The 57388-nt window shown below is 59.2% G+C and carries 56 protein-coding genes (2 of these 56 only partly in view); 8 read left to right on the forward strand and 48 right to left on the reverse strand.

Annotated elements, in window-relative coordinates:
• The 3 genes from DXD94_RS01335 to DXD94_RS01345 form a co-directional block, all read left to right on the forward strand.
• Positions 1 to 333, forward strand: partial view of an adenine phosphoribosyltransferase gene (locus DXD94_RS01335; protein ID WP_117735205.1) — the 3' portion only. Its footprint begins 198 nt before the window's first position; only the last 333 of its 531 coding nucleotides appear in the window; its start codon lies beyond the left edge, outside the window; it ends in the stop codon at positions 331 to 333.
• 32 nt (positions 334 to 365) lie between these two features.
• Entirely contained in the window at positions 366 to 1493 is a 1128-nt protein-coding gene (locus DXD94_RS09930; protein ID WP_199412303.1) for an NlpC/P60 family protein, read from the forward strand.
• 164 nt (positions 1494 to 1657) lie between these two features.
• Positions 1658 to 2524 (forward strand): DegV family protein, encoded by an 867-nt coding sequence (locus DXD94_RS01345; protein WP_117762982.1) that lies wholly within the window; start codon positions 1658 to 1660, stop codon positions 2522 to 2524.
• A 73-nt stretch (positions 2525 to 2597) separates the two neighbouring features.
• Here DXD94_RS01345 and DXD94_RS01350 read toward each other — a convergent pair whose 3' ends face one another.
• The gene (locus DXD94_RS01350; RefSeq protein ID WP_199568328.1) at positions 2598 to 3209 is read right to left on the reverse strand and encodes a DUF1836 domain-containing protein; all 612 of its coding nucleotides are present in this window, start codon (positions 3207 to 3209) and stop codon (positions 2598 to 2600) included.
• A 154-nt stretch (positions 3210 to 3363) separates the two neighbouring features.
• Positions 3364 to 4302 (reverse strand): NAD(P)/FAD-dependent oxidoreductase, encoded by a 939-nt coding sequence (locus DXD94_RS01355; RefSeq protein WP_117762983.1) that lies wholly within the window; start codon positions 4300 to 4302, stop codon positions 3364 to 3366.
• A 118-nt stretch (positions 4303 to 4420) separates the two neighbouring features.
• Here DXD94_RS01355 and DXD94_RS01360 point away from each other — a divergent pair, with 118 nt between their 5' ends.
• Positions 4421 to 5722, forward strand: a complete 1302-nt coding sequence (locus DXD94_RS01360; protein ID WP_117742762.1) for a glycosyltransferase — start codon at positions 4421 to 4423, stop codon at positions 5720 to 5722.
• Between the two features lie 449 nt (positions 5723 to 6171).
• On the opposite strand, the gene dut is transcribed toward DXD94_RS01360, so the two are convergent.
• The 3 genes from dut to DXD94_RS01375 are packed head-to-tail and all read right to left on the reverse strand — an operon-like array spanning position 6172 to position 7564.
• Positions 6172 to 6615 (reverse strand): dUTP diphosphatase, encoded by a 444-nt coding sequence (gene dut, locus DXD94_RS01365; RefSeq protein WP_117742761.1) that lies wholly within the window; start codon positions 6613 to 6615, stop codon positions 6172 to 6174.
• Positions 6616 to 6619: 4 nt separating this feature from the next.
• The gene (nrdR, locus tag DXD94_RS01370; protein ID WP_117742760.1) at positions 6620 to 7063 is read right to left on the reverse strand and encodes a transcriptional regulator NrdR; all 444 of its coding nucleotides are present in this window, start codon (positions 7061 to 7063) and stop codon (positions 6620 to 6622) included.
• Between the two features lie 51 nt (positions 7064 to 7114).
• The gene (locus DXD94_RS01375; RefSeq protein ID WP_158564770.1) at positions 7115 to 7564 is read right to left on the reverse strand and encodes a LysM peptidoglycan-binding domain-containing protein; all 450 of its coding nucleotides are present in this window, start codon (positions 7562 to 7564) and stop codon (positions 7115 to 7117) included.
• A gap of 163 nt (positions 7565 to 7727) precedes the next feature.
• Here DXD94_RS01375 and lexA point away from each other — a divergent pair, with 163 nt between their 5' ends.
• On the forward strand, positions 7728 to 8372 hold the full coding sequence (gene lexA / locus DXD94_RS01380; RefSeq protein ID WP_117762985.1) for a transcriptional repressor LexA: 645 nt from the start codon (positions 7728 to 7730) through the stop codon (positions 8370 to 8372).
• Positions 8372 to 9076: a heparan-alpha-glucosaminide N-acetyltransferase gene (locus DXD94_RS01385; protein WP_117762986.1), complete on the forward strand. Its 705-nt coding sequence runs from the start codon at positions 8372 to 8374 to the stop codon at positions 9074 to 9076. The genes lexA and DXD94_RS01385 overlap by 1 nt, the downstream gene beginning before the upstream one ends.
• Here the strand turns inward: DXD94_RS01385 and hflX are convergent.
• The 42 genes from hflX to pyrR all read right to left on the reverse strand — a co-directional run bounded on the left by hflX (position 9061) and on the right by pyrR (position 54821).
• Positions 9061 to 10350: a GTPase HflX gene (gene hflX, locus DXD94_RS01390; protein WP_117762987.1), complete on the reverse strand. Its 1290-nt coding sequence runs from the start codon at positions 10348 to 10350 to the stop codon at positions 9061 to 9063. The two genes, DXD94_RS01385 and hflX, sit on opposite strands and share 16 nt — an antisense overlap.
• The gene (gene miaA, locus DXD94_RS01395; RefSeq protein ID WP_117762988.1) at positions 10350 to 11288 is read right to left on the reverse strand and encodes a tRNA (adenosine(37)-N6)-dimethylallyltransferase MiaA; all 939 of its coding nucleotides are present in this window, start codon (positions 11286 to 11288) and stop codon (positions 10350 to 10352) included. The genes hflX and miaA overlap by 1 nt, the downstream gene beginning before the upstream one ends.
• A complete protein-coding gene (miaB, locus tag DXD94_RS01400; RefSeq protein ID WP_117762989.1) occupies positions 11288 to 12658 on the reverse strand; it encodes a tRNA (N6-isopentenyl adenosine(37)-C2)-methylthiotransferase MiaB in 1371 nt (456 codons plus the stop codon). Before miaB ends, miaA begins: the two co-directional genes overlap by 1 nt.
• 45 nt (positions 12659 to 12703) lie before the next feature.
• A complete protein-coding gene (locus DXD94_RS01405) occupies positions 12704 to 13021 on the reverse strand; it encodes a stage V sporulation protein S (protein WP_006235982.1) in 318 nt (105 codons plus the stop codon).
• A 74-nt stretch (positions 13022 to 13095) separates the two neighbouring features.
• Positions 13096 to 14181, reverse strand: a complete 1086-nt coding sequence (locus tag DXD94_RS01410) for an ATP-binding protein (RefSeq protein WP_117762990.1) — start codon at positions 14179 to 14181, stop codon at positions 13096 to 13098.
• A 1-nt stretch (position 14182) separates the two neighbouring features.
• Complete coding sequence (gene rny, locus DXD94_RS01415) at positions 14183 to 15733, reverse strand: ribonuclease Y (protein ID WP_117735194.1); 1551 nt, start codon at positions 15731 to 15733, stop codon at positions 14183 to 14185.
• A 272-nt stretch (positions 15734 to 16005) separates the two neighbouring features.
• Positions 16006 to 16683, reverse strand: coding sequence for a regulatory protein RecX (locus DXD94_RS01420; protein WP_117762991.1), 678 nt, complete (start codon positions 16681 to 16683; stop codon positions 16006 to 16008).
• A gap of 11 nt (positions 16684 to 16694) precedes the next feature.
• Positions 16695 to 17858, reverse strand: coding sequence for a recombinase RecA (gene recA / locus DXD94_RS01425; RefSeq protein ID WP_304485477.1), 1164 nt, complete (start codon positions 17856 to 17858; stop codon positions 16695 to 16697).
• A gap of 257 nt (positions 17859 to 18115) precedes the next feature.
• Positions 18116 to 18646, reverse strand: coding sequence for a CinA family protein (locus DXD94_RS01430; RefSeq protein WP_117762992.1), 531 nt, complete (start codon positions 18644 to 18646; stop codon positions 18116 to 18118).
• Positions 18647 to 18658: 12 nt separating this feature from the next.
• Positions 18659 to 19207, reverse strand: coding sequence for a CDP-diacylglycerol--glycerol-3-phosphate 3-phosphatidyltransferase (gene pgsA / locus DXD94_RS01435; RefSeq protein ID WP_233505241.1), 549 nt, complete (start codon positions 19205 to 19207; stop codon positions 18659 to 18661).
• A gap of 99 nt (positions 19208 to 19306) precedes the next feature.
• A complete protein-coding gene (rimO, locus tag DXD94_RS01440) occupies positions 19307 to 20656 on the reverse strand; it encodes a 30S ribosomal protein S12 methylthiotransferase RimO (protein ID WP_117762994.1) in 1350 nt (449 codons plus the stop codon).
• 27 nt (positions 20657 to 20683) lie between these two features.
• Complete coding sequence (locus DXD94_RS01445) at positions 20684 to 21181, reverse strand: YajQ family cyclic di-GMP-binding protein (protein ID WP_117735189.1); 498 nt, start codon at positions 21179 to 21181, stop codon at positions 20684 to 20686.
• A gap of 26 nt (positions 21182 to 21207) precedes the next feature.
• Complete coding sequence (locus DXD94_RS01450) at positions 21208 to 22719, reverse strand: RodZ family helix-turn-helix domain-containing protein (protein ID WP_117762995.1); 1512 nt, start codon at positions 22717 to 22719, stop codon at positions 21208 to 21210.
• On the reverse strand, positions 22719 to 25499 hold the full coding sequence (locus DXD94_RS01455; RefSeq protein ID WP_233505240.1) for a DNA translocase FtsK: 2781 nt from the start codon (positions 25497 to 25499) through the stop codon (positions 22719 to 22721). The genes DXD94_RS01450 and DXD94_RS01455 overlap by 1 nt, the downstream gene beginning before the upstream one ends.
• A 1-nt stretch (position 25500) precedes the next feature.
• Positions 25501 to 27171 carry a ribonuclease J gene (locus DXD94_RS01460; protein WP_117735187.1) on the reverse strand — a complete coding sequence of 557 codons (1671 nt, stop codon included), beginning with the start codon at positions 27169 to 27171 and terminating at the stop codon, positions 25501 to 25503.
• A 644-nt stretch (positions 27172 to 27815) separates the two neighbouring features.
• The gene (locus DXD94_RS01465) at positions 27816 to 30062 is read right to left on the reverse strand and encodes a polyribonucleotide nucleotidyltransferase (protein ID WP_117762996.1); all 2247 of its coding nucleotides are present in this window, start codon (positions 30060 to 30062) and stop codon (positions 27816 to 27818) included.
• Between the two features lie 149 nt (positions 30063 to 30211).
• Positions 30212 to 30490: a 30S ribosomal protein S15 gene (gene rpsO, locus DXD94_RS01470; protein ID WP_117762997.1), complete on the reverse strand. Its 279-nt coding sequence runs from the start codon at positions 30488 to 30490 to the stop codon at positions 30212 to 30214.
• 138 nt (positions 30491 to 30628) lie between these two features.
• The gene (gene recO, locus DXD94_RS01475) at positions 30629 to 31378 is read right to left on the reverse strand and encodes a DNA repair protein RecO (protein ID WP_117762998.1); all 750 of its coding nucleotides are present in this window, start codon (positions 31376 to 31378) and stop codon (positions 30629 to 30631) included.
• A 14-nt stretch (positions 31379 to 31392) separates the two neighbouring features.
• Entirely contained in the window at positions 31393 to 32421 is a 1029-nt protein-coding gene (gene era, locus DXD94_RS01480) for a GTPase Era (protein WP_117762999.1), read from the reverse strand.
• A gap of 12 nt (positions 32422 to 32433) precedes the next feature.
• A complete protein-coding gene (locus DXD94_RS01485) occupies positions 32434 to 32811 on the reverse strand; it encodes a diacylglycerol kinase family protein (RefSeq protein ID WP_117763000.1) in 378 nt (125 codons plus the stop codon).
• 9 nt (positions 32812 to 32820) lie between these two features.
• Complete coding sequence (ybeY, locus tag DXD94_RS01490; protein WP_117763001.1) at positions 32821 to 33330, reverse strand: rRNA maturation RNase YbeY; 510 nt, start codon at positions 33328 to 33330, stop codon at positions 32821 to 32823.
• A complete protein-coding gene (locus DXD94_RS01495; protein WP_117763002.1) occupies positions 33327 to 34313 on the reverse strand; it encodes a PhoH family protein in 987 nt (328 codons plus the stop codon). Before DXD94_RS01495 ends, ybeY begins: the two co-directional genes overlap by 4 nt.
• Positions 34294 to 35586: a MiaB/RimO family radical SAM methylthiotransferase gene (locus DXD94_RS01500; RefSeq protein ID WP_117763003.1), complete on the reverse strand. Its 1293-nt coding sequence runs from the start codon at positions 35584 to 35586 to the stop codon at positions 34294 to 34296. Before DXD94_RS01500 ends, DXD94_RS01495 begins: the two co-directional genes overlap by 20 nt.
• Before the next feature lie 9 nt (positions 35587 to 35595).
• Positions 35596 to 36744 (reverse strand): molecular chaperone DnaJ, encoded by a 1149-nt coding sequence (gene dnaJ, locus DXD94_RS01505; RefSeq protein WP_117763004.1) that lies wholly within the window; start codon positions 36742 to 36744, stop codon positions 35596 to 35598.
• Positions 36745 to 36825: 81 nt separating this feature from the next.
• Complete coding sequence (locus DXD94_RS01510) at positions 36826 to 37929, reverse strand: DnaJ domain-containing protein (protein ID WP_199568330.1); 1104 nt, start codon at positions 37927 to 37929, stop codon at positions 36826 to 36828.
• A 58-nt stretch (positions 37930 to 37987) separates the two neighbouring features.
• Positions 37988 to 39220: a radical SAM family heme chaperone HemW gene (gene hemW / locus DXD94_RS01515; RefSeq protein ID WP_117763005.1), complete on the reverse strand. Its 1233-nt coding sequence runs from the start codon at positions 39218 to 39220 to the stop codon at positions 37988 to 37990.
• 2 nt (positions 39221 to 39222) lie between these two features.
• Positions 39223 to 40266: a tRNA dihydrouridine synthase DusB gene (gene dusB, locus DXD94_RS01520; protein WP_117735178.1), complete on the reverse strand. Its 1044-nt coding sequence runs from the start codon at positions 40264 to 40266 to the stop codon at positions 39223 to 39225.
• A 4-nt stretch (positions 40267 to 40270) separates the two neighbouring features.
• A complete protein-coding gene (gene lepA, locus DXD94_RS01525; protein ID WP_117735177.1) occupies positions 40271 to 42082 on the reverse strand; it encodes a translation elongation factor 4 in 1812 nt (603 codons plus the stop codon).
• Positions 42083 to 42178: 96 nt separating this feature from the next.
• Positions 42179 to 42445, reverse strand: coding sequence for a 30S ribosomal protein S20 (gene rpsT / locus DXD94_RS01530; RefSeq protein WP_022094714.1), 267 nt, complete (start codon positions 42443 to 42445; stop codon positions 42179 to 42181).
• A gap of 133 nt (positions 42446 to 42578) precedes the next feature.
• Complete coding sequence (holA, locus tag DXD94_RS01535) at positions 42579 to 43541, reverse strand: DNA polymerase III subunit delta (protein WP_117735176.1); 963 nt, start codon at positions 43539 to 43541, stop codon at positions 42579 to 42581.
• A gap of 78 nt (positions 43542 to 43619) precedes the next feature.
• Complete coding sequence (locus tag DXD94_RS01540; RefSeq protein ID WP_117763006.1) at positions 43620 to 45923, reverse strand: DNA internalization-related competence protein ComEC/Rec2; 2304 nt, start codon at positions 45921 to 45923, stop codon at positions 43620 to 43622.
• Positions 45920 to 46633, reverse strand: coding sequence for a ComEA family DNA-binding protein (locus tag DXD94_RS01545; protein WP_117763007.1), 714 nt, complete (start codon positions 46631 to 46633; stop codon positions 45920 to 45922). The genes DXD94_RS01540 and DXD94_RS01545 overlap by 4 nt, the downstream gene beginning before the upstream one ends.
• A 213-nt stretch (positions 46634 to 46846) precedes the next feature.
• On the reverse strand, positions 46847 to 48091 hold the full coding sequence (gene thiI, locus DXD94_RS01550) for a tRNA uracil 4-sulfurtransferase ThiI (RefSeq protein ID WP_117763008.1): 1245 nt from the start codon (positions 48089 to 48091) through the stop codon (positions 46847 to 46849).
• Complete coding sequence (locus DXD94_RS01555; protein ID WP_035138532.1) at positions 48092 to 48373, reverse strand: DNA-directed RNA polymerase subunit omega; 282 nt, start codon at positions 48371 to 48373, stop codon at positions 48092 to 48094.
• A gap of 5 nt (positions 48374 to 48378) precedes the next feature.
• On the reverse strand, positions 48379 to 48948 hold the full coding sequence (gene gmk / locus DXD94_RS01560; RefSeq protein WP_117763009.1) for a guanylate kinase: 570 nt from the start codon (positions 48946 to 48948) through the stop codon (positions 48379 to 48381).
• Positions 48949 to 49257, reverse strand: a complete 309-nt coding sequence (gene mihF / locus DXD94_RS01565; protein ID WP_006236130.1) for an integration host factor, actinobacterial type — start codon at positions 49255 to 49257, stop codon at positions 48949 to 48951.
• A gap of 240 nt (positions 49258 to 49497) precedes the next feature.
• Entirely contained in the window at positions 49498 to 50214 is a 717-nt protein-coding gene (gene pyrF, locus DXD94_RS01570; RefSeq protein ID WP_117763010.1) for an orotidine-5'-phosphate decarboxylase, read from the reverse strand.
• Positions 50208 to 51116 (reverse strand): dihydroorotate dehydrogenase, encoded by a 909-nt coding sequence (locus DXD94_RS01575; protein WP_006236128.1) that lies wholly within the window; start codon positions 51114 to 51116, stop codon positions 50208 to 50210. The genes pyrF and DXD94_RS01575 overlap by 7 nt, the downstream gene beginning before the upstream one ends.
• A gap of 14 nt (positions 51117 to 51130) precedes the next feature.
• Complete coding sequence (locus tag DXD94_RS01580; protein ID WP_117735232.1) at positions 51131 to 51898, reverse strand: dihydroorotate dehydrogenase electron transfer subunit; 768 nt, start codon at positions 51896 to 51898, stop codon at positions 51131 to 51133.
• 116 nt (positions 51899 to 52014) lie between these two features.
• Positions 52015 to 53304, reverse strand: a complete 1290-nt coding sequence (locus DXD94_RS01585; RefSeq protein ID WP_117742737.1) for a dihydroorotase — start codon at positions 53302 to 53304, stop codon at positions 52015 to 52017.
• Entirely contained in the window at positions 53288 to 54232 is a 945-nt protein-coding gene (locus DXD94_RS01590) for an aspartate carbamoyltransferase catalytic subunit (protein WP_035138537.1), read from the reverse strand. The genes DXD94_RS01585 and DXD94_RS01590 overlap by 17 nt, the downstream gene beginning before the upstream one ends.
• Positions 54233 to 54236: 4 nt before the next feature.
• Positions 54237 to 54821, reverse strand: a complete 585-nt coding sequence (gene pyrR, locus DXD94_RS01595) for a bifunctional pyr operon transcriptional regulator/uracil phosphoribosyltransferase PyrR (protein ID WP_117742736.1) — start codon at positions 54819 to 54821, stop codon at positions 54237 to 54239.
• Between the two features lie 452 nt (positions 54822 to 55273).
• On the opposite strand from pyrR, the gene rpmB reads away from it, so the two are divergent.
• Positions 55274 to 55462 (forward strand): 50S ribosomal protein L28, encoded by a 189-nt coding sequence (gene rpmB, locus DXD94_RS01600; protein WP_022094725.1) that lies wholly within the window; start codon positions 55274 to 55276, stop codon positions 55460 to 55462.
• A 226-nt stretch (positions 55463 to 55688) separates the two neighbouring features.
• Here rpmB and DXD94_RS01605 read toward each other — a convergent pair whose 3' ends face one another.
• The gene (locus DXD94_RS01605) at positions 55689 to 56465 is read right to left on the reverse strand and encodes a transposase (protein WP_117742735.1); all 777 of its coding nucleotides are present in this window, start codon (positions 56463 to 56465) and stop codon (positions 55689 to 55691) included.
• A 332-nt stretch (positions 56466 to 56797) separates the two neighbouring features.
• Here DXD94_RS01605 and adhE point away from each other — a divergent pair, with 332 nt between their 5' ends.
• A protein-coding gene (gene adhE, locus DXD94_RS01610; protein WP_117742734.1) for a bifunctional acetaldehyde-CoA/alcohol dehydrogenase crosses the window boundary here: on the forward strand, positions 56798 to 57388 show its start. 2058 nt of this gene lie beyond the right edge of the window; 591 of the gene's 2649 nt are visible here — the first part of the coding sequence; the start codon lies at positions 56798 to 56800; its stop codon lies off the right edge, out of view.

Raw genomic sequence — 57388 nt, forward strand, 5'->3', positions numbered from 1 at the left:
GTGGCTGTAGCCCTTGGCGCCGGCTTTGTTCCCGCACGTAAACCGGGCAAGCTACCGCGCGAGACCGTGAGCCAGAGCTATGAGCTCGAATACGGAACGGATTCCATTGAGATCCATGCCGACGCTATCAGCTCTAAAGATACCGTGTTGATTCTGGACGACTTGGTCGCGACGGGCGGAACCGTCGAGGCAACAGGTAAACTGGTGCGAGATATGGGCGCAAAGCTTGTCGGTTACGGTTGTATCCTTGAGCTTGCGTTTCTCAACCCGCGCGAGAAGCTCACGCCGTCTGATGACGATGTGGAGCTCTTTAGCCTGGTGACGGTGAACTAGCCGTTACCCTTAGTTACTGGAAAGGAAGCTACATGCGCACAGCAAACACGCACAAAAACATGGCACGCTGCGCTGCTACGGCAACCCTCGCTTGTGTTTTGGGCTTGGGCCTCGCGGCTCCTGCCTACGCCGATACCGCATCCGACCTTGCCGCTGCTCGTACGAAGCTCGAGCAGATCGGTACCCAAACCCAGCAGATTTACGATGAGCTCGCCACGCAGACGCAGGCGCTCGACCAGACTGCTGGCGAGATCACGCAAAAGCAGCAGGAGATCGCCGATGGTCAGGCCAAGCTCTCGACCTATGTCGCCGGCGAGTACAAAACCGGCGGTCTGAGCCTGCTTCAGGTTCTGACCGGCGTCGATGACCTGAGCGATATGCTCAACCGTCTGTTCTACTACGGCAAAGTTTCCGATAAGCAGGCTCAGACCATTCAAGAGGTTAAGGAGCTTAAGCAGCAGCTCACCGATAAGCAGGCCGAGCAGGAGAAGAACGTCGCCACCACGCAAAAGAAGGTCGACGAGCTTAACGCCCAGCAGGCTGAAGCCCAGAACGTCGTAAACTCTCTGGATTCTCAGCTGCAGGCTGAGCTTGCCGCCGAGGCCGAGGCCAACGCCGCGCTGCAGGCCGGCATCAACGCCAGTACCGCCGAGAAGGCCACGGTGAGCAACGAGACTGCTGGTACGACCGAAAACACCAACAACGGTGGCCAGACCAGCAATAACAGCAACCAGGGCGGCAACACTCCGGCTCCTACGCCGGCACCTGCTCCGACGCCGCAGCCCTCCACGCCTGCTCCGGCTCCGACGCCTTCCGTTCCGAGCCAGTCCGTCGATGGCGGTTCTGTTGTCTCGCGTGCATACAGTAAGCTTGGTTGTGCTTATTCCTGGGGCGGAATTGGCCCGAACAGCTTCGACTGCTCTGGTTTTGTTAGCTACTGCCTCACTGGTCGCTATTGTCGCCTGGGCACCACGGGCACCTTTATGGGCTGGACGCGTGTGTCCGATCCGCAGCCCGGTGACGTTGTGGTCAACTCGTACCACACCGGCATTTACATCGGTGGCGGTCAGATGATTCATGCTTCCGACTACAACACGGGTGTTATCATCAGCTCCGTTGCCGCCGGCATGAACAACAACTATATCTTCGTACGCTACTAAGTATTCAGATAAAGCAAACGGATATGGACCTCGTGGCTTTGAGTCATGGGGTCCATTCTTTTGCCTTTAGTGCAGGCCGCTATCTAGTTTTGAATACTAGATAGCGGCCCAATCGTTCAGCAGTAAGGCTATAATTGTATGGGAACGATTAGAAAGGACCCTCTATGAACTGGGCACTTATCTCAGATTCAAGCTGCAACCTCCGCGATTGGCAACCGACCGCACCCCATACCACCTTTGCATTTGCGCCCCTCAAAATTCGAGTGGGGGAGCGTGAATTCGTCGATGACCTTTCGCTCGACGTTCATGAGCTCAATTGCGCTGTTCAGGCGGAGACGAACGCCTCTTCGAGCGCTTGTCCCAGCGTAGGGGAGTGGGCCGAGCTCTTCAAATTGGCAGACAATACCATCTGCATGCCGATCTCTGAGGGCGTGTCGGGCAGCTACAACGCGGCAGCCACGGCTCGCGATATGGTTCTTGCCGAGGAACCGGACCGCAATATTCATCTTGTCAATTCACGCGCAGCTGGCGGCAAAATGGACCTGATCTTCCTGCTGTTCGACCGTTATCTCGCAAGCAATCCGGATGTCTCATTCGAGGATGCTTGCGCATACTTCGATAGCCTTGAGCAGAACAGCAAAATCCTCTTCAGCTTGTGCAATTACGAAAACCTCGCCAAGGCCGGACGTATCCCTAAGGCAGCCGGCGTCATTGCCAACAAGCTCAATATTCGCATTTTGGGCACGGCGAGTGAGGCCGGTGAAATCGAACTCGTCGGACACACGCGTGGCGAAAAGAAGATGTTCAACAAGATCATCGACACCATGGAAGCCGAGGGTTTTACGGGCGGCGAGGTCGTCATCGACCATGTCGAGAATGAGGCAGGCGCCCAAGCACTCGCCAGCCGCATTGTGGAGCGCTGGCCCTGCTCCAAGACCATTATCATGCCCTGCAACGGCCTGGATTCCTATTACGCCGAGATGCACGGCCTCATCATCGGCTACGGCATGGGCGTAGCTTCGGGCAAATAAAGTCCAACCAAACAAAAATACGGGCGGGACAAAGTGACAGATGGCTCTTTGTCCCGCCCGTTTTATACGTGGGCTAGCTATTAAACCCGTTGAACTTGAGATAGCTCATCAGGTACGCCTTCGAAACGAAGGACGATACCGCACTGCGTACGAGCAGCGATTCGCGCGTAACCTGGTGTGCGCTATCGGGCACGGGAGTCTGCTCGACGGAAAACGCCGCACGAATCGATGCCTCAAGTTGATCGACCACATAATCGAATGCCGTCGGGGCATCGTAGCTCAAACGCTGAATGTTAAAGAGTACCTGCACCGCAGCAATAGGTAGCACCTGCTTAAAAATGCAGATAGCGATCAGGCAGGCAATCTGCTCGCGGCCATATTGCTTTTTGACCGGAGCGGGCACCAGGCCGACCTTCACATAGTTATTGATCATCGATGGCGTAATGACAGGCTGCTCGACGCAAATGGACAGCGGATCCATCCACAGCGCAACATACTCAATAACCTGGTCGCGGTAGAGCGTCACATTGGGCAACTGCTCATAGCGCGGCAGACTCAACGTATTGAGTTTGCGCACGATATCGGACTGAATAAATGCATCGGGCAGCACCGTGGGCTGAATATCCTCAGGCTTAATGCTGACAGACGAATCGGACATCGGAATAACGTGGTTAACGTGGTTCATAAAGGTCCTCCGTTCCTTTTCAATATTGTATTCTAGATTTCCCAGTTTTGCATACCACATAGCCGCCAAGAAAATTGGCGGGACAGTGCACTGATGCATCTGTCCCGCCATTTAGTAAATTGATAACAACTTTACATAAGATATATTATCGTACTTATCCACGGAGAAACGCGTATGCGCTCGTTGCTGCTATAGCTCCGTCAGAAACGGCGGTCATAACCTGGCGTAAACGCTTGGAACGGATATCGCCGGCTGCGAATAAGCCGGGTGTACGGGTGGCCATCGAATCGTCGGTGACAATGCCGCCGTCAGGAGCCAGATCGACTAGATGCTCAATAAGCTCGGTATGTGGCTGCATCCCCGTAAAGACAAAGATGCCAAACGAGCCAAGTTCAAATGACTCGGTATGAGTCTTACCGGATGCATTGTCCTTAAAGGTGATCGTCGTTGGCATGGCTTCGCCCGAGAGCTCCACAATACTAGTTTGGTACCTAACTGTAATATTGTCCTTTTCGAGTACTCTCTGAACAACACCATCAGGCGCACGAAACTGGTCGCGGCGCAGCACGATGGTCACGCTGTTGGCAATGTCTGACAGGAACAGAGCTTCTTCGCATGCCGAATTGCCACCACCGATTACAAAGACCTGTTTGCCGCGGAAGAACATGCCGTCACATGTTGCGCAATATGAAACGCCACGACCGCGATACGTATCCTCGCCAGCGAAACCTGCCGGTCGCGGCGTGGCACCCATGCAAGCGATAACACTCGAGGCCAGCGTATCGCCCGTATCGTGATGCACCGTAAACAGCGCTGCATCGGCATCGTAATCGATACCCGTAACCATGCTCCATGCAACCTGTGCTCCCAGGCCCTCTGCATGCTGCTGAAAACGCTCGCCGAGTTCGGCGCCACTCAAGAGCGGAATGCCCGGATAGTTCTCGATCTCATTGGTTGTGGCGATCTGCCCTCCCGACATGCCCTGCTCAATCACGGTCGTCGTCAGGTTGGCACGCGCAGCGTAAATAGCGGCAGCATAGCCCGCGGGGCCGCCACCGATAATCGCAACATCGATCGGCTGATCGGTAGTCATGGAATATCCTCTCGTCGAAACATTGACGTTCTTTGCGCTCATACCCAAATTTACGTGAACATGACACTCATGCACTACAATGATAAATCCGTGTCACAACGTCGAAGGGGAGTTATCGATGGATCAAACGCAGACGAGCGACGACGCTCCCCTGCTCACACACAGCACTCCCCAATCGGAGCAAACAGCGCTCTTGGCTCAGCAAAAACCTCTCGTGACCATCGTGCACGCCTCGGTCGGCTCAGGCCATAAGGCCGCCGCAAATGCGATTGCGCAGGCATTCGACCTCATCCGCGGCACCAATGGCATCCCCGAGGATGTTGAGATTGAAGTGCTCGATATCCTTGATTTTGGACGTATTAAATTCGACGGCAATAAGACCGCGGCTTCGTTTACGGGAGCCACACGCCCCATTTACGACCTGACCTGGAGATATACACTTACGGGACATCTTCTCTGGGGTGGCGGCACGGCATGGTCACGAATCATGTTCCCCGCCTTCAACGAATATATTCGTAGCCGCAGGCCCATAGCCGTGGTCGCAACGCACATCACAGCAGCCAATGTTGCCGTGGGTGCCCGCGTAATTACGGGTATCGATTATCCGGTCATCTGCGTACCGACCGACTACGAAGTCGAGGGCTGGTGGCCCCACAAGGACACCGATCTATTCTGTGTTGCCAACGAATTTATGTCCGAAACGCTGCGTCCGCGCAAGGTGCCCGAGGCAAAGATTCGCATTACCGGCATTCCTATTCGCACCGGATTCGACACGGATTACGATCGCGAGGAAGAGCTAGCCAAGTTCAACCTCCCCACCGACAAGACCGTCGTGCTGGTTATGGCCGGCGCCAGTTTACCTCAACCGTACGTCCGCTTTCGCGCGGCGATGGACCAGACCCTCCCCTTCCTACGCAGCTTTGAGGACATGCATTTTGTCTTTTTGCCGGGCAAGGATGAGGAATACGCCGCCCGACTCAAGAAGCTCTTCGACGCTATGAAGCTCGAAAACGTCACGGTTCTGGACTACGTGGACGACATGGCTGCCCTCATGCACGGCTGCGACCTGGCAATCCTCAAGTCGGGCGGGCTCACCGTCACCGAGTGCCTGTGCGCTCATCTGCCGATGATTCTGCTGGGCAAGTCCTATGGCCAGGAAAAGGCCAACACCACGATGCTCACCGGCATGGGCGCCAGCATGCATGTCACCACCGCACGAGAACTCATCGTAACCCTGCGCCACCTGCACGACCATCCCGAATCACTCAAAGCCCTACTCATCAACGGCGAAGTACTACGCCGCCCCCACGCAGCCGAAGACATAGCCATCGCCACCATGGAGCTCGTAGGCAAGCCCCAAAAGCGCAAAAGAGCCTTCTGCCGCTTCTACTGGGGCGAAAAACCTGCGCATATCCGCTAGTCGAATGTCCGCCGTTCTGCCGGAGCCGCCCTTATATCATTCCATGCTCAAACATTCTCGCTGCGCTGCGAAACTGCGCGTGGAACGATATAAGGGCGGCTCCGGCAGAACGGCTGCGTTTACTTATTAGCAGCTACTTCGGTATCCCCTCCATTAGAACCTGCAAAGGCAAAACAGGAAAATATAAATACAGTAAGCCGATGCGACAAAGGGACAGCCCCTTTGTCGCATCGGCTTACTAGAAAAGTAAATACTGTTTCAAGCGAGTAGCCGCCCGCCTGCCTCTCACACATATCGTTCCACGCGCAGTTTCGCAGCGAGCGAAGCGAAGCGAGAATGTTTGAGCAAAGAATGATATGTGTGAGAGGCAGGCGGGAGGGACACGAGCGCCCCGCGAGAATGTTTGAGCACGAGATGATATATAGGGGCCTCCCATGGGCGAGCGGACATTACAATACGCCGCTAGAACCGAAACCGCCGGCTCCTCGGTCGGTTTTGTCTAGTTCTTCTACTTCTACTAGGTTGACCGTGGGGACTTCTTGGATGACGAGTTGGGCTATGCGGTCGCCTTTGTTGATTTGGATGTCGTTGGTGGGATCCAGGTTGATGAGGATAACCTTGAGTTCTCCTCGGTAGTGGGCGTCGATGAGGCCCGGCGTGTTAACTATAGACAGGCCCTGCTTGATGGCCAAGCCGCTACGGGGCTGGACAAAGCCGGCGTAGCCATCGGGCAGGGCGATAGCCAGCCCAGTAGAGACCAGACGGCGTTCGAAGGGCTTCAGGACGCAGTCCTCGTTGGAGCGCAAATCCAAGCCGGCATCGGTGGGATGGGCGTATTTGGGAAGCTCGACGGTGGGGTCGAGACGCTTTATGTTGACGGTAATGTTGGACATGGAATCACCTTAACTTGTCGAGCTCTTGCAGAAACTCATCGACGTCTTTGAAATCACGGTAGACCGAGGCAAAGCGGATGTACGCCACCTTGTCGATCTTGGCCAAGCGTTTGAGCACCATATCACCCAACTCATGCGACGTGACGGCCGTAAGCGTGCGAGAGCGCAGCTCGACCTCGATGTCGTCGATAAGCTCATTGAGCTTCTTAGTGTCGATATCACGCTTGATGGTGGCGCGCATCAAGCCGACGAGCAGCTTATTGCGATCGAACCGCTGCTTAGTTCCGTCCGACTTAATGACCTCGATTGGGTCTTCGCATCGCTCGAACGTTGTAAAGCGGTAATTACACGAGCAACATTCGCGACGGCGCTTAATGGTGTTATTTGACTCCTGCATACGGGAATCAACGACGCGGGTATGTGCCTTGCCGCATTTGGGACAGCGCATGGTACCTCCTCTTAAACGATAACAAGGGTACCATGCGCAGCGCGATAATGATTACGAACGAGCAGGAACCTTAAGATGCGCACCGGCGGCGAGCGAACCATGCTCCAGATGATTGACGTTACGGATCATGTCGGAAGTCTCTTGCGTGGAAAGGCCTTCGATTGGATATTCCTCGGCAAGCGACCAAAGAGAATCACCAGGCTGAACGCGAATGGTCTCGTAGGTAACGTTGGTAACGGACTCGGCATACGCAGCGTGACGAGCACTAAAGACAGACGTAGCGAGGACAAAGAAGAGCGTAAGCGCAACGGCAACGGCGACAATCGTCGAAACCTTCAGGGCGGCGCGGGTAGGCGCGGCTACAGTCTGCTGATTGCGAGCAGGCTGCACGGTCAGAGGCTGAAAGCCGGAGCGGCCACCCTGAACAACCGTAAAAGTGGGTTCTGCAGGCGTCTCGAGCTTAAGGGCGAGGTTTCCCTGGACCATATTCGTTACATTCATCATGTTCTCCTCTCGCGTGTTTTGCTGAGAACAGTTTTATCAAGCCGCGCGGACAAAAATGTCTGGCGCGGGAACGAATGTTCGGTTATTATTATCTTCGAACAGTTGTTCCTGTCAAGCAAAAATCGAACATTTGTTTGGCATGGGTAGAGAGGATGCCCTGATGGCTCGCAAAATTACCAAGCGCCAGCAGCAAATTTACGACTTCATCAAGGAATATCAGCAGGAGAAGGGTTATCCGCCCAGCGTGCGCGAGATGGCTTCTGCCGTGGGCCTTTCCTCCCCCAGCACCGTGCACGCTCATCTCTCTGCCCTGGAGGCGCGCGGGCTACTCAAGCGCGATGCCACCAAACCGCGCGCCCTGGAACTCTTTAACGAAGACGGTTCCTCTGTCTCAATTTCTAAATCTGACGAGCCCTCCGCACCTCGCGGGACGGTCTCGCTACCGCTCGTTGGTCGCGTCGCGGCTGGGATCCCCATTCTGGCCGAGCAGAATATCGAAGACACTTTTACTATCCCGACCGAAATCGCCACTGATCAAGGTTCATTTATCCTTGAGGTGCATGGGAACTCAATGATCAATGTCGGCATCTTCAATGGCGATTACATCATCGTCCGTGAACAAAAGAGTGCCATGAACGGCGAAATTGTCGTGGCCATGATTGATGGTTCAGCGACCGTCAAGACGTTCTACAAGGAGCAGGGACGCGTACGCCTGCAGCCTGAGAATGACTCCATGGAGCCTATCTATGCAACGAATCCCGTTATCCTGGGCAAAGTCGTCGGCTTGATGCGCCGGTTCTCGTAATGCAAAAACGCATCACCATCTTTGACACCGTCCGCGGGTTTTCGATGATTTCAATGGCAGGTTTTCACGCTTGCTACGATCTCGCGTATCTGTACGACTGGGATATGCCCTGGTTTACCCAGACTGTCTTTCAAGACATCTGGCGCGCCAGCATCAGCTGGGTATTTTTGTTTATCGCGGGTTGGATGTGCACGCTCTCACGCAACAACGCTAAACGAGCGGCCAAGTACGCTGCCGCAGCTTTGGTCGCCTGGATCGCAACAACGCTCGTATCGGTCGACGATTCAGTGAACTTTGGCATCATTTATTGCATGGCGGCGTGTACCGCTGTGGTTGCACTAACCCGTCCGCTACTCCAAAAATTACCGGGCTCGTGGGGCATCGCAGCGTGCCTTGTTCTTTTTGCCCTAACCTGGGGCATTCCAAAAGCGGTCTACCCACTCCCCTACCTGGCATGGCTAGGATTTCCGGGCCCGGGTTTTGTATCGGGAGACTACTATCCACTCATTCCGTTTGTCTTTATGTACCTTACCGGCTTTTTTGCTGCCCAGGTAGCACAAGCATCACGCCTCGAAGCGCCAGAATGGGCATACGCGAATCCCATCCCGGCGCTCACAGTCCTTGGTCGGCATGCCTTACCGTTCTACCTGCTCCATCAGCCTGTCATTCTAGGCGTACTAGAACTCGTTTATTCCGTACGATAGCGCTCGAGCCGCGGTGCAATACGAGCCGGCAGTTTCGCCACAATACGAACGCCATCCTCAAGATATTCCTCATGCAAAAGGGTCCCCTGCTCATGCACCAGCGTGATGAGGGCGCCTTCGCGATAGGGAATATCGGCGGAAATCAGCACATCGGTGGCGGCCGCCTCGCGAGCAATGCGATCGACGAGACCGTCGAGCCCCTCGCCCGTTTGAGCCGAAAACAGAACGGCCTCGGGATAGCGACGACGGAAACTCAACCGATCAACGCTGTCGAGAAGATCGATTTTATTGAATACGGTCAGCGTCAAACGCTCTCCGGCGCCGATCTCATCAAGCACGCGGTCGACAGCCTCAAGCTGCCGCTTATAGTCCTCGTCAGACGCATCTACGACTTTGAGAATTAGATCGGCACCCAACACCTCGGACAGCGTCGATTTAAAGGCATCGACCAGACCATGCGGCAGCTTTTGAATAAAGCCGACGGTATCGGTGATCGTCATGCCGCGACCGCCGGGCAAGCGATACGAACGCGTCGTCGGGTCGAGCGTGGCAAACAGCTTGTCCTGCGAAAGTACCGTAGAGCCGGTCAGGCGATTGAGCAACGTCGATTTACCGGCATTGGTATAACCGGCTAGCGCGACACGAAATGCCGGTGACTCAATGCGACTCTTGGATTGAACGTCGCGACGCTGTTCAACCTGCCTGAGCTCACGACGAAGTGCAGCGATCTTATCACGAATGAGGCGACGGTCGACCTCGAGCTGACTTTCGCCCTGACCAAAGCGTGAGCCGATGCCGCCGCGCGTCTGCTCCTTGGCAAGATGGCTCCACATGCCGCGCAGACGAGGCAACAGATATTGAAGCTGTGCCAGCTGTACCTGTAGGCGTCCCTCACGCGTCTGAGCATGCAGACCAAAGATATCCAAAATCAGTGCTGTACGATCGATAATCTTTACCGGCTCGCCCACGGCTTTCTCCAAATAGGACTGCTGCGAGGGCGTCAGGTCGTCATCAAAAATAACGACATCGGCATCCATGCGATGCACCAGGCCGCAAAGCTCCTCTACTTTACCGGAACCGATAAACGATTTAGGATACGGCTTTACCAAACGCTGAGACAAGCGAGCCACGCACTGGGCACCAGCCGTGTGGGCAAGGCGCTCCAGCTCATCGAGCGAGCGATTGAGCGGCCATGCATTGTCGCGCCACTCAACACCAACTAAAATGGCACGCTCGGGCTCGGGTGCCGTGGGAACAAGGGGGAAACGGGCCATTAGGCAGCCTCAATACGATGCAGGATATCCTCAACGACCTCATCGATCGTACATTCATCCATATCAAACCACACGATACGGTCATCGCGCTTAAACCACGAAAGCTGACGCTTGGCATAACGACGCGAACGCATCTTAATGAGTTCGCGGGCCTCATCCATGCTCATCATGCCATTGAAAACATCGATGATCTCTTTATAACCAATTGCCTGCATCGACGTCAGGGCATCTCCCAGCCCCTGGTCCATAAGACCGCGGACCTCATCGACAAGACCCTGCTCAAACATCAGATCGACGCGTAGGTTAATGCGCTCGTAGAGCACCTCGCGATTACGCGTCAGGCCAAACCATAACGCATGATAATGCTCGCGCGGAACACCAAACTGGCTTTTTTGCTGCGCATAGGAAACGCCATCATCATGCATCTCGAGCGCACGAATCACACGGCGCACGTTATGGGGATGAATAACAGCAGCCGATTCTGGATCGCGCTCGGCAAGCAGGGCATGCAGTTCTTCCTCGCCAATACGCTCGGCAAGCTCCTGATAGCCCGCACGGCGATCGTCCTCAAGTTCACCCGAGGGAAAGTCCATCTCATCGAGGGCTGCCTTGAGATATAGCCCCGTACCTCCGCAAAAAACCGGCAGGCAACCCGAACCAAGGAGACGTTCAACATGAGCGCGAGCGTCAGCCTGATAAAGCGCAGCAGAATATGCCACACCCGGCTCTACAATGTCGACGAGCCGCAGCGGCGCCGTACACTCATCGGGCGCCATCTTTGCGGTACCGATGTCCATGCCGCGATAGATTTGCATCGCATCGCACGACAGCACTTCGGACGAAAGACGAGCTGCCAAACAGTCGGCAACATCGCTCTTACCAACCGCCGTCGGACCGACGATCGCAACGGCGGAAAGACCTGCCCCGGGAGCAACCATTAGCGCGGCCTACCCACAACGGAGCCGGACAAATACCAGGTCTTGGCAACATCAACGTCGACATCAACGATCTTGCCAACAAGCTGATCGATGCTGTAACCCTCGGGGATAGGCGCATGCACAGTCTGATTCTTGGGACTCTTGCCCAGCAGGACCGCGTCGTTCTTTTTACTCGTTCCCTCAATGAGCGCCGGCACAAGGGTGTGCAGCTCACCCTGGTTATACTCGTGTGCCGTGGTCTCGATAACCTTAACCAGGCGGTTGAAACGCTCAAGAATAACCTCATGCGGCGTAGGATCGTCAATCTCGGCGGCCGGGGTACCGGCGCGCTTGGAATAGATGAAGGTATAGGCCTGAGCATAGCGGACCGTCTCGGCAAGTGAGAGCGTCTGCTCAAAGTCTTCTTCAGTCTCACCCGGGAAGCCAACGATAATATCAGTCGAGAGCGCGATATCGGGCATGCGGTTGCGAATGCGATCGACAAGGCCCAGATAGTCCTCGCGTGTATAACGGCGATTCATCTCTTTGAGGATCCGCGTCGAACCTGACTGGACAGCCAGGTGCAGCTGCGGCATAACGGCAGGCGTCTCGGCCATGGCGTCGATGGTCTCGGGCAGCAGGTCCTTGGGATGTGAAGACGTAAAGAAGATGCGCTCCACACCCGAATCGCCCACGGCACGCAGCAGATCGGCAAAACGCGGCTTACCAAACAGATCGCGACCATATGAGTTAACGTTTTGGCCCAGCAGCGTAATCTCACGCACGCCTTGGCGTACCAAACCGGTCACCTCGTCGACAATCTCCTCGAAGGGGCGGCTCTTTTCGCGACCGCGCACGTACGGCACGATGCAATAGGTGCAGAAATTATTGCAGCCCGTCATGATGGGCACCCAGGCGTGATACTGGGTCTCGCGATGCCACGGCATACTCATGGCATCCGTATCCTCATGCTCATTGGTGCGGATATGACGCTTGCCGTCAAGGAACGCCTCGGCAATAAGCTCGGCAACATGAGCGATGGAATGTGTACCGAAGATGACGTTGACGTTATCGACGTTGGTGAGCAGGCCCTCGCCATCGCGCTGCGCGATGCAACCGCCAACGGCAACAACACGTTTGCCCGAAGGCGAAGGCGGCAGGCTCTTGCAGGAGTTGCACTGGCCGTACAGGCGAGTATCGGCGGCCTCGCGCACGCAGCATGTCATGAAGACAACGATATCGGCATGCGCAGGATCGAGCGCCATGAGGCAACCATACGAATCGAGCAGACCGCTCACACGCTCGGAGTCGTGCTGATTCATCTGGCAGCCAAAGGTGCGGATAAAGTAGGTTTTACCGGCAAGAATATCGCGTTCGGAACGCTGGTCCATGTGCATAAGTCCTAACGATGGGGAGCTAAACAAGGCAATCAGAAGCTATGCCACAGGCTTAACATCATCCATGACGACGTTATCCATAGCAGCTCGATTGATCTGGTGAACGTAGATAGAAAGGCGGATGGCCGTGCGCGACTCACCGTTAATGAGGATGTCGGAGAACACGGGCGCGCAGGAAATATCAAAACCGGTTGGGATCAAAAAACCGCGCGCGATAGCCACTGCCTTAATGGCCTGGTTGACCGCACCGGCGCCGACGCACTGAATGTTGACGGGTACACCATCCTTGACCATGCCGGCGATGGCGCCGGCAACGGACGCGGGCGATGATTTGCTTGATACCTTCAGGCAATCCATGAAGAAACTCCTGCGTTTAAAAGTACGTTTTAACTGCAATAACTGTATCGTACCGAGTGGACTCGGTAAAGGCACTATTCCTCTTTGGCAAGATCGAAGGTCACGGTGATTCGATCACGCGAAACGCGAATCTTTGGGTCGCCGCAAAGGTTGAGATAGTACCGGGCGGCAAGGTCATTAAAGTCGCGCTCCACAGCACGCGAAAACTGTGCCATATCATCCTTGGCAATACGTAGCCCGCGACGATCCTTTGCGAGATCGACAGGAGCCGGCGCATGCGAGGACGAATCACGCTCGCGCAGCAGACGCGCGGTCACACCGCGAACGGGCTTAATCTGCCCTGCCAAAATGCGATGAGCCGTGCGCTCGGACATCTCAAGACCCAAACCCGCACAGATACGGATAAAGTCCTCGGCATCAGAAGCAAGGCCTAAACGATCGATAACCGGAAGCTCGCTCTCGTCATCAATGAACAAGAGACGAGACGTATCAAGCCGACCTGACGCCTGAGCATAAAGGGTCGCGGCAATCTCAGACGGAGAGCCCAGATAGACATCGCAACCACGCAACTCCTCGAGCGCAAACTCACAAGCAGCGCGAATTATATTATGCGGACCGCGAGCACAGACGTAACGCCCGTCCTCATCCTTGACGGCCTGGGGCCAGCTGGACTGATCGGCACGCTCACTGAGGCGGTCGGCCGCAACGCTCACCTTGAAGGCTGAACCAAGATCGACGCCGGACGTGACCACACGGGCCTCGTCGGTGTTCTGCTTGATCGAAAACAATGCCATGCCACGACCGTGAACGCCCCAACGGTCCATCTTCATGCTCTCGAGCTTGGAGGTAACGCGGGCATCGAAGATTCGCTCTTGCATATCCTGCGGAACGCCCGAACCGTTATCCAGAAAGACAAGCGTGCGGACGCCATCTTCCTTGGTCGTGGCGAGATAGACCTTGTCGGCGCCGGCATCTCGAGCATTGCGGAGCATTTCTATGACGATATCCTCGACATGCTGAATGTCGTGTTTTGCCTGGCGCCGCTCAGCCTCCGAAACGCGGAGGCGGACATACCCCTCGCCAAGGTTCTCCTCGACGCGAAGGTTGCCCTCCCCCGACATCGACGCGATAAATGAGATGAGCTCGTTCGCGTCGCTCATGTTATTTAGCGATATCGACAGCGCGGCTCTCGCGAATCACGACGACGCGCACCTGACCGGGATACTCCATCTCTTCCTCGATCTGATGGGCGATATCGTGAGCCAGAACCGTGGACTGGGCATCGGAGATCTTGTCCGGCTGAACCATGACGTGGACCTCACGACCAGCCTGCATGGCATAGGTACGCTCGACGCCGTCATGGGAGTTGGCGATCTCCTCGAGCTTCTCAAGACGCTTGATGTAGTTCTCGGCAGACTCGCGACGGGCACCGGGGCGAGAGGCAGAGACAGCATCGGCGGCCTGTACCAGGACATCGAGCACCGTGTTGGGGTCGACATCGGCATGGTGAGCCTCGATAGCATGGACGATAACGGGCTTCTCGCCATAACGACGGGCAAGCTCGGCGCCGATAACGGCATGCGGGCCCTCGACGTCGTGGTCGATTGCCTTGCCCAGGTCATGCAGCAGGCCGGCGCGCTTAGCGGTCACAACGTCCAGGCCAAGCTCGGAAGCCATCACGCCACACAGATCAGAGACCTCGAGAGAGTGCTGAAGCACGTTCTGACCAAACGAGGTACGGTAGCGCAGGGCACCAAGGGTCTTGACGATCTCAGGGTGTAGGTCGTGGATGCCGGTATCGAAGGCAGCCTGCTCGCCAGCCTCGCGCACGCGCTGCTGAACCAGGTCGGCAGCCTTGTAGTACATCTCCTCGATGCGGGCAGGGTGAATGCGGCCGTCGGCGATGAGGTTCTCGAGGGCGACACGGGCGGTCTCACGACGAACTGGGTCGAAGCTCGAAAGAACGACGGTCTCGGGCGTGTCGTCGATCACGAGGTTGACGCCGGAAACCTGCTCAAAGGTCCGGATGTTGCGACCCTCGCGACCAATGATGCGGCCCTTGAGGTCATCAGAGGGAATATGCACGGAGGTAACGGTAACCTCGGCAGTGTGGTCGGCAGCGCAGCGCTGAATCGCCAGGGACAAGATCTCCTGGGCAGTCTTGTGGCACTCGGCGCGAACCTGCTGCTCGGACTCGCGAATGATCGTGGCGGCCTCGTGGGTGACCTCGCCGCGAACCTTATCGAGAAGCTCCTTGTGGGCGTCCTCGCGGGTAAGGTCGGCGATTCGCTCGAGCTCGGAGGTCTGCTTTGCGCAGAGCTCCTCGAGCTCACGGGAGCGTTTCTCGACCTGACCGGCCTGGCTGGACAGCTGATGCTCGCGCTTGTCGAGAGCGTCGTTGCGGCGGTCGAGGGATTCCTCGCGCTGCATCACGCGGTTCTCGAGCGTACGAATCTCGTTCTTACGCTGCTTGTCCTCGGCCTCGGCAGCTTGCTTGTTCTTGATGATTTCTTCCTTGGCCTCAAGCAGAGCCTCTTTTTTGAGGGTCTCGGCCTGACGCTTTGCATCACCGATCAAGGACTCAGCCTGTGCATGTGCCGACTGGATCTTTTCGTCGGCCTCGTGAAGACTACCCTGCTTGGCGGTGCGCATGTAGGCAATGGCGGCGATGGCACCCAAAACGATGCCAACGAGCGCTGCGATGATAGGCATGCTCACTCCTTTTGATGGATTCGTTACACAACAAAGCGAACCGTCCTTACGAACGGCTCGCGACATTTGAGTAATATGGGCGCAGCTTATGCGGGTCGGATACAGATAAACATATAAACAAACTCATCACAGATGAGCACATATCACAAAGCAAATGACAGTGTTTATCGTACGTTGAACCACAACAACTGTCAAATAAATGGCCCCAGTACGGCGGCTAAAACAAGGTGAACGGCAGGGCCACAAAACGCATACGCTTAAAGCGCACATTCCTAGCATTCGGCATCGAGACGCGCCTTAACGGCATCGGCGGCGATGTGATACGAGAAGCCCTTGCCCATCAAAAACCGAACCAGTTTTTCGAATCCGCGCGTCTCTGGAACACGCCGCTTGGCGAGCAGGGCTGACGCACGCGCCAAATCGTCTTCGACAGCAAAATAATCCTCGGGATAACCGGGAATGTCATCGAGCACAACATGACGGCGCTTGAGCTCGGTCTCGATTTTGCGCTGTCCCCAACCGCGCCGCTTGCGTTCCTCGATAAAGTATGAGCAAAAGCGGTTCTCGTCTAAAAAGCGATACTCGGTGGCGCGCTCGACGGCGAAATCGATCGCGGGATGGCGAAAGCCGTAGCGAGCCAACTTGTCACGGACCTCACCCGTCGCATGGTCGCGTCGCGACAACATCTCGGTCACCATGGTGAGAGCACATTTACGCTCGATGAGCTGAACCGCCTCACGAAAGTTATCCCAATCACAGGGAAAATCGGGGCGGTTTTTGACATACAGGCGCGCGACCCGCACGGGAATCCAAATGGACCGCTTAAAACCGCCCTCAAGCTCACAATCGATATGTGCGCAAGGCTTTTTGGACTCATATCCGCTCGAGAACGAGGAGGCAGCCTTCTTATCGGGAAAGACGACCGTGGCCTCGGTCACCGTATACGACATGAGCGTAACCGCTACTCGTCGTCGTCATCGAGCATGGCGGACCCATCGATGGCGTAAAGCTCGTCGAACTCCTCGCCGGAAGGCTGATCCGCAGCCGGCTGATCGGTCAGCTCGACCTCGGACGGAGCATCGTCATCAAACTCAAGTCCGCAGGCAAGGCGAACCTTATGCTCAATCTCGTCGGCGCAATCGGGGTGTTCGCGCAGGAACGCCTTGGCGGCCTCGCGACCGTTGCCGAGCTTGTCCTCGCCATAGGCAAACCAGGAGCCCATCTTCTTGCAAATGCCGCACTCGACAGCCATGTCCAAGATCGAGCCCTCCTTAGAGATGCCTGTGCCGTACATGATGTCGAACTCAGCAGAACGGAACGGAGCTGCCACCTTGTTCTTAACGACCTTGGCGCGCACGCGGTTACCGATAACCTCGTCCTTAAGCTTAATGCTGTCGATACGGCGAATGTCGATACGCACCGAAGAGAAGAACTTAAGGGCGCGGCCGCCCGTCGTGGTCTCGGGGTTGCCGAACATGACGCCGATCTTCTCACGCAGCTGGTTAATGAAGATGCACGTCGTGTTGGACTTGGACAGCGAGCCGGCGAGCTTTCGGAGCGCCTGGCTCATCAGGCGAGCTTGCAAGCCGACCGTGGTATCGCCGATCTCTCCCTCGATCTCGGCACGCGGAGTCAGCGCGGCGACAGAGTCGACGACGATGGCATCGATGGCTCCGGAACGCACGAGCATGTCAACAATCTCGAGCGCCTGCTCACCCGTATCGGGCTGGGAAATGAGCACCTCGTCAATATCCACGCCAATGCGCGCGGCATACGTGGGATCGAGCGCGTGCTCGGCATCGATAAATGCCACAACGCCACCCATTGCCTGGGCCTCGGCCAGGATCTCGAGCGAAAGCGTCGTCTTACCGGAGGACTCGGGACCGTAGATCTCGACAATACGACCGCGCGGCACACCGCCGATACCCAGAGCGGCGTCAAGTGCCAGAGCGCCCGTGGGAATGGCCTCGACCTCGAGCTCGGGGCCGCCGTCACCATACCTCATGATGGAACCTTGACCGAACTTCTTCTCGATCTCGGCCTTGGTGGTGGCGATCATCTCTTCGCGCTCTTTACCCGTCGTGGGTGCATGGACGGTACGTACGGGACCTGAATTCTTGGCCATGAATAGCCCTCCTCTTAACAACCTGCATCGATAATAAACGAACGACTGTTCGTGGTCAACCGTTCAGACCAATCATATGCAGGCAGTCTTTCCAAAACCCAACCAAACGCCGACCAAACACTGGCCAAATGCTTGACCACATAGGGCCAAATAAAAACAAGGAAGGAGAAAATACACCTATGACCAGCACAAACGCTAAATTCGCCAGAGGTCCCTATCTCCACAATTAAGGGGCCCTAAGGCCCCTTAAAACACGCCTATTCCATAGAGTTGAGCACAAGGGCAATGCGTCCCAATGCCTCCGTGACCGCATGGGCACGAACACACGAACGGTCGACCTCATAGTGGCAACGCACAGAATCCACGACCGGCACTTCCCCATCGACCGTGCGATACGCCCAGCCAATATAGAAGGTGCCAGCCGGATCGTCCTCGGTACCGCCGCCGGGACCAGCATAGCCCGTTGCGCTCACGGCAACATCGCTCTGGTACAGATCTAGCGACCCCGCCGCCATCTCGCGCGCGGTCTGATGCGACACCGCGGTATAGCGGTCGAGCGTTTCCTGCTCAACACCCAGCACGCGATGCTTGATCTCATCACAGTAGGTTACCGCACCGCCACGCAGCACCGCCGAGGCGCCCGGGATATCGGCGATCGTCGAGGAGATCATACCTGCCGTCAGCGACTCAGCCATCGAAACCGTCACGCCCCGAGCGCTCGCGCGCTCGACAATATCGCGCGCCAGCTCCTCGTTATGAGCGGAAATCTGCTCAAAAGAGTCCGTCATACCCACCAGGACCTAGACCGAAAAGACGATCTTGCGGCAGTGCCAGAAGTACTGGGCGCCCGAGATAACGGTCAGGACAACGGCAACGGCGTACAGGAAGCGCGATAAAGAGTAGATGCCGAGCGTCAGCGCCACCGGGCCAAGGTGCAAGCCGGCCATCGCAAAGACGCACAGGTAACCGCAGATGGAGACCATCGTGGTCGCCGTCTTGTACTTGCCGAGCTTATCGGCGGCAACGACCACACCAGCGGCACTCGCAACCATGCGCAGGGCGCTCACCAGCAGCTCGCGGAACAAGATAATGAACACCGACCACACGGTTACGGCACCAAAGTCCAAGAACAGCAGCAGGGCAGAGAACACGAGCAGCTTATCGGCGATGGGATCCAAGAACTTACCGAAGTCGGTAATCTCGTTGCGCGAACGAGCCAAGTAGCCATCAACCTTATCGGTGCACGACAGGATGACGTACAGAATAAAGGCGGCGGCGGCGAGCGGGCCGTCGAAGGTGCTCCAATCCGTACCGGCAACGCTCGTGTGAGACAGCGCCGACACGATCATGAACACCGGGATAAAGACGATGCGCACGCACGTCACGATATTGGCGGGTGTCCAGACACTCGTCAGTTCCTTATTACTCTCGTTAGCCACAACGCGCTCCTACTCCACAACATGACCGATAAGCTCATAGCAGAAGCTATCGGTAAACTCGACGGTCAGAATATCGCCCACAGATGCCTCGCTGGCATCCAGATGCACCGCGCCATCGGAATCGGGCGCCTGGAACCAAGCATGGCCAATCAGCTCGGCACCGTCCTCGGTCTCTTCGATACCGTCGACGATCACCTGGGCGCGCTCGCCCACATGTGCGGCGGTGGCGGCAAAACCGAGCGACTCGGCCAGGTCCATGGCCTCCTGGGCGCGCTCGAGCTTGACCTCTTCGTCGACCTGACCCTCCATCTTGGCGGCCAGGCTGCCCTCCTCACGCGAGTAGGCAAAGACGCTCGTGTAGTCAAAGCCGACGGTGTCCATAAAGTCGATAAGGTCGCGGAACTCGTCGTCAGTCTCAGTCGGGAAGCCGACCATGGCCGTGGAACGAATCACGATGCCGGGGATGCGCTCACGCAGATCGCGGAACAGGTCCTCGAGCTCCTGGCGCGAACCGGAGCGACGCATGGCCTTGAGTATGCGAGCATCGCAGTGCTGCACGGGGATATCAATATAGGGCAGCACCTCGGGCGTATCGCGAATGGTCTCAATGAGCTCATCGGTCATGCCCTCGGGCTGCAGGTAGAGCACACGGACCCAGACGTTCTGCGGGCGCACGGCCTCGGCGACTGCGCGCAGCAGCTGAGCCAGATTGCGCGGCGAACCCTCGACGACGCCCTCATCCGCAAAGTCGGTGCCCCAGATGCCCGTGTCCTGACCGATCAGCACGATCTCTCGCACACCGCCGGCAACCAAGTCGCGCACCTCGGAAATAATGCTATCGGCATTGCGCGAGTGATAACGACCGCGGATATATGGGATCATGCAGAAGCTACAGAAGCGGTTGCAGCCATCGGAAATCTTGACGTAGGCGACAGCGCCCTCGACAGTGCGCTTGACCTGCGGAATATAGGCGGCGATCTCACGCTCGACACCCAGCACGCCATCGATGACCGCCACGATGCCGTCCTCTTCGTCGGCCTTCACAAAGGCAGCGACCTCGGGCAGCTCGTCAGGCAGGTCGTCGCCATAGCGCGACGGCACGCAACCGCACATGACGATGGGACAGGAGCGAACGCCGTCCTGCACCTCATTGGCGAGCTCGAGCGTGGTCTCGATGCTCTCAGACGTTGCGGAGGCGAGGAACGAGCATGTATTGACAATGGCGATATCGGCTTCCTGCGGGTCGAATGCCTCCTCGTAGCCTGCGGCGGTCAAAAGAGAACGCATGCGGTCGGTGTCAACCTCGTTCTTAGCGCACCCGAGGGTGATGTAGAGCACGGAGCCCAACGGTGTATCCATGTTGGAGAGCGGTCCTTTCGAATGATATTAGCGGTAGTTGGTGAACTGCAGCGGCTGGCCGTAGTCCTGGTCGCGCAGGAACTGAATCACGGTCTGCAACGCGTCCTTCGAAGCAGAGGAAACACGCAGCTTGTCGGCCTCGATGGCCACCTTGACCTTGAGCTTTTGGTCCTTGATGTCCTTGTTGATCTTCTTGGCGGTCGCCTGGTCGATACCCTCGACGATATGGCCGAGCACGCGCACGGTGCCGCCCGATGCCGCCTGCGGAGCATCCCACGAGACAGCCTTGAGGTCGATGCCGCGCTTGATGAGCTTGGAGCTCAGGACATCGATGATCTGCTTGGAGACAAAGTCAGCCGGGGCGTTGATCGTAAAGAGCTTGTCGCCCTTCGAAAGCTCAATGGTGGCGCCGGAATCCTTCAGGTCATAGCGCTGGGAAATCTCGCGCGTGGTCTGCTGGAAGGCGTTGTCGACCTCTTGCATGTTGACCTCGGACACGACGTCGAAGCTGGAATCTTTAGCCATGATGTTTCCTTTCGCGTACGAGCGGCTTAATAGCTATCGTACGAATAGTCGGTAGAATCGGTGGGCGTCTGACCGTCAGTTGCGGTATCGGCGCCATCCGTGGACTGGGCATCGATGCCGTCGGTGGTATCGGTACCATCAGTGGTGTCGACACCATCAGAACTTTCACCATTCTCGGAATCAGTCGTCTCCTTCTTGGGAACGGTGATCGTCACACGCGCCACGCCCGAAGTCTTGGTATCGTAACGGACCTTTTCGCCGTTCTTGGTAACGGTGACATCGGAAGGCTTGGACGTGGTGATCTCGATCGAGGACTCGGGCGTGTACTCCTGCTCAAAGGGGCCAGTCGCCTGGGCGCCATAGACCGACTTTCCATCGACCTTGACCTCAATCCACGCGGTCTTTCCCTTGGCAACGGAGACCTTGACCTTCGTTACCTCGTTCTCTTCCTTTTTAGCCGTCGTCTTGGTGGCGTCCGAATCGGTCGACTCATCCGTCGACTCATCGGTGTCTTCGTCCTCGTCGACCGTTTCGGTCTTCTTAGAAGACTTCTTGGTCGTCGTCTTGGTAGCAGTGGGCGTCTCGGGCGTGGTCTCGGGCGTCGAAGATGCGCAGCCGCGCAGAAGTACCACGATGAGCGCGATCAGCAGCAGCGTCACGGCACCGATGCCAGCGTAGACGATACGCGGATCGAGCCCGTTGTTTTGAGGAGTACGAGATCCGCCGCGTCCACGACTGGAACTGCTGCGGCCGCCTCCCTGAGGCATACGACCACGATTGCTATCGGAACGACCACGATAGCCACCCTGGCCCTGAAGGCCGCGCTGACCCGAGCGGGGCGCAAGTTCACCGCGGCCTTGATAGCCACGCTGGCCCGAACGCGGAGCCGAAGGGCGCTGGCCACACGGCTGAGACTGAGAGCGAAGACGCGGCGTCACCTGCGTAGTATCGGCATCCGCATAGCCACCGCGAGAGCGTCCGGTGGAGACACCACGGTAACCGCGATCGGAATAGCCGCCGTCGCCGTAGCCGGCACGAGGGTCACGCGCCACGCCGCGGGCAGCGGGGAGTGCACGGTCCTCGGGCATCGGCGCACTGCGGAACCGGTCACGCTGTGAGCGAATCTCCTCGCCCGAACCCGTCTCGGTAATATAACCGGCCTGCTGAGGACGCTGTCCATAGCGGGTCGAACGACCGCCCTGAACCATCAGAAAGCGCCCGTTATCGACCGAGGAACGCGAATTGACGTAGCCGGCGGCGTCCTGAAAACGACCGCCCTGCTGCGACGTCTCGCGTTCGTATGCCATCAGGTCGTCAAAGTAGGCATTGACGACCTCGCGCGGATTGAGGCCCAAAAAGCGAGCATAGCTCGAAATCATGCCCTGCGCATAGCCGCGCGGCGGCATCGAAGCAAAGTTACCGGTCTCGAAAAACTCGATGATCTGCGGCCTGATTTTGATGGTGTTGGCGACCTGCTGAATGGAAAGGCCCATTCGGCGACGCTGCTCGAGCAGCATGTCACCAAAGCGTGCAGCCATCAGAATCCTCCAAACTCACGATCTTCACGTGCCATCTCGGCGTCGACAGATTTCAGCGCGGCAAGTCCCTCCTCGTCCAGCAGAACCTCGCGCGGCTTCGAACCGTCGGGCGGGCCGACGACACCCTTTTCTTCCAGCATGTCCATAATACGCCCGGCGCGCGCATAGCCAACCTTCAGACGACGCTGCAGGCCAGATGTGGAGCCAAGCTGCGAATCCACCACAATATGGGCGGCTTCCCAGATGAGCGGATCATCGTCTTGCGGCTCGGCGACTCCGGTGCGAACAATGCCGCCGCCACCCGCCATGGACATGGAAGCGGGCGCCACGGCAGACAGGATCTCCTCGTGGTAGTCGGGCTCGCTCTGCGACTTGACGAACTCGACAATCTCGTTGATTTCGTCGTCCGAAACAAAGCAGCCCTGGATACGGCGAGGCTTGCCCCAGTCGACCTTGGAGAACAGCATGTCGCCCAAACCGGTGAGCTTTTCGGCACCCATCTGGTCGATGATGACGCGCGAGTCGATGCCCGTGGCGACGTTAAAGGCGATGCGGTTGGTGATGTTGGCCTTGATGAGACCTGTCACCACGTTGGAGCTGGGGCGCTGCGTGGCCACGATAAGATGAATACCGGCGGCACGGCCCAGCTGAGCGATACGAACGATCGACGCCTCGACATCCTTGCCGGCGACCATCATCAGGTCCGAAAGCTCGTCGATGATGATGACCAAGTAGGGCATCTTTTGCGGCGGGTTGTCGTAATGTTCAAACTCGCCGGCGGCCTGCTTTTCGTTGTAGGTCGAGATCTTACGCACGTTGAGACGCTCGAAGACCTTCAGGCGACGCTCCATCTCGGACACGGCCCATTGCAGAGCGCTCGCGGCTTGCTTGGGCTCGGTCACCACGGGCACATAGAGATGCGGCAGACCGTTATAGCCCGCAAGCTCGACGCGCTTGGGGTCGACCATGATCAGGCGAACGTCCTCGGGAAGGGCGCGCATGAGCAAGGTCGTGATGATGGAGTTGATCATGACCGACTTACCGGAGCCCGTGGTACCGGCAATCAGCAGGTGGGGCATCTTGGCGAGATCGGCGACGACCGGCGTGCCCTCGGCGTCGCGGCCGATGGCGAGCTCGAGCGGACCGCCCTTCACATAGGGCAGCACGTCGCCCAGATTGACGTTCTGGCGCTTGCGGTTGGGAATCTCGATGCCCACGAGCGAGGTGCCGGGAATCGGGGCAAAGATACGCACCGACTGAGCAGCGAGCGAAAGCGCGATATCGTCCTCGAGGCTCGAAATCTTGCTCACGCGCTCGCCCTCGCCAGGTTGCAGCTTAAAGGTCGTCACCGTAGGGCCGGCGATCCAGCCGACCACGCGGGCACTGCGGCCAAACTCAAGCAACGTGGACTGCAGCGACTCGGCAGTCTGTTCAAGCTCCTTGTCCGAAGACGCGGCAGAAGCCGACTGCGGGTTGGCATGCAGGATCTCGAGCGGCGGAAGCTTGAGGCCATCCCCTTCTTCGCCCTCGTTATCTGCAGCGTCGTCGTCCACTCCCCCATCACGAGCCGCAGCCGATTCGACAGCACTCGAGGCAGCGCCATCGGCAACCTTGGGATGCTTCAAGAAGTCGGGAATCTGAGGTGTTGCCGAGACAGGATTCACGGCAAACGGCGGCTCGGACTCGTCAATCTTATCGGGGTCGTCTTCCATCGAAAGCTGGCCGGTTACCTGGCCGCGCTTTGCATGGCGACGCGGCAGCAAAGTTGTCTTTGCGGTCTCAATCGGAGTCTCGTCGTCCTCGTCATCACCCTCGGTAAGCTCAATCTCGCTCTCGGACCAAGACGGATCGGGCTCACTCGTATTGAGCTTGGGAACCGTTTTGCCCTTCTTGGCATGTCGGCGCGGCAGCAGCGTCGTCTTGGCCCGCTCGGCCTCCACGGCATCGGACACGTCGACAAACGAATCCTCATCCTCGTCGTCATCGTCCAAAACCGGGTCCGCATCGTTGCCCATGACCGTGGTCATGGCAGCATCAGAGCCCTTTTGACGAAGAATGCTCAGATGCGGACGGGCGACACCAGGCACCGACAGGGCCTCATCGTCACCCCACGGGCTCGCGTTAACATCGGCACGACGGCGTTCGGCAAAATCTGCCGCACGATCGCGGGCGGAGCGCAGCACGCCGCCCACCGAAAAGCCAATGATAACCAGGCCCACGACGACAAGGCCCAGCAGGACTACCATCGCGATAGGCTTACCCAGGGCATTCTGCAGCGCACTCGCAATAAACGCACCGATGTAGCCACCCGAGGCGGACAGATTTTGCGGCGTAAACATGAGGTCACACGAGTTGCTCGTACCCGGCACCATCAGCGAAAGAATGGAGACGACGGCGATAAAGACCACGGCGCCGCCCGCAACAGAGCGCACGTTGAGCGGCGAGTCCTCGCCTAAAAAGAGCGTGGCGGCAAACAGCAAGATGACGATCGGCAACACGTAGGCGCCCAGACCAAAGCCTAAGTGGTAGAAACCGGCAACCGCAGCTGTAACGGGTGCAGTCGCCGGCGAAATCACGGCAATAAAGGACGCAATCGCCAAAACGGCAATGACCACGCCGGCGATATCGCGATTGGCTGAGGGCTCGACCAAGGGCTCAAAATCGTCGAAGTCTGCCTCGTGGCCCTTATTGGCACGCAGATGGGAACCGGCACCCTTAGCAGATGCCGGTTGGTTATTGGCCTTATTGCCTTTGGCGTTTTGTGCAGATCCGCGCGCCAAACTAAACCTCCATGACGACCGGGATGATCATCGGACGGGTACGCGTACGGCTCCAGATAAAGTTAGAGAGCGAATCGCGCACGGCCTTGCGAATGGCATCGGAACCGCTGCTCGTAAAGCTGAACTTGCCCTTCTCGATCGTCTTCATGATGGATGCGGAGGCATCCTCGGAGAACTGGTCGTCGATGGCAAACGAAACACCGCGGCCCGAGAACTCGATGGCCTCGATCTTCTTTTGCTTGAGCGAGACGATGGCAACAGCGGTAACCATACCGTCGTTGGCGAGCTTCTGGCGATCGCGCAGGACGATGGGGTCGGTATCGCCGATACGCAGGCCGTCGACGTAGACGACGCCAGACTCGACGGGCGTACCGCGCTTGACGATACCGCCGCGCATCTCGAGCGTGTCACCGTTATCGAGGATAAAGATATGGTCGTCCTTGAGACCCATCTTGCGGGCCAGCTGGGCGTGTGCCCGCAGATGCACGGCCTCACCGTGAACCGGCATAAAATACGTGGGCTTGGCCATGGCCATCAGGAGCTTGAGCTCCTCCTGGCTACCGTGACCGGAGACGTGGACGAGAGCGCGGTTCTTATCCCACACGTCGCAGCCGAGCTTGGCCAGGCTGTTGACGACCTGCTGGACGGCCTTCTCGTTGCCGGGAACAGGAGTTGCCGAAAGGATAACGGTATCGCCCTCGTGGATGGAGAGCGTCTTGTGCTCGCCATTGGCCATGCGGGACAGGGCCGACAGCGGCTCACCTTGCGAACCGGTGCACATGACGACAATCTTGTCGTCGGGCAGGTTATCAATGTCGAAGGCATCGATGATATCAGCGTCGTCGATGTTGAGGTAGCCCAGCTCACGCGCCACGCGGGTGTTCGTGAGCATGGAGCGACCGGTCACAACGACCTTACGGCCGCACTTGCGGGCGGCATCGCAGATCTGCTGCAGACGATGGATGTGGCTCGAGAACGACGCGACGAACACGCGACCCGGCGCATTCTTGATGGCGTGCAGTAGGTTGGGACCAACCTCGGCCTCGGACTTGGTAAAGCCGGGAACCGTGGCATTGGTAGAGTCGGAAAGCAGCAGGTCGATGCCCTGCTTGGCAAAGCGGCTGATAGCGGCATAGTCGGGCGTAACGCCGTCGATGGGCGTCTGGTCGAGCTTAAAATCGCCGGTGTGCATAACGGTGCCCTGATTGGTGCGGATGAACACGCCCAGAGCGCCGGGGATGGAGTGTGTCATCGAGAAGAAGTCGAGCGAGATGCCGCCGAGGTTGACATGGCTACCGCCCTTGACCTCGCGGAACTTGGGTGCGCGGATGCGGAACTCGGAAAGCTTGCCCTCGATGAAGCCGAGCGTCAGCTTGCTCGAGAAGATGGGCACCTTGTTGTTGAGGTCCTGCAGCAGATACGGAAGCGAACCGGTGTGGTCCTCGTGGCCGTGGGTGACGATGATACCGCGGAGCTTCTCCTCGTTCTCCAGGACATAGGTGTAGTCGGGAAGCACCAGATCGATACCGGGCTGGGAGTCATCCGGAAACATGAGGCCGGCGTCGACGAGCACCATGTCGTCGCCGCACTCAAAGACCGTCATGTTCTTGCCGATGCCATCAAGGCCGCCGAGCGGGATGATCTTCAAGGGAGATGATTTTTTAGCTGCCATAGGTAAGTGTGGTTTCCTTTCTTCGAAACGGGTCTGGAACAACCGACGGGGCGCTTCTGGCAAACCGACCGCCGGGAACGTACAAACATGCATCACAGAGTCGATGCAATAACCAAAATATGATACCCATTTGCACGAGCACAGACCACCCATGCATCAAAGCCCCATCCAAACCGGTCTATCCCGCCGGTTTCCCGTGGGGCGGGCACTGATGAAGTTTCCTGCTCTACAGTCCTGCTCACGACGGAGGCCACATTAAGTGGCCTCCTGTTCGTGCGGAACTCGCGATAATCTTAGCCCGTGCCGGGGCCGCTGAGCCCTGACCTGCCAATATGAGATAGGTTTATTTTGGTAGGTTTTATCAGGGGAAATACTGCTGTGTCTATCTACTGATCTGAAATCTGACTACTGAATAGACTGTCTAACTAAATAGCGAGCGGCACTAACCAGCCCTTTTGCTTGCGCCCGGGAGGGCCGCATATGAAGTTTATCGCGAGTTCCGCACGCAAAGGAAAGCACTTAATGCGCTTTCCGTCTTGCGCGGGACTGTAGAGCAGGAAACTTCATATGCGGCCCTCCCGGGCGCAAGCAAAAGGGCGACCCCTGTACGGAGTCGCCCTTGTTGAGCTGCTTATGTGTAGCTATTACTCGGCGTCGTGGTGACGGCGGGGCTTGCGGCCTCCGTTGTCGCCGGGACGGCGCGGACGGTCGCTGCGCTCGGAGCGCTCGCGACGCGGACGCTCACGGCGCTGGAAGTGCTCGACGTCGCCCTCGGAGGCACCCTCGGCGCGAGCCGGGGCCTCGGGCTTGTCAAGACGATCGAGCGAGATCTTGCCGCGATCGTCGACCTCGATGACGACGACCTTGACCTCGTCGCCAACGTTGAGGACGTCCTCAACCTTCTCGACGCGGCCCTTGGCAACGCGGGAAATGTGCAGCAAGCCGTCCTTACCGGGCAGCAGGTTGACAAAGGCGCCGAAGGGCTGGATGGAGACCACACGACCGGTGTACTCCTCGCCCGGCTCGGGAACCTTGATTATGAGCTTGATGCGCTCGACGGCCTGGTCCACGGACTCGCCGGTGCCGCCGACAAAGACGGTGCCGTCCTCCTGGATGTCAACCGAAGCGCCGGTCTCGTCCTGGATGCCGCGGATGACCTTACCGCCGGAACCGATGACGTCGCGGATCTTATCGGTCGGAACCTGGATGGAGACGATGCGCGGAGCGGTGCTGCGCGTGGTATGACGCGGCTCGGGGATCACATCGAGCATCTTCTGCAGGATGTACGCACGACCCTCCTTGGCCTGCTGCAGGGCGCGGGCCAGGATGTCGAAGGTAAGGCCGGTGGCCTTGTTGTCCATCTGCAGGGCGGTAATGCCCTCGGTGGTGCCGGTGACCTTAAAGTCCATGTCGCCCAGGAAGTCCTCGAGACCCTGGATATCCGACAGGACCACGGTCTTACCCTCCTCCTGGATCAGGCCCATGGCGATACCGGAGACCGGGCGCTTAATGGGCACGCCGCCGTCCATAAGGGCGAGCGTGGAACCGCAGGTCGAAGCCATCGAAGAGGAGCCGTTGGACTCCATGACCTCGGAGACCACGCGGATGGCGTAGGGGAACTCGTTTTCGTCGGGGAGCACCGGAAGCAGGGCGCGCTCGGCCAAGTTGCCGTGACCGATCTCGCGGCGCTTGGGGCTGCCCATGCGACCGGTCTCGCCGGTGCAGAACGGCGGGAAGTTGTAGTGGTGCATGTAGCGCTTGCCCTCGGTGGGCTCGATGGTATCCAGACGCTGGCCCTCGTTAAGCATGCCGAGTGACAAGACAGAGAGCACCTGGGTCTGACCGCGCTGGAACAGGCCGGAGCCGTGAACGAGCGGCAGGTAGTTGTCCTTCACCATGATGGGACGGATCTCGTCGGCGGCACGGCCGTCAACGCGCTCGCCGGTCTCGACGACCATGGTGCGCATGGCCTTCTTCTCGAGCTTCTTCAGCGCCACGGGAATCTCGCGCTCCCAAGCGGCCTGCTCCTCCTCGGTGAACTCGGCGCGGATGGACTCCTTCAGGGCCTCGACTTTGCCGATACGGGAGAGCTTGTCGGCGTCGCGCAGGGCGGCTGCCATCTCGTCGTAGTGGGCGAAGATGCGCTCCTGGACCTCCTCGACGGGCTGATCGAGCGGGTACTCCTTCTTGACGATGGGGCCGTTGACCTGCTCCCACTCGGCGACGAACTCGTCTTGAGCCTGGCAGAAGGCGGCAAGGGCCTCCTGGCCAAACTTCATGGCGGCGAGCATGTCGTCCTCGGAGATCTCCTCGGCGCCGGCCTCGACCATCGAGATGAAGTCGGCAGAGCCGCCCAGCTCCAGGTCCAGATCGGAGTTCTCGCGCTCCTCGTAGGTGGGGTTGACGATAAATTCGCCGGTCTCCACGTTACGACCGATGCGCACGCAGGCAAGCGGGCCCTCGAAGGGCACGCCGCCGAGCGTCATGGCCAGAGAGGCACCCATAACGTTGATGACGTCAAAGGGGTTGACCTGGTCGGCGACAAGCGAGGTGGCGACGATGTGCACCTCGTTGCGGAAGCCGTCCGGGAAGCTCGGGCGAATCGGACGGTCGATCATGCGCGCGGTGAGCGTGGCCTTCTCGCTGGGACGGCCCTCACGCTTAAGGTAGCCACCCGGGATGCGGCCAGCGGCGTACATCTTCTCGTTGAAGTCGACGGTCAGCGGGAAGAAGTCGTAGTTCTTGCGCTCCTTGGAGACGACCACGGTGTCGAGCATCGTGGTATCGCCCTGCTTGACCAGGCAGGCGCCGGTGGCCTGCTTGGCAAGCTCGCCCGACTCAAAGGTGTAGGTCTTGCCGTACAGCTCAAAGGTCTTGGATACGAGTGTCATTGTTCTCCTTTACCCCACAGGCCCCTTGCCTGCGGGCTTCTCATGTGACGCGGGCCCCCTGCCCCCGCCACGCTTCAGAGCGTGATTGTTCACGCCCTTACACAAAAAGAGCGCCCCGCTGCGCAGGACGCTCTTAGCATGTACAAATCCTACTGGATGTTGTCGCGGATGCCCAGAGCCTTGATGAGCTCACGGTACTCGACGATGTCGTTCTTCTTGATGTAGGAGAGAAGACGACGACGACGGCCGACGAGCATGAGCAGGCCACGACGGGTGTGGAAGTCCTTCTGGTGGGACTTCATGTGCTCGGTCAGCTCCTTGATGCGCTCGGTCAGGATGGCGACCTGAACCTTGGGGTTACCGGTGTCGACCGGGGAGTTACCGAACTGGGCGGTCAGCTCCGCCTTGCGCTCTTTGGAAACAGTCATTGTTTCACCTTTCGTTTTGCGTCGCCATCGGGCGACTCGATTCGCCTCGGACTGGGAAGCCGCCGGTGGAGCGAGCATCCAAGGTCGAGGTACTAACAGGGCGGTATGTTACCACAAGCAGCCCGCGTCTGTGCATCATCACCGACCCAACATGAATTCCATCGCACGGAGGCGCTGATCGGTGTACGTCGCAGCCCAAACATGTGAAAGCCCCAACAAAAAGGCAGCGGTATGGGGGTCGACCCTCTCGGCCATAAGCGCATCGAAGGTCATGGACATGAGGGCGCGCAGCCACGCGACCTCACCGGTCGACACCAGCTCGGCACCCGGAACGCTCGACGCACACGACCCGCACATGAGCCCGCCGGCCTGGGGCGAAAAATACGACAGCATAGGGTCTCCGCACAGCACGCAAGCCGAAAAATCGGGTCGGTAGCCAACGTGCGATAGCAGCTTAAAGACATATGCCGCCACGAGCAGGTCCATATGCGCCGCGTCGAGCCCGCCGCCCACCAGGGCAAGCGCCCGCTGCGTGATGGCAAAGGTAAACGGATCCTCGGCGTCCTCGAACGAGCACACGCGCGCGACCTCGGCGATCGCGCTTGCGGCGCAGGTCGTCTCGTAATCGGGCGCGGCGCCGAGCGGCGCCTCCACAAGCTCGGCCTGGGAAACCACATCGAGCGAGCGTCCATGTGCGAGCAGCATATCGACGGTACAGAACAGCTCGCAGCGCGCTGCCAAGCGCCCACCGGGTTTGCGCGCGCCCTTTGCCACGGCACGAACCTGCCGACCCCGCTCGTCAAGCATCGTCAAGATCAGGTCGGTCTCTTTGAGCTTAGTCTTATCGAGCACGAGCACTTTCGTGCGATATGTGCGAGAGCCTGCCATATGCGTTCGAAAGGCTAGTCTTCGGCGCTATACCCAAAACGGCGAATCTGAGCCTCGTCGTCGCGCCAACCGGCCTTGACCTTTACGTCCAGCTCCAAAAAGACCTGCGTGCCAAAGATGCGTTCAAGATCACGACGGGCGTCGATGCCGATATGCTTGATCATCTCGCCGCCCTTGCCGATGATGATGCCCTTTTGGCCCTCACGCTCGACGTAAATGGTGGCGTGCACGCGCAACACCTTTTTGGTCTGCTCGAGCGCATCACAGATCACGCCCACGGAATGCGGAATCTCATCACGGGTGCGGCGAAGAACCTTCTCGCGCACAAACTCGGCAACGAGCGTCTCGTCGGAAGCATCGGTGCCCATGTCCTCGGGGAACCAGCGAGGACCCTCGGGCAAAAAGTGCGCAACGGTCTCGATGAAGGCATCGACGTTAAAGTTCTTGACCGACGACGTCACGATCTCGTCGTCATAGTCCATGAGCTCGTGGGCTGCCTTGAGCTGCTCCATGACCTGTGCGGGGTCGGCCTCATCGGCCTTGGTGAGCACCAGGACCTTCTTGCAGCGGGCGCTCTTGACGCGCTCGGCAACCCAGGCATCTCCCCTGCCGATCGGCTTGGTGGCGTCAATCAAAAACGCGACGACGTCAACATCGTTCAGTTCGAACAGCGCACTCTTGTTGAGCTCGGAACCCAGGCCATCCTTGGGCTTATGAATACCCGGGGTATCGACAAAGACCAGCTGGTAGCCGGGACGATTGACGACGGCGCGCATACGGCGGCGGGTCGTCTGTGCCACCGGCGAGGTGATGGCAACCTTTTTGCCGTAGCAGGCATTAAGTAACGTGGACTTGCCGGCGTTGGGGCGACCGACCAGGGCCACGAAGCCGCTGCGGAAACCGGGTTCCACGTCACCAAAGCCCATAGGACCGTCATCCTCGTCGCATAGGGCGTCGAGTTCCTCATCGCTCATGCCCTCAAACGGGTCGAATTCCTCGACCTCGTCCAGAACCTCATCGGTAGGCTGCATATTGTCGGACATGGGAATCCCTTTCTAAATAAAGCCAAGCGCGTGGGCAAATACCAGCACGCCCACAATCGCGGCGGTGATGGAAAGAACGTATACAGAGGCGGCGGCGATGTCCTTCGCACGCTTGGCCAGCGGATGAAGTTCCTGGGTCGCCAGGTCGACGATGGCCTCCATAGCGGTGTTGCACAGCTCGCCGTGAATCACCAGGCCACAACAGATGATAATCGTGGCCCACTCGGCAATGTCGAGCCCCACGATGCAGCCGGCAACGACGGTGCACACGCCCGCAACGAGCATGACCTTAATGTTGCGCTCGGTCTTGACGGCGGTGACGAAGCCCTCCATGGCGTAGGAAAACGACTTTAAGAAGGACGGATGGTCCTTGTTCGATCCGGGAATCATAGACGGCTCCTAGTCGTGGACGTGGTTGGTGATGGGGCCGACGTGGACTAGCTTGGGGTCCTCGCCGCGCTCGAGCGCCAGATCGCGCAGGATGGCGTCCTCGCGGGCCTCCATGACCTCGGCCTCGTCGTCCTCGATGTGGTCATAGCCCAGCAAGTGCAGCATGCCGTGTACGAGCATCAGACGGCACTCGCCAGCGGGGCTATTGCCAAAACCGGGGGCCTGACGGGCAATAACCTGCGGGGCCAAGATAATATCGCCGAGCTCGAGCGTCTCATCGGCGGGAATATCCTCGTCAAAGGCCGAATCGCACTCGAACGAGAGTACATCGGTGGGGCGGTCGATACCGCGCCACTCGTGGTTGAGCCCGTGCATCTCGTCCTCGTCGACATACGAAAGGGAAATCTCGACTTCACGTTCAACGCCCTCAGCGGCGAGCACAACCTCGCAGATGTGTTCCACCTCTTGCGCGTCGAGCAGCGTATCGAGCTCGGCATCGTTGCTGATCAATACACTCAACGGGACTCCTTTCGGTCGCGCGAGCGTTGCTCACGCATATCATCATAAGCATCGTATGCCTCGACGATACGACCCACCAAGGCATGGCGCACCACGTCGGCATGCTCCAGGTGCGCAAACGCCACATCGTCGACACGGCCCAAAATCCGCTCAACGTCGGCAAGACCGCCACGACGACCCACCAGATCGCGCTGGCTCAGGTCGCCGGTAATCACGAACTTGGAGTTAAAGCCCAAGCGCGTCAGGAACATCTTCATCTGCGCGGGCGTGGTATTTTGTGCCTCGTCGAGTACCACGAAGGCATCGCTCAGCGTACGGCCGCGCATGTAGGCGAGCGGGGCAATCTCGATCACACCGTGTTCCATAAGCTCATCGGTGCGCTCGCGATCCATCATGTCAAAAAGGGCGTCGTAGAGCGGGCGCATATACGGGTCGATCTTTTCCTCGAGGGTGCCGGGCAAAAAGCCCAGGTTCTCCCCCGCCTCGACAACCGGGCGCGTCAAGATTAGGCGACCCACCTCATGACGCTTAAGCGCGGCGACGGCGAGCGCCATGGCCAGATAGGATTTACCGGTACCGGCAGGACCCAAACCAAAGGTTATCGTATGCGAACGAATGGCGTCCACATAGCGCTTTTGCCCGAGCGTCTTGGGGCGAATGACGCGGCCGCGATACGAAAGCAGCACGTCCTCGCGAAGCGACGTAGCCTCGTGCTCACCGTCGCGCAAGACGGCCAGGCAACGCGAGACATCGTCGGCAGAAAGGGTACGGCCGGCCGCCGCCTCGCGAAAAGCATGTTCGAAAAAGCGCGCCACGAGCTCGACCTCGTCCGGGTCACCGCTCACGGCGATGCTATCGCCACGGGCGACCACATGGGCGCGAACCAAGCTCTCGAGCGCACGAAGGACGCCGTCGCCGGCGCCCAAAACGCGCGAGGGGTCAATTCCCTCGGGAACGGTAAGTCTAATCTTCGAGGCTTCCATGAACCTCCCTACATGCATGGACCAAGCCGGAATCATCGACTCCGATGATAGTAACATCGAGCAGGCACGGAGCTGTAAGTCCACAGGTATCGTCAAGACGGGCATGATGGAACGAGCCGAGTGTCAGGTTGTCACCATACTCGAGCACGGCGCGCTCAACGGTTCCCACGCGACGATGAGCGTCGGCAATGGCGAGCTCCTGAGCAGCCGCGCGCATGCGGCGGCTGCGCTCGGCCATGACCTCAGGTGGTACCTGGTCGGGCATGTCGGCGGCGAGGGTGCCGGGGCGCTTGCTATAGCGGAACACGTGCATGCGCGAAAAGCCCACGCGACGGCATAGCGCCAGCGACTCCTCGAACTCCTCATCCGTCTCACCGGGAAAACCGACGATAACGTCGCACGAAAGAGACGCCTGCGGCAGGTTGGCGCGAATCATGCGCACCGTGTCCTCAAAGGCCTCGGCGCTATAGGGACGGCCCATGCGATGCAGGGTCGCCGTGCAGCCAGACTGCACGGGCAGGTGCAAAAACGGGGCGATACGCTGCGGATAGCGAGCCATAACCTTAAGCAGGCGCTCAGAGATATCCATGGGCTCGACCGAGGAAATGCGCACATGCGGAATAGACGTGCGCTCCATAATGGCCTCGAGCAGCTCATCGATTTCGACATGTTCATCGGTCGCGCTCTTGCCGTCATAGGCACCCAGATTCACGCCGGTCAACACGACCTCGGGCACGCCGGCCTCCTGGGCCTCGCGAACTTGCTCGAGCACGGACTCGACGGGCACGGAGCGCTCGGGGCCGCGTGCCTTCCACACAATGCAATAGGTGCAGCGATGGTTGCAGCCGTCCTGAATCTTCACGCCCAGGCGAGAGCGACCGAGCGCATCGACCACCTCGCCATCACTGCAGGCTGGAACACTATCGGACTCAACGCCCAGCACCTCGCAGACACGTTCGGCGACATCCATCTTGGACGGCTCGGCGATCACGCGATCCGAAAGCTCCAGCAGTTCCTCGGGATGCAAATTGACCACGCATCCGGTCACGACCACATAGGGGTCGTTTGGATGGGCCAGCGCATGACGGACGGCCTTACGGGTCTTGGCCTCGGCCTCGCCCGTAACGGCACAGGTGTTAATGACGATCAGATCGGCATCCTGGGGCTCCACCATGGCAAAGCCCAGGCGCATAAGATCGGCAGTGATACGGTCAGACTCAACCCGGTTGACACGACATCCGAGGTTGACGACGGAAATATGGGGTGCGAGCACGCGGGCTCCTTAATCGAGGATATCGTCGAGGGCACTCTTGATACGGTCGGTCACCGACTTCTTACCGGAAGCGACGTCATCGCCCATCTCATCGGCAAAAGCACGGAGCAGCTCGCGCTGCTTATTGGAAAGATTGGTGGGAACGACCACGCGCAGTTGCACGATCAGGCGGCCACGCGAACCGCCACCGCCAATGCGCGGCATGCCGTAATTATTGACGCTCACGGTGTCGCCGTACTGGGCACCGGCGGGAACCGTCACCTTAACGACCTCGTCGGGCATAATGCCCTCGACCTCGATCTCGCAGCCGAGCGCAGCCTGTGCAATCGAAATACCGCTCACGAGGTACAGGTCGTCACCGTTGCGCTTAAAGCGCTCGTGGTCGGCGACGCGCACGTTGACAATCAAGTCGCCCGAAGGCTCGCCGCGAAGGCCGGCCTCGCCAAAGCCGCTCACACGCAGCTGGCGACCGGTCGAAACGCCGGCGGGAATATCGATGTCGATCTTTTCATGCGAAGGCGTGCGGCCCTGACCGTCGCAGGTCTCGCAGGGATGGTCGATAACCGTGCCCTCGCCATGGCAGTCGGGGCAAGGCGAGGAGGACTGAACCTGGCCCAGGAACGAACGCTGGACCGTCGTGACATAGCCCGTACCGTGGCAGCGGCCGCACTGCTTTTCCTGTGCACCCTCGGCCCTACCGGTGCCATTGCAATCCTCACAGGGAGCAAGGCGGTCATAACTAATCGTCTTTTTGCAACCGAGCGCCGCCTCCTCAAGGGTCACCGAAAGAGAGATGGCCATATCGCGGCCGCGACGACGCTCACGACGGCTGCGGGCGCCACCGCCGGCACCGCCGCCAAAAAACGACGAGAACAAGTCGTCCATGCCCATGCCACCAAAGATATCGTTGATATCGACGTAGCCCGAACCACCAGGGCCGTCGACAGTGCCATAACGGTCGTAGTTAGCACGCTTCTGCTCATCGGAAAGAACGGAATAGGCCTCGTTGAGCTCCTTGAACTTGGCCTCAGCATCGGGGTCGTCCGAAACGTCCGGGTGTACGGTACGGGCCTTCTTTAGAAACGCGCGCTTAATCGTCCGCGCGTCGGCATCCTTGTCAACGCCAAGTACCTCGTAGTAATCCCTATTTTCCGACACGACCGAATCCTTCCAACTTTCATTATTGTCACAGTGCGTCCTATACCCAAGCTGGGCCGACCGCAAACAGAGGGTTTGATGTTATTGCATTTGATACGGCGAAAGCATGGCCCGTTGCGAGCAGCTCGCAAACCAAACAGACACGAGCGCGAACATGAAGCCGTTGGCAAAACCGTTGGCAAACTGCATCGCACCACGCTTCCACCACAGCAGGCTGCGATGAAGCACACCGTCCGAAAGCACCATGAACAGGCCCATAGTAAACGGAATAAAGCACATCACGGCAAAGGCCGAGAACACGCCCGAGATGGCCGACAGCACCAAAAACGGCGCCACAATGCCCATCAGGTAAAAACCGGTACGAGCTTTGCCTTCCAAGCGCTCGGCCTCAACATGGGCGCGGCCGACCAGGTCGCCGCCCGTGGCACCGTTGGTGCCAGCATGACCCATGCCGCTAATGCGGACCTCGTCGCTATCGTGCGTGCCGGCAGGAAACTCAATCGTCTGCTCGGAGGTTACGCGAGTACGACCGCTGCCACCGCAATCGGGGCAGGGGTCGGCCACGACCTTACCGGAACCGCCGCACTCGGGGCAGACCGACTGGAACGTGCCCGCACCAAACAGGAAGGACAGGTCGACGTCGATGTGGCCGCGGCCACCGCAGCTCGGGCAGGTATGGGCATGCTCAGACGAAACGGAGCCCGAACCGCCGCAGTTGCTACAGGTGTCGAAGCGCGTGTAGCGGACGGTCTTGTGGGCACCGCCTTTGGCCTCCTTGGCGTCGAGCTTAATATCGACGACCACGTTGGCGCCATTCTCGGGATTGTAGGCAGCCTGCCCACGACGCTGCTGGCCCCAGGCACCACCAAAGGGAAAACCGCCCTCAAAAGGATTGCCATAACCCGTGCTGCCGGCATAGCCGCCACCATAGGGCGAAGCCGTAGGAGCACCGGCAAAGGGATTGCCAGAACGCATGGCGTCGTAGCGCGCACGTTTTTGCTCATCCGAAAGCACGGCGTAGGCCTCGGAAACCTCTTTAAACTTTTCCTCGGCATCCGGCTCTTTGTTGACGTCCGGATGGAGCTTGCGGGCCTTTTGCTGAAAGGCCTTTTGAATATCACGCGAGGTGGCGTCCTTGGAGACGCCCAGGATCTCGTAGTAATCTTTTTCGTTCATCGTCGCCATGCGCGGCAACCTCCTGCTCACAGCAGCGTATATATTCCGGTAATTCTACCCGAGCGGCTTAAGCTAGATCCCAAAACAGCTCGAACAGAACATTTCCATCGAGCCAGCCCAGGTGGGTCGGCGCCAGACGAGCGCGAGTGCGACCTTCGATAACATCTTTCGATGTAACGCGCCCCGCATGCCCTTTAGCATCATCGGACACCCAGGAGGCAAGGCCCAACTCGAACGCACGGTCGCAAGCCGCCGCCAGCTCGTCCTCGGGGATAATGTTTGCCGAGCGAACCAACAGGTCAGATCCAACGCCGCGCGTCATGCGACAGGCGAGCATCAAATCCTCGGCTGCTGCCTCGCGCTGCGACAGACACTCGGCATCAAACGTCGTCGCAGCATCGTCGCGCTGTACCAGACGCACGCGATACGCGTCGCCTCGAGCAAGTGCGCCGCAAAACAGCCCGGCCAAGCGAGCGAAGTCCCCAGCATCGAGCATGCCGGCGGCAGAGCGGCCCAGACCCAGGTAACCCTGTCCGGTCCAATAGGCAATGTTATGAGCGCACTCATGGCCATCAAGCGCGTAGCTCGCCACCTCATAGGGGTGATAGCCGGCCGCACCCAGACGATTACGCGCCACGTCCATACACGCGGCCTGAAAATCCTCATCAGGCTCGAGCGACTCATCGCGACACGCCATGCGGTAGAGCGGCGTGCCCTCCTCGAGCGTGAGTGGATACACCGAAACATGATGCGGCGCCGCCGTCAGTACGCCATCGAGCGTGCGCTCCCAGCTCGCAGCCGTCTGTCCGGGAAGACCGCACATAAGGTCGCACGACACATCAATCCCAGCAGCCTTCACCGTGGCGATGGCTGCAAGAGCACGGTCAGCGTCGTGGATTCGGCCGATCGCGGCAAGCTCGGCGTTGTCGAGGGTTTGCACGCCCAGGGAAATGCGCGTGACGCCCACCTCGGCGAGTGCCGCAGCGAGCTGCGAAGTCAACGACTCAGGATTGGCCTCGCAGGTAAACTCGACGGGCTTGCACCATCTGGAGATACGCCGAGCCAGTTCTACCAGACGCTCCCCTGCCAGCGACGGCGTACCGCCACCGACATAGACGGTGCGGATGCCCGCAAGTGCCCCAGCGTTGCCAAAGGCATCGAGCCGCGCATACAGCTGCTCAAAATAGGCATCGAGCGCAGCGTCCAGGTCGCACGGGGCAAAGCTGCGCGAGTCAAAGTCGCAATAGCGGCATTTTTGAGCGCAAAACGGCACGTGCACATACAGCGCGGTAACGGACACCTTTAGGCCTCCAGCGGATGAGCGGGCACCGACTCGCCGGCGGCAAGCGCGGCCTCGCAGGCCACCACATCGCGCTCGATATCATCGACCAGCCCCATAAACTCCTCGTATGTGGAACAGCGCACCACCTGGGCGCGCCAAGCGGCTGCATGGGGCATACCCTTTAAGTACCAGCTTGCATACGTACGGGCGCGCGACATAAGCGGCAAAAGCTCGTGCGTCAGCGTCAGGTGCTCGCGCAGGGCGCCCAGGCGCTCGACCGAGGAGCGAGAAGGAACCGGCGTGCCATCGAGTGCAAGGGCTCGGGCATCGCCGAACACCCACGGATTGCCGTAGATGCCGCGCGCGATAAATACCGCGCTGGCACCCGAATTGCGCAGATGCTCCGCGGCATCCTCGGCAGTGAACACGTCACCCGACCCAATCACGGGAATCTCGACAGCGTCGGCAACCTCATCGACGACCGACCAATCTGCCTGGCCCGTATAGAGCTGCGTGGCACAGCGACCATGCACCGCCACCGCTGCGGCCCCCGCCCCCTCGAGCATTTGGGCAAACGTCGCGGCATTACAGTCCTCGGCATAAAAGCCCTTGCGGATCTTCACGGTCACGGGAACGTGTGCCACGCCCACTGCCGCCTGGACGATTTTCTCGGCCAGGTCGGGCGTGCGCATGAGCGCCGAGCCCTCGCCCTTGGTGACGACCTTGCGAGCCGGGCAGGCCATGTTGATATCGATCAGCGACAGGCGATCGCCCACGCGTTCCTCGACGGCAGCGACAGCGCTCGCAAATTGATCGGGCTTGGAGCCAAAGAGCTGCACGCAAATCTGCTGCTCCTCGTCGGCCGGCAGCACCAGACGCCACGTCTTATTGCTGGCATAGGCAAGGCCCGCCACGCTCACCATCTCGCTATAGGCAAGATTGGCACCGCGGCGGCGGCACATAATGCGATACGCGGGATCGGTCACGCCCGCCATGGGAGCCATAAGGAACGGCTGCTCGGCATAGGCGCCCAGCAGCCGCGTACTGTATTCAGAAAGCGCCATGGTCCTACTCGTCCACCTTGAGGATCGCCATAAAGGCCTCCTGCGGGACCTCGACCGAACCAATAGCCTTCATGCGCTTCTTGCCCTCTTTTTGCTTTTCGAGCAGCTTGCGCTTACGCGAGATATCGCCGCCATAGCACTTGGCCAGAACGTCCTTGCGGCGCGCCTTGACGGTGGAGCGGGCGATGATCTTGTTGCCGATGGCGCCCTGAATAGGTACCTCGAACAGCTGACGCGGGATGATCTCCTTGAGCTTGTCGCACAGGCCGCGGGCCAGGCCATAGGCCTTGTCCTTGTGCACGATAAACGAAAGCGCGTCGACCTCGTCGCCCGAAAGCAGGATGTCGAGCTTCACAAGCTCGGAGGGACGATATTCGTTGAACTCGTAGTCGAGCGACGCATAGCCCTTGGTGCGGCTCTTGAGCTGGTCAAAGAAGTCCAGGATGAGCTCGGCAAGCGGCATGTCAAAGCGCATCTCGACCGATTTGCTCGTGAGGTGGATCATATCGGTGGTAACGCCGCGGTGCTCGATAGCGAGCTGCATGACAGCACCCGTATACTCGGGCGGGCAGATGATCTTGGCCTTGAGGTAGGGCTCCTCGATACGCTCGATGCGCGTGGCCTCGGGCAGGTCCTGCGGGCTGCGGACATCGATCATCTCGCCGTCGGTCTTGTAGACGTGATAGTCCACCGAAGGGCTCGTGGCGATAAGGTCCAGGTTGAACTCGCGCTCCAGACGCTCCTTGACGACCTCCATATGCAGCAGGCCCAGAAAGCCCACGCGGAAGCCAAAGCCGAGCGCCACCGAGGTCTCGGGCTCCCACACCAACGACGGGTCGTTGACATGCAGCTTATCGAGCGCGTCACGCAGGTTCTCGTAGTCCTTGTTATCGATCGGGAACAGGCCCGTATAGACCATGGGCTTGGCCTCGCGGTAGCCCGGAAGCGGCTCGGGGCAGGGATTCGATGCCCACGTGAGGGTGTCGCCCACACGCACGGCCTCGGGGTCCTTCAGGCCCGTGACCACGTAGCCCACCTCGCCGACCGTCAGCGCGTCGACCGGCGTCTCGGCGGGACGCTTGACGCCCACGCCGTCGACCAAAAAGTCGCCCTCGGCCTGCATCATGCGCAGGGTATCGCCCTTTTTGATGGAGCCGTCAAAAACACGGACCGTGGCAACCACGCCGCGGTATTCATCAAAATAAGAATCCAGGATGAGTGCCTTGAGCGGCGCATTCGCATCGCCCTTGGGCGGCGAGATCAAAAAGACGATGGACTCCAGCAGGTCGTGGATACCCTCGCCAGTCTTGCCCGACACGCATACGGCATCGTCGGCAGGGATCGCGAGGTCGTCCTCGATCTCGGTCTTGACCTCGTCGGGGTGTGCCGACGGCAGGTCGATCTTGTTGATCGCGGGCACAATATCCAGGTTGGCGTTCATGGCGAGCGTCGCGTTGGAGACGGTCTGCGCCTCGACGCCCTGCGTGGCGTCGACAACGAGCACCGCGCCCTCGCAGGCGGCCAGCGAACGCGAGACCTCATAGGTAAAGTCCACGTGGCCCGGCGTATCGATCAGGTTGAACTGATACGTCTCGCCGTCGTCGGCGTCATAGGACACGCGGACGGCATTGGACTTAATCGTAATGCCGCGCTCGCGCTCGATATCCATGGTGTCGAGCAGCTGCGACTCCATGTCGCGCTCGTCGACGGTATGGGTGAGCTCGAGGATGCGGTCACTGATCGTGGACTTGCCATGGTCGATGTGCGCAACAATCGAGAAGTTACGGATGTGGGAAATGTCAATTGAAGTATTCATGCGGACTATCTTACCCGAGCGATACAAAAAATGGAGCCTGTTCCATAAAACAGGCTCCATTTATGCGCGTAATCTGTGTGGTGTGAAATTTACAACTTAGGCGTTGATGCTGTTCACGAGCTTGGCAAGACCGGACTTGCGGTTGGAAGCCTGGTTCTTGTGGATAACATGCTTGGCGGCAGCCATGTCGAGACGCTTGGTGACGGTCTTAAGGGCAGCCTGTGCCTTCTCGGCATCGCCCTCGGCGACGGCGGACTGAACGTGCTTGGTCAGCGTCTTGAGCTCGGACTTGACAGCCTTGTTACGCATGCGAGCTGCCTCATTGGTGCGGATACGCTTCTTCTGAGACTTGATGTTTGCCACTTCTGGAGTTCCTTTCGAGTTCCTTGCAAAAAATGTATGACACCTCTGAGACACGGTGAGGTCATGCAAGCGCCTACTATAGCACGCTCCCCCTCAAAGGGATAGAACGAATTTGTCAAATAGGCAGGTATCATCACGATTTTCTCAAGATGTTCGTAATCCAGAGCAAAAGCGCGGTCTCAGAATCGGCCGAACCCTTGAGCGCGAGCTCCACATCAACGGCGCCCTCGAGCGCTGCGACGAGCTCGGTCATCGAAAAACGACGTGCCCAGGTCAGGTGATTTTTGACCTGCCAGGGCTGAAGCTTGAGCGTCGCGGCGAGTTCACGCCCCTGCCCACGAGAGTCGAGCGCCTTGGCGACGATCAGCTCACGAATGCGACCGCATAGCAGCGTGTAGGTCCACACGTAGCTCTTGGAGGGCAGAAGCTTAAAGAGCTCGAGCGAACGCCGCATATCGCGAGCCGAGACGGCGTTGAGGAAGTCCCAGGGCTGAACCTCGGCCGTACGCACGATCCAACGCTCCACGTCGGCGAGCTCAATCTGGGGCGCCTCGACCATCTGGGAGAGCTTTGCCAGGTCGTTATCGAGCATGCGCGTGTTTTCGCCCGAGCGCGAAACGAGCTCCTCGGCGGCCGCCGTCGAGATCGACTTGCCGTGCTGCGTCGCCATCTGCTGCACGCGGCGCGGTAGCTCCCAGCGCTTGGTACCCGAGCAATCGACGATAGCCTTCTTGTCGATTTTGGCGATCGCCTTATACAGGCGCGTGTTCTTGGCAAGCGAGTCGGCGATGATGAGACAGACCGTTGTGGGGCTGGGACTCGCCAGATACTCGACGAGCGGCTCCGAAACCGCCTTGGCAAGCTTTGAGCAGCCATCAAGGATTACCAGGCGAAACTCGTTGCCCATGGGAAAGGTATTGAGCGATCCGATAATGGACTCGATATCGGAGTCTTTGGTCATGTCGCGCTCGTCGAGGTTGAACTCGACCATTCCCGACTTTTCCAGACGCGCTTTCATACGCGAGACGGCGTGATCGCGCTTGACGCCGTCGGTACCGACGATCAGGTATGCCGGCAGCAGACCGGTTTCGGACATTGCGCTCCCATCCCGCAGGCCTTCGTATTCATTCCGTGCCATTCTAGCCCAGGGGCCCACCACACGCCAACGATGTCGTCACGGTCGCTGGCATCGCATCGCAAAACCATTCGCAGTCGGCGCGACGGTAATGTCGCCGTGTTCGATAGTGCACGCGAACACACCGCCCGCTTCCTTCACGGAATCGATGCAGGCATCGGACGGATGGCCGTATCGATTCCCCTCGCCCGCGCTCGCGAGGGAAAGCTCGGGCTTCAGGACGTCCAGCAACTCACCATCGACTGAAACCTTGGAGCCGTGATGCCCAAGTTTAAGTACATCGATATCCCCCACCTCCTGCACGAATTCCCGTTCTTGGTCGAGTTCGGCATCACCGGTGAGGAGCATGCGCAGCCCCATGCCTTCCTGAACATAAGAGAGCAGCAGGACAAGCGAGTCCTCATTTCCCTCGCCATCCACAGACTCGAATGGCCACATCACGCGGGCGCAAAATGAGCCGATGTCGACCGTATCCCCACGGCGCACCTGCCGATACTCCACGCCAGGTCGGTTCAATACCTCGACAGGAGCATCCTCCAGCGCTTCGGCCGCCACAGCAATCGTTCCAACCGAAAACTGTTCGAGCACGGCAGGCAGACCACCCCAGTGATCCTCATCCCAATGCGTCACAAAGACGGCATCGATATGGTGCACGTTATTACGAACCAAAGCCGCCACCACGCGCTCGTCGACCCCGCAGTCGACGAGCGCTACTGCGCCGCCCTGGCGGATAAGAATCGCATCGGCCTGGCCCACATCGAGCACCGTCACCGAAGGCGGAGCGAATCGATCCCAGTAGACGTACGGAATAGCAGCCAAGAGCACCAGACATGCAAGCCCCACCGCCATAGGACGTGCACGGGGACGCGGCCACCTGACCAGCAGGGCCGCCAGCAAACACGGCACTAGGTAAATCCACATGCTATCGGGCGGCACACTCACGGATGCACCCGGCACGGCGGCAAACAGCTGCTCGAAGAACAGCGTGCAACGGGCGGCAATCATGGGCACAACGAGCGCCCAAGTCCGCAACGTCGCCACGAGCGAAAAGGGAACCAGCACGATCGACACAGCAAGCAGCAGACTCACCACCGGACCGATGACCGCATTTGCCAACGGAGCAATGAGCGAGAACGTACCGAAGGCAGGAATGGTAATGGGAAGTGTCGCCAACTGCGAGCACAGCGTGACGGAAAGCATGCTGGCAACGCCCGATGGCACACCCAGCTCACCCAAAGCGTAGGTCGCATAGGGGCAAAAGCACAGGATGGCCAAGACGCTGGCGCATGAAAGCTGAAAGCCCATCTCGAACAGCACCGTCGGCCGCAGTAGCACAAAGATGGACATGGTTACGAAGAGTGCCGATGCGCCGTGCCGGCGACGCCCCGCGCCGTTTACGACAAGCGTCGCGAACACCATGCAGCACGCACGCACGGCCGAGGGAGACGCGCCCGTAAAGGCAGCGTAGCCCACAAGCGTTATCGCCAATATCGCCCGCTGAAGGCCACGTGAGCACCGAGTCTTTTGCAATACGCCCTCGATTACAAACCCCACGATAGCCAAATGGCTGCCCGAGACGGCGATAAGATGCGCCGTTCCCGTCACCGAAAACCAGTCGCCCGCCGGCTGGGCGCGCAGCTCGGCCGAACGACCGCAGACGACACCGGCTATGAGCGCACGCGCCGGGTCGGTCGCAGGCGCGATGGAAGCAAGCAGTCCATTTCGCAGCCGAAGCAGCGGCCCCGGAGAGCCCTCATCGACCGACACAATCCGAACGGCTTTAACCTTGCGCACCTCGCCTCGGAGCACGCGCGATCGTCCATACGCATCGTTCTCAAAACGTGAAACGCGACCGATAACACGCACGTGCGCCCCGACCTTGAGCTCGCGGCCACACGATAGGCGAACCGTTGCCAAGCTCTTGCCGTCCGCGCGTGCCTCGCAAGTATAGGAATACACGTCGTCGTTTATGGATGGATCACCCTGCACGAAAAACTCGAGGCTGCTTGCCGCTCGACCATCGAGCGCCTTCGAGGCGCTGAGCGCGCCCACAGCCCACCACGCCGAGACGACCGCTCCCGCCACGAGACCGACGGACGCGGCATACAGCCACCGCTTAAAAGGGGCAAACCGCGCACAAGATTGAGCCAGCGCAACGAATACCGCCGCCGCAACGGGAATAGCCCATAGCGGCCCGAACGCTGACGCCTGCTCCCCCAGTAGCGCATCAGCGGCCACGTTGAGCACCAAGGCGCAGCTCACGCACATGCCAACACACAGGGCCATCGTCCACGGAATCAGGGGCCGCGGAGGCATCACATACTCGCGCTCGGTCGCACTCATACGCAGATGCAATCTTTGATTTTGGCAAGCTTCTTCTCACCGATTCCCGACACACGCATCAGATCGTCAACCGAGGCAAAAGCACCGTTCTTTGTTCGCTCATCGATAATCGACTGGGCCATGGAGGGACCGATGCCCGAAAGCGTCTGCAGCTCTGCCGCGCTTGCCGTATTGATGTTTACTAGGCCTGTTGCGCTACTCACGCCCGATGACGCGGAAGCCCCACCATCGACACCGGCTTCCGCAATGGACGCCTGCTGTTCCCCTACCGTTGGAACGTAAATCTTCTGTCCATCGACGACCTTGGATGCCCGATTGAGCCCCGTAACGTCTGCCTCGGGCGCCAGCCCGCCGGCGGCATCAATCGCCTGAGCCACCCGCGCACCGTCCTTGAGGCGATATACACCGGGCGACACAACGGCGCCATCGACATCGACATAGACCTCTGCCGCGGCAGAAGCCTTAGTCGAAGAACCTTCGGATGTCTTTCCGCTCGAGGCATCACCGGATCCCGGCTCCACCAACGAGCCCGAACCGTCGGTGCGCTCAAACGACACGTCACCGGCACCGCCGCCAAGGTTCGCCATCGCCAGTCCACTCGCCATCGCAATGACGACCAGTATCGCCATCACCACTGCCTTATGACCGAACAGCTTGTCCGCCAAGCGGTCCATCTTTTTGACCCGTTCGTGTTGTTCGCGCTGCGCCATAGCAAAACCTCCCAACAACATCGTGTCAGGAAAAGAGCCCTGCAACAGCCATGCTTCAAAACCGGTTATCGCGGTCAAACCAAAAGCCGACCAAAACCTTGCACAAATCTGTCCATTTATTCAGGCACACGTCAGCAAATGAACACTTAGTCGCAAAATGCCCAGATAGCAAAAGACCGACGATGCAGGCGCATCGTCGGTCTATGCACAAATTTACTCGTGATCTTGGTAAATCTCACGCGGAGCAAGCTCCGAATGTTTGCGTTTTAAGGTCTTAGGCGCCTTATACGTGTTGCTATCGAAGTCGATGTACTCGGTCTGCTTGAGCAGACGCTCGATCATCTCCTCGTGATCGAACAACTCCCAGGCCTCATGCACGGCATCGAGTTTAGCATGCGTCTCGGGACGGCGCGGCATAAACAGCGTGCAGCAGTCGGGAGCGGCCTCAGTCGAGATATCGAACGTACCGATCTCCTCGGCGCGCGCGATGATCTCCTGCTTGTCCGAACCGATGAGCGGACGGAACACAGGGATCTTCACGGCCTCGTTGACGGCCATGATGTTCTCGAGCGTTTGGGAGGCAACCTGCCCAAGTGATTCGCCCGTAACGATGGCCTTGGCACCCTCGATGTGTGCAATGCGCTCGGCAACCGAATACATAATCCGGCGATACATGATCACACGCAAGTTGCTGGGGCAGGTGACCGAAATCTCACGCTGGCAGTCGCCAAACGGGACTACGTACAAGCGGCCGATCTGGACACCCGGTGCAAGCGCACGGATGATGTCCTGCACCAAATACTCGCTCGTATCGGGCGTCTGCGGACGACCGGAGAAATGCACCGGCACGCACACCGCACCGCGACGCTCGAGCATCCAGGTCGCCACCGGAGAATCGATACCCGACGACAGCAGCGTCACGACCTTACCGGCAGAACCCACCGGCAGGCCACCCACGCCGCGCTCGGAACGCGCATACACATAAACGCTGCCCTGGACCACCAACACATGCACCATCGCATCGGGGTCGTGCATTTGAACCTTTTTATCGGGGAAGGCCTCACACAGCACCTCGCCCACCTGACGATTGATATCAATCGAGGTGAGCTCATAGTCGGTGTTGGAGCGCTTGGCGTGCACCTTAAACGAATCGAAGGAACCAAACTCGCGCAGCGCCTTCACGGCGGCGGCGCAGTACTCCTGCGGGTCGCGGTTGGTGTGATACGCCAAAGACACACGAGCAACGCCGGGAACGGTGCGAATGACACGCGCCGCCTCGTCGGCCTGATGCTGGTTAAAGGTCACGAGGATATAACCGGAAATTCGAGACACGGCATTCACGGAAAAGGCGGCCAAGGCCGCCTTGATGTTATCCATGAGGATATGCTCAAAATGTGCGCGGTTCTTGCCCTTCAGTCCAACCTCGTGATAGTGGACCAGGCAGACGCGAGCTGCCATTTAGGCTTCAGCAACCTTGTGGCCGAGCGCCTTCTCGTAACGAGCCTCATCGTAAGAGATGTCGCCATCGACAATCTCGTCCATAGCCATCGAGATAGTATCGGCACCGGAAAGCCCGATGGTGATGTCATCGACATCCTGGACGGCAAGCACGCGATTGTGCTGGCCACGCAGCATGCTATTGATGTCGCAGGCGCGCTTGGAGGCAAGCGAAGCGAGCAGGAAGCGGTTGTGATCGGTCTTCTCCAGAAGATCGTCAATGCAAGGCTTTACAACGGACACGGACCTCAGATCCTTTCATGCATATCGAGAACGCGAACGAGCTCATCGGTCGCGCGGTCGAGATCGTCATTAACCACGACGTCGTCGTAGCGGTCGGCAAGGGCAAGCTCATCGGCGGCGTTTGCCATGCGCAGCTCAATCGTCTCGGGCGTCTCGGTACCGCGACCGACTAGACGCTCGCGGAGCACCTCAAGCGAAGGCGGCTTGATAAAAATCAGCACGGCCTCGGGGAAACGCTCCTTCACCTGCAGGGCGCCCTGGACATCGATCTCCAAAATCAGTGACGCGCCCGAGGCGAGCTTGGATGTGACCTCGCTCACCAACGTGCCGTAGCAGTTACCGTGGACCTCGGCCCATTCAACAAACTCACCGTTTGCCACGCGGCGGTCGAACTCCTCGCGCGTCAGAAAAAAGTAGTTGACGCCGTCGACCTCACCTTTGCGTGGTGCTCGCGTGGTAGCCGAAACCGTCAGGCCCAGGTTCGAGCGGAGCTCGCGCACACGAGTGACGAGCGTGCCCTTGCCTGCGCCTGACGGTCCAGAAATCACAAAGAGCTTGGAATCCTGAACGCTCACTTATTTGGTCAGCTGCTCGAGGAGCTGCTCGCGCTGACGGACGCCGAGGCCCTGGACGCGACGGGTAGCGGAGATACCGAGCTCCTCCATGATCTTGGCGGCCTTGGCCTTGCCATAACCAGGGAGAGACTCGATGAGGGTGGAAACCTTCATGCGGGAAGCGATGGGATCATCGGAGTTGAGCACGGACTCGAGGGACTTCTCGCCCTTCTTGATCTGCTCGCGAAGCTCAGCGCGGGCGTGACGTGCGGCAGCAGCCTTCTCAAGTGCCTGCTTGCGCTGCTCGTCGGTAAGCTGAGGGAGTGCCATTCGAACCTCCAAATAGTTGGGTTATATCTGATGCAGTAATTGGCATTTTAGCACGTCAAACGCACTAAATGCCCAATCGACGGCTCCATAGATTAGACGATACCTACGAAAAGTGCAATATGCGGAGGTCAAAGTTAAGCCCCTGACCTGCGATTCCACACAAAGGGTAGGAAAGTTTTCGCAGGTACAGGGGCAAATTTGTGCTAATGATACCCAAAAGTGGTGACTTGAGGGAATCTTTTAGGCGACGTTTTCGACCAGCTCGGCAACAATAGCGTCAAAGGCGGCAACCGGATCGTCGGCACCGGTAATGGGACGGCCCACCACAATGTGGCTTGCACCACGCTCGATAGCCTGGGAAGGCGTCGCCACACGAGACTGGTCACCAAGAGCGGCACCCATCGGACGCACACCCGGAGTAACGATCAGGGCATCGGGACCCAGCAGCTCACGCATGTCGTGAGCCTCCATCGGCGAGCACACGATGCCATCGATGCCGTTGGCCTGAGCGAGCTTTGCCAGGCGGACGGCCTCCTCGGCCACAGGCGACTCGACGCCGATCTCGCTCAAGGCATCCTGATTCATGCTCGTGAGCACGGTGATGGCGACGAGCTTGGCGCGGTCCTCGCGCGCCTCCTCGGCACCCTCACGGCAGGCGGCGAGCATAGCACCCGAACCCAAGCCGTGAACCGAAAGCAGGTCGGCACCGGCAAGCGAGGCCGAGCGGGCGGCACCGCGAACCTGATGCGGAATATCATGGAACTTAAGGTCAAGGAAGACCTTAAAACCCAGGCCCTTGAACGTCTTGACGATCTCGGGACCCTCGGCGTAATAGAGCGTCATGCCCACCTTGAGCCAGGCGGCATGGCCCGAAAGCTCATGGGCGAGCTCGAGCGCACGCTCACGGTCGCAGTCGAGGGCGACGATAACACGGTCGCGGGCATCGGTCTCTAGCATTCGAAAGCACCTACCAGCTCGTTGATGTCCTTCACGCCCTGGGACTCAGCCCAAGCCTCGAGCTCATGCGCGATCTTGAGCGAAGCACACGGATCGACAAAGTTGGCCATGCCGACCGACACGCAGGTGGCACCGGCCAGGATAAACTCAGCCGCATCCTCGCCGGTCATGACACCGCCGACACCGTTGATGGGGATATCGACGGCCTGGGCAACCTCCCAGACCATGCGCACGGCGATGTGGTGGCACAGCGGGCCCGAAAGGCCGCCCTTGGGCTTGGCCACGCGGGACTTACGGGTATGGACGTCGATGGCCATGCCCTGAATGGAGTTGATGACCGAAAGGCCGTCGGCGCCGGCAGCCTCGAGGGCCTTGGCGATCTCGGCGACGTTGACCGGCGCCATCTTCACGAACAGCGGCTTATCGGTCACCTTGCGGCAGGCAGCCATAACGGAAGAGGCGCCCTCGGGCGTGGAGCCCATGGCGGCACCGCCAGCGGCGATATTAGGGCAGCTCACGTTGATCTCGTAGCCGGCAGCCCAAGGGCACAGCTCGACATACATCTCGAGTGCGCGGACAAACTCGTCAACAGAGTGACCGGCAACCTGGCAGATGACCTGGCAGCCGTCCTTGGAAAGCTGCTCCAGCCAAGGGCCGGACTCACGGGCAAAGGCGGCCACGCCGGGGTTCTGAAGGCCCACCGAGTTGATCATACCGCCGGGGATCTCGGCCATACGGGGTGCGGGGTTGCCGGGCCAGGGCTCGGCAGCGCAGCCCTTGGTGGTGATGGCGCCCAGCTGGGAAACATCGAAGAAGTTCTGGAACTGCCAGCCGTAACCAAAAGTGCCGGCTGCGGTGTTGATGGGGTTTTGCATCTTGACGCCGCCGAAATCGACGGCCATGTTCACGGTACCCACTAGAAGACCACCACCTTGGAAGCATCGAACACGGGGCCGCACATGCAGGCGCCCTTCATACCGTCAACCGTCTCGACGTTACAGGTGTTGCAGGCGCCAAAGCCGCAGCTCATCATGCGCTCAAGCGACACCTCGCAGTACACACCGGCCTCGGCGGCAGCGGCGGCGACCTTCTTCATCATGACGGCGGGACCGCAGCTGGCGACATAGTCGTAGCCACCCTCGCCAAGCAGCTCGGCGGCCGGATCGGTGCAAAAACCATGCGTGCCAAGCGAGCCGTCGTCGGTGCATACATTAACCGTGGCGCCCAACGCGCGGAACTCATCGATACCCACGGCCTTGGACGCGGTGCCAAAGCCCAGACACACGTCGACGGCCACACCCTGCTCGGCAAGCATGCCCGCCAGGCAGAGCACGGGCGGGACACCGATGCCGCCCGCCACGAGCAGCGCCTTCTTGGCGCCCTCGGGCACCAGCCAGCCGCGACCGCCAGGGCCCAGCAGGTTAGAAGTGGAACCAGAGGCCATCTGCGACAGACGGCGGGTGTCGTCGCCCACGACGGTGTACCACAGCTCGACGGTGCCGGCCTGGGCGTCGGCGCGATAGAAGCTCAGGGGCACGCGAAGCAGCGAGGACGCATCGCCGGGCACGGCGATGTTCACAAACTGACCGGGCTTGAGCGCACTTGCAAGCTTGGGGGCCGAGATTACGAGCGAGAAGATGCCCTCGGCGATCTCCTGGTTCGAGACGACCTCGAAGTCGTGCATGCGTGCAGTGGAAGGTGTGGGCATAGACGCTCCAATCCCCCATGCGGTTGCATGGTCAAAACGAACAGAAAGCGCGGCACCGCAAGGGCACCGCGCACAAAAGCGATAAGGCTATGCTAGCAGATGCAGCCGTCGGCGAGCGTCTGCTTACCGCCGACAAACACATCGGTGGCACGACCGGTGAGCGTGCGGCCGGCAAAACCGGAGTTCTCGGCGCGCGACTCGTAACCGTCCTCGCCGACCGTCCAAGTGGCGGACGTGTCGAACACGGTCAGGTCGGCGACGGAGCCCACCTTGACCTGAACCTGGTCGAGACCCAGGATCTCACGCGGTTTGATGGCCATGAGCTCGACCATGCGGCCCATGCTCATCTTGCCCGTATTGACCAGCTCGGTGAGCACGAGCGACAGCGAAGTCTCGAGGCCGATCATGCCAAAAGGTGCAAGCTCGAACTCGCGGGCCTTCTCCCACGGGGTGTGGGGAGCGTGATCGGTGACGATAACGTCGACGGTGCCGTCGATGACGCCCTGACGGATGGCCTCGGCGTCCTCCTCGGTACGCAGCGGCGGATTGACCTTGAGCGAGGTGTTGTAGGTCTCGTCCAGGTCGTTCTCGGTCAGGAACATGTGGTGCGGGGTGGCCTCGCAGGTAACCTGAACGCCAGCGGCCTTACCGGCACGCACGATCTCCAGGCCATGGGCGGTGGAGATGTGCTGGATGTGCAGCTTGGCACCGGTCAGCTTGGCAATCTCGATGTCGCGGGCGATCTGGAGCTCCTCGCCGGCAGCCGGCCAGCCCTCGAGAGCCAGACGGGTCGAGACCTTGCCCTCATTGATCTGGCCGTGGCCGACCAGGTCCTCGTCCTGGCAGTGGCTCATAAAGACCTTGCCGAACATCTTGCCGTAGTCCATGCAGCGGCGGAGCATGCCCGCGCCCTGCACGCCGCGACCGTCGTCGGTGAAGGCGACGGCGCCGTGGGCGACCATATCGCCCATCTCGGACATGGCCTCGCCCTTAAGACCGCGGGTCATGGCGCCCGACGGATAGACGCGGCAGTGACCGACCTCGGCAGCACGGGACTTGACGAACTCCACGACGGTGCCGTTATCGGTGACGGGATCGGTGTTGGGCATGGAGCACACGCCGGTAAAGCCGCCCTTGGCAGCTGCGCGGGTGCCGCTCTCGATGTCCTCTTTGACCTCGTAACCGGGCTCGCGAAGGTGAACGTGCATATCCACCAGGCCGGGGACGAGGTACTTGCCGGAAAGGTCGCGGACCTCGGCCCCCTCGACGGCGAGATTCTCGCCGACCTCGGCGATCTTGTCGCCGTCAATCAGGACGTCAACGACACCGTCAAGCTCGACGGACGGGTCGACGACGTGGGCATTCTTAAGAAGCAAGGCCATTATCGGCACCTCCAAGCAGCAGATACAGGATAGCCATACGCACGCAGATACCGGCGTAGACCTGCTCCAGGATGACGGAGCGTTGCGGGTGGTCGGCCATATAGGAGTCGAACTCGACGCCGCGGTTGATGGGGCCCGGGTGGCAGATGATCGCATCGGGCTTCATGAGCTTCTCGCGATCCTTGGTCAGGCCGAAGAGCTTGTGGTACTCGCGAATGGTCGGGAACGGGGCGCCCTCGAGGCGCTCCTGCTGCACGCGCAGCATGTAGACGACGTCCAGCTCGGGCAGGACGGAATCGAGGTCACTCGTCACGTGGTCGCAGCCCAGGACCTCGGGCGCCGGCGGCAGCAGCGTGCCGGGAGCGACGGCGTAGGTCTCGCAGCCCATGATCTTAAGGGCGGGGATCAGCGAGCCGCAGACGCGGGAGTGCGCGATATCGCCGACGACGGCGACCTTCAGACCGTGGAAGTCACCCTTGTGCTCCCAGATGGTGTACAGGTCGAGCAGGGCCTGCGTGGGATGGTTGTGCTTGCCGTCGCCGGCGCAGATGACGCTCGCAGGCGAGTTCTGCGTGACGATATAGGGAGCGCCGGCGTGCTTGTCGCGCACGACGATGCAGTCGATCTTGTAGGCGTTGAGGGTCTCGACGGTGTCGACGAGGCTCTCGCCCTTGACCGTAGAGGTCGAGGAGCCGCCGAAGTTGAGGCTGTCGGCCGAAAGACGCTTCTCGGCAAGCTCGAAGGAGCTACGGGTTCGCGTCGAGGGCTCGTTGAACATGTTGACGATGGTCTTGCCCTTGAGCGTGGGAACCTTCTTGATCGCACGCTCGTTGACCTCGGAGAACGCCTTGGCGGTCTCGAGGATGAGCTTGATGTCCTCTTCGGAGTACTCGGTAATGTCGATCAGGTGCTTATGATTGAACGCCACGGTACTACTCACCTCCCAGCGGCGCGGAGCCCACGCGGGAACCCGGCGCGACGTCGTTGATCTCGACGGCGGTGTGGCCGTCGACTTCTTTCATATATAGGTGCACGTTCTCCTCATGCGACGAGGGAACGTTCTTGCCGACAAAGTCCGGCGAGATGGGGAGCTCGCGGTGGCCGCGGTCGACGAGGACCGCCAGCTCGATGCGGCTCGGACGACCCAGGTCCATGACGGCGTCGAGAGCGGCGCGGATGGTACGGCCCGTATACAGGATGTCGTCCACCAGCACGACGCGTTTGCCGTCGACGCTAAAGGGAATGTTGGTGGCGTGGATCGCGGGAGCGAAATTGGTAGCGTAGTCATCGCGGTAGAAGCTGATGTCGAGGCTGCCGAGCGGAACGTCGACGCCCTCGATCTCCTTGATCTCCTCGACGAGCTTCTTTGCCAGAAGGTCGCCGCGCGTGACGATGCCGACCAGAGCGAGGTCTTCACAGCCCTCGTTGCGCTCGAGAATCTCGTGCGCGATGCGGGTCATAGCTCGATTGACGGCGGTCTCGTCCATGATGACCGCCTTGGGGGAAGTCGTGCCCATCGATCTCCTTCCTCACATGTCTTGACTGCTGACACAGTCAAAAAAAATAGATGCCCGACCGCTTAAAGCGGACCAGACACCCACAGGAAGGGCTGCTCTTTGGCAGCTATGTAATTCCATGTGGGTATCTCGTACCCCTTTAATGGTCAAGGTATAGTGTAGCCAACCTCGAGCGTAATTGCGAGCATAAATACAAAGCAATCCATAAACGGGCGCAGGCGCTCCATAAACCTATATATATTTATGGGACGAACTTGAAAACCTCGGTTCGAGCTGGCATAATCCCCTCTGCTGCACGCAAATCGGATCTACGTCCAGGGCCGTGGCGTGCGCACTATCGCCAAAAGAGGAATATCTCTGTGTAGATTGCGCACAGGGAGCGACTTCTGTGCTATAGTTCAGGCTTGTTTGTTAACGCGACATGTTCGTTTGTCGCCCAAGGAGGGTCAGTTATGTCCAAAGTTTGCGAAGTTTGCGGTAAGCACCCCGTTGCCGGTCGCTCCATCAGCCACTCTCACCGCGTCACCAACCGTAAGTTCCGCCCCAACATCCAGCGCGTCTACGTCGTCGTCGATGGTCACCGTCGCAAGATGAACGTTTGCTCCACCTGCCTCAAGTCCGGCAAGGTTGCGCGCTCCTAAATAAGGTCTTACCAACAAGTACCTCGGACTCTCCGGGTCAAAGACCTCGCGTTCACATAGAACTTACCAAGGGCGTCCTCCCCTACGGAGGGCGCCCTTTTGCACTCATTGGGGACAGACTTACATAAGTGTTTTCACGCATTGGGGACAGACTTAGATGAGCGCTTTCCTAAGCTCGCAGCGCATCGATGAACTCACGGCGTTTCGATCGGCCCCAATCCATACCTCACGCCGCCTCTTTCCAGCCTGTGGTGGCCTTGGTTACGCTCGTAGCGCCGATACCGGTGATACGGGCAATTTGCTTGACCGTGAGATGCGCCCGCCTGAGCCTCAGCAGACACGCATCACGTTCGGGACGAGGCAGGGCCTTGAGCAGCGCAGGATCTATGCTCGGCAACACTTCGTGCGCGACGGCAAGGGCATCCTCATCGGGGATCCGCCGGCGTGGAAGAACCCCCACTGACCAGATGCGCCCAGCAACTTCCTTGAGATGCTCGCAATAGCAACGGGAGCCTCCGACAATATCGAGCATGGGGGCCGCATCGCAGATATCAAAGGGATCATAGCCCAGCTGATATGCCTTGTAGCTTGACCAGCGGTATGCCTCGAGTGAGTCGAGCGCACCTTTCACGGGATTGAGATGAATATAGTCGAGCAGCTGCACCGCCTGCGTGTCCGTCTCAACAGCGACCCGCGAATAGCGATTGTCAAACAGATGGCCCGTTCTTCCCGTTTTCCCATTGAAATACTTAGCATACGCCGTCAGTGCGCACTGCATTGCCTTTGAAAGGTTGTCATATGGGTCATCAACCATCAAATGGAAGTGGTTGTCCATAAGGCACCAAGCCAACACCGCCACTTTATGACGCGCAAACCTGTCCGAGATGTCCGATAAGAAACGATAACGGTCGGAATCATCTTCAAAAATAATCTGTTTGGAGTTGCCACGGTCAAAGACGTGGTAATAGCCGGTGAGCGAAACGGCGCGGGCACATCGGGGCATAGCCTCTCCTTTCAAAACTGTACAGGCAACACCTAAAAGGAGAGACGCAACGCGAAATGCTGAGCCTGTAACCTATTTATATCCAATGAGCGGCAATAACAGGCCCAGAACGGCAAAATGGCAAAACGATGTCTGTCCCAAATGAGTGAAAGCACTCATGTAAGCCTGTCCCCAATGAGCGGGGCGATGCAGCAGAAAGATTGTTTTAGTTGAAACGTTTCATTTTGTTGAAGCGTTTTAGTGTGCCTTTTACAGGAATCTTGCCACTCACCGAATTATTTATTGCTATCATGCAAGGCGTAGGGTAAATCTCCGATCGCAAGGAGACACAAATGGTGAAAAAGTCACCGGAAAACACTACTCCCGCAATTGTGGACAATGTAGAGGCGCTTGAGGCTAAGCTCGCTCAGATGCGAGAGGCCCAGGCGCTTTTTGCTACGTACACGCAGGAGCAGGTCGACAAGATCTTCTACGAGGCCGCCATGGCCGCCAACAAGGCTCGTATCCCGTTGGCGAAGATGGCCATCGAGGAGACCGGCCGCGGCGTTCTTGAGGACAAGGTCATCAAGAACCACTACGCCGCAGAGTACATCTACAACGCTTACAAGAACACCAAGACCTGTGGTGTCCTGGAGCGCGACGAGGCCTACGGCATCACCAAGATTGCCGAGCCCATCGGCATCGTGGGCGCCGTCATCCCGACGACCAACCCCACCTCCACCGCGATCTTCAAGACGCTGATCAGCCTGAAGACCCGCAACGCCATCATCATCTCCCCGCACCCGGCTGCCGCCAAGTGCACCATCGCCGCCGCCAAGCTCGTGCTTGACGCCGCCGTCAAGGCCGGCGCCCCCGAGGGCATCATCGGCTGGGTCGATGTCCCCTCCATCGAGCTAACCAACATGGTCATGCGCGACGTCGAC

This window comes from Collinsella sp. TM10-22, assembly GCF_003466125.1.
In the GTDB taxonomy this organism is placed as follows: Bacteria; Actinomycetota; Coriobacteriia; order Coriobacteriales; family Coriobacteriaceae; genus Collinsella.

What these genes read in the sequence shown, in the direction of transcription:
- DXD94_RS09930 (WP_199412303.1), top strand. Translation starts at nt 366, where the DNA reads ATGCGCACAGCAAACACGCACAAAAACATGGCACGCTGCGCTGCTACG.
- DXD94_RS01345 (WP_117762982.1), top strand. Translation starts at nt 1,658, where the DNA reads ATGAACTGGGCACTTATCTCAGATTCAAGCTGCAACCTCCGCGATTGG.
- DXD94_RS01350 (WP_199568328.1), bottom strand. Translation starts at nt 3,209, where the DNA reads ATGAACCACGTTAACCACGTTATTCCGATGTCCGATTCGTCTGTCAGC.
- DXD94_RS01355 (WP_117762983.1), bottom strand. Translation starts at nt 4,302, where the DNA reads ATGACTACCGATCAGCCGATCGATGTTGCGATTATCGGTGGCGGCCCC.
- DXD94_RS01360 (WP_117742762.1), top strand. Translation starts at nt 4,421, where the DNA reads ATGGATCAAACGCAGACGAGCGACGACGCTCCCCTGCTCACACACAGC.
- dut (WP_117742761.1), bottom strand. Translation starts at nt 6,615, where the DNA reads ATGTCCAACATTACCGTCAACATAAAGCGTCTCGACCCCACCGTCGAG.
- nrdR (WP_117742760.1), bottom strand. Translation starts at nt 7,063, where the DNA reads ATGCGCTGTCCCAAATGCGGCAAGGCACATACCCGCGTCGTTGATTCC.
- DXD94_RS01375 (WP_158564770.1), bottom strand. Translation starts at nt 7,564, where the DNA reads ATGAATGTAACGAATATGGTCCAGGGAAACCTCGCCCTTAAGCTCGAG.
- lexA (WP_117762985.1), top strand. Translation starts at nt 7,728, where the DNA reads ATGGCTCGCAAAATTACCAAGCGCCAGCAGCAAATTTACGACTTCATC.
- DXD94_RS01385 (WP_117762986.1), top strand. Translation starts at nt 8,372, where the DNA reads ATGCAAAAACGCATCACCATCTTTGACACCGTCCGCGGGTTTTCGATG.
- hflX (WP_117762987.1), bottom strand. Translation starts at nt 10,350, where the DNA reads ATGGCCCGTTTCCCCCTTGTTCCCACGGCACCCGAGCCCGAGCGTGCC.
- miaA (WP_117762988.1), bottom strand. Translation starts at nt 11,288, where the DNA reads ATGGTTGCTCCCGGGGCAGGTCTTTCCGCCGTTGCGATCGTCGGTCCG.
- miaB (WP_117762989.1), bottom strand. Translation starts at nt 12,658, where the DNA reads ATGGACCAGCGTTCCGAACGCGATATTCTTGCCGGTAAAACCTACTTT.
- DXD94_RS01405 (WP_006235982.1), bottom strand. Translation starts at nt 13,021, where the DNA reads ATGGATTGCCTGAAGGTATCAAGCAAATCATCGCCCGCGTCCGTTGCC.
- DXD94_RS01410 (WP_117762990.1), bottom strand. Translation starts at nt 14,181, where the DNA reads ATGAGCGACGCGAACGAGCTCATCTCATTTATCGCGTCGATGTCGGGG.
- rny (WP_117735194.1), bottom strand. Translation starts at nt 15,733, where the DNA reads ATGCCTATCATCGCAGCGCTCGTTGGCATCGTTTTGGGTGCCATCGCC.
- DXD94_RS01420 (WP_117762991.1), bottom strand. Translation starts at nt 16,683, where the DNA reads ATGTCGTATACGGTGACCGAGGCCACGGTCGTCTTTCCCGATAAGAAG.
- recA (WP_304485477.1), bottom strand. Translation starts at nt 17,858, where the DNA reads ATGGCCAAGAATTCAGGTCCCGTACGTACCGTCCATGCACCCACGACG.
- DXD94_RS01430 (WP_117762992.1), bottom strand. Translation starts at nt 18,646, where the DNA reads ATGACGGACTCTTTTGAGCAGATTTCCGCTCATAACGAGGAGCTGGCG.
- pgsA (WP_233505241.1), bottom strand. Translation starts at nt 19,207, where the DNA reads ATGATCGTGTCGGCGCTGTCTCACACGAGCGTTGCCGGTACGGATTGG.
- rimO (WP_117762994.1), bottom strand. Translation starts at nt 20,656, where the DNA reads ATGGATACACCGTTGGGCTCCGTGCTCTACATCACCCTCGGGTGCGCT.
- DXD94_RS01445 (WP_117735189.1), bottom strand. Translation starts at nt 21,181, where the DNA reads ATGGCTAAAGATTCCAGCTTCGACGTCGTGTCCGAGGTCAACATGCAA.
- DXD94_RS01450 (WP_117762995.1), bottom strand. Translation starts at nt 22,719, where the DNA reads ATGGCTGCACGCTTTGGTGACATGCTGCTCGAGCAGCGTCGCCGAATG.
- DXD94_RS01460 (WP_117735187.1), bottom strand. Translation starts at nt 27,171, where the DNA reads ATGGCAGCTAAAAAATCATCTCCCTTGAAGATCATCCCGCTCGGCGGC.
- DXD94_RS01465 (WP_117762996.1), bottom strand. Translation starts at nt 30,062, where the DNA reads ATGACACTCGTATCCAAGACCTTTGAGCTGTACGGCAAGACCTACACC.
- rpsO (WP_117762997.1), bottom strand. Translation starts at nt 30,490, where the DNA reads ATGACTGTTTCCAAAGAGCGCAAGGCGGAGCTGACCGCCCAGTTCGGT.
- recO (WP_117762998.1), bottom strand. Translation starts at nt 31,378, where the DNA reads ATGGCAGGCTCTCGCACATATCGCACGAAAGTGCTCGTGCTCGATAAG.
- era (WP_117762999.1), bottom strand. Translation starts at nt 32,421, where the DNA reads ATGTCCGACAATATGCAGCCTACCGATGAGGTTCTGGACGAGGTCGAG.
- DXD94_RS01485 (WP_117763000.1), bottom strand. Translation starts at nt 32,811, where the DNA reads ATGATTCCCGGATCGAACAAGGACCATCCGTCCTTCTTAAAGTCGTTT.
- DXD94_RS01495 (WP_117763002.1), bottom strand. Translation starts at nt 34,313, where the DNA reads ATGGAAGCCTCGAAGATTAGACTTACCGTTCCCGAGGGAATTGACCCC.
- DXD94_RS01510 (WP_199568330.1), bottom strand. Translation starts at nt 37,929, where the DNA reads ATGGCGACGATGAACGAAAAAGATTACTACGAGATCCTGGGCGTCTCC.
- dusB (WP_117735178.1), bottom strand. Translation starts at nt 40,266, where the DNA reads ATGGCGCTTTCTGAATACAGTACGCGGCTGCTGGGCGCCTATGCCGAG.
- lepA (WP_117735177.1), bottom strand. Translation starts at nt 42,082, where the DNA reads ATGAATACTTCAATTGACATTTCCCACATCCGTAACTTCTCGATTGTT.
- holA (WP_117735176.1), bottom strand. Translation starts at nt 43,541, where the DNA reads ATGTCCGAAACCGGTCTGCTGCCGGCATACCTGATCGTCGGTACCGAC.
- DXD94_RS01540 (WP_117763006.1), bottom strand. Translation starts at nt 45,923, where the DNA reads ATGAGTGCGACCGAGCGCGAGTATGTGATGCCTCCGCGGCCCCTGATT.
- DXD94_RS01545 (WP_117763007.1), bottom strand. Translation starts at nt 46,633, where the DNA reads ATGGCGCAGCGCGAACAACACGAACGGGTCAAAAAGATGGACCGCTTG.
- thiI (WP_117763008.1), bottom strand. Translation starts at nt 48,091, where the DNA reads ATGGCAGCTCGCGTCTGCCTGGTCCACTATCACGAGGTTGGACTGAAG.
- mihF (WP_006236130.1), bottom strand. Translation starts at nt 49,257, where the DNA reads ATGGCACTCCCTCAGCTTACCGACGAGCAGCGCAAGCAGGCACTTGAG.
- pyrF (WP_117763010.1), bottom strand. Translation starts at nt 50,214, where the DNA reads ATGCTAGAGACCGATGCCCGCGACCGTGTTATCGTCGCCCTCGACTGC.
- DXD94_RS01575 (WP_006236128.1), bottom strand. Translation starts at nt 51,116, where the DNA reads ATGGCCGTCGATTTCGGCGGCGTCAAGATGCAAAACCCCATCAACACC.
- DXD94_RS01580 (WP_117735232.1), bottom strand. Translation starts at nt 51,898, where the DNA reads ATGCACGACTTCGAGGTCGTCTCGAACCAGGAGATCGCCGAGGGCATC.
- DXD94_RS01585 (WP_117742737.1), bottom strand. Translation starts at nt 53,304, where the DNA reads ATGGCCTTGCTTCTTAAGAATGCCCACGTCGTCGACCCGTCCGTCGAG.
- pyrR (WP_117742736.1), bottom strand. Translation starts at nt 54,821, where the DNA reads ATGGGCACGACTTCCCCCAAGGCGGTCATCATGGACGAGACCGCCGTC.
- rpmB (WP_022094725.1), top strand. Translation starts at nt 55,274, where the DNA reads ATGTCCAAAGTTTGCGAAGTTTGCGGTAAGCACCCCGTTGCCGGTCGC.
- DXD94_RS01605 (WP_117742735.1), bottom strand. Translation starts at nt 56,465, where the DNA reads ATGCCCCGATGTGCCCGCGCCGTTTCGCTCACCGGCTATTACCACGTC.